Genomic DNA, 57671 nt, shown 5'->3' with positions numbered 1-57671 from the left:
CCGTTGACGATCTCGGTGTGGACCTCCTCCGTCACCGTGACGAAGGGCACCTCGCGGTGCAGCTGGACCAGCGGCAGCCCGGCCGCGCGGGCCGTCTCCACGATCGTGGCGGGCAGCTTGGTGAAGCGCGGGCCCAGCTCGACGACGAGCGCGGCGATCCCCCGGTCGGCGAGGCGGCGTACGAAGGCGCGCTGCTCGCTCGGCCGGGTGCCCAGCCCGAGCCCCGTGGTCAGCAGCAGCTCACCGCCCTTGAGCAGGGAGGCGATGTTGGGGACCTCGCCCGCGTGCACCCAGCGCACGGTGCGGCCGAGCCGGTCGGCGCCCGCCATGACCTCCGGCAGCCCGCTGCGCAGTCCCGGCAGCTCCAGTGCCCGCTGAACGGTGATCCCGCCCTGGTTGTCCATATCGCGGGACGCTATCAGGGGTCCGTAGGGTCGTGATCAGGCCGGTTTGATGTTGTGGTTGAAGCGGAAGACGTTGTCGGGGTCGTACCGCGCCTTCACCGCGGCCAGCCGCTGCAGGTTCTCGGCGCCGAGCCCGGCGGCGACCCGTTCGGGGCCCTCGTCGCCGGTGAAGTTGAGGTACACGGCGCCCGTGCTCCACGGCTCGGAGTCCGCCCGTACGTCCTTGACCCACTGCCGGCAGCGCTCGTCGTCCGCCGGGTCCTCCCAGGCGGCGAAGGGGTGGATCGCCCAGGGCGCGTTCCGGTAGGGCACCGGGTAGTCGGCCGGGCCGTCGGCGATCGCGCCGCCCAGCGGGAGCAGCAGGTGCTGGGTGGCGGTGGGGACCGGCATCGAGGCGGCGCGGGCGCAGAACGCGTCGAGCAGCCCGTCCGGGGCGCCGGTCAGGTACTCCGCCGACCAGTAGTTGCGCAGCCCCGGCGGGTCGTCGAGCATGCACTGGAAATCGGCGTACGGCAGGGCCGTGACCAGTTCCGCCACCGGCGCGAGCGCCAGCAGCGGTGCGGCCACCTTCCGCATCTCCTCCTCGGTGCCCGCGTACGTCACCAGCGCCCCGCACAGCAGGGTGCCGACCAGCTCGGGCGGGATGAACGGGGCGGGCGGCCCGGTCATGAAGACCAGCCCGCCGCCGGCCTCGGGCGGAGCCGCCTCGATCATGTCCCGGTAGACGCGGCTCACCTCGGGCCCGGACTCGGGCGGATAGAACAGCATGGCGACCGCGAAGGCGGGCAGCGGGTGGGCGCGCAGGGTTAGGGCGGTCGCGACGCCGAAGTTCCCGCCGCCGCCGTGCAGGGCCCAGAACAGCTCGGCGTTGTCCTCGGCGGTCGCGGTCAGGGCCTCGCCGTCGGCGGTCACCAGGTCCACGCCGAGGAGGTTGTCCACGGCCAGGCCGAAGGCGCGTTCCAGCCAGCCGGAGCCGCCGCCGAGTGTGAACCCGCCGACGCCGGTGGTGGAGACGCGGCCACCGGTGGTGGCCAGGGAGTGCGGGGCGCAGGCCCGGTCGAGGTCGCCCATGAGGGCGCCGCCGCCGACCCGGACCGCCTGGGCGGCGGGATGGACCGTCACCTCGTTCATCCGGCGCAGGTCGACGACGAGGGCGCCGTCGCCCAGCGCGTTGCCCGCGACGCTGTGGCCGCCGCCGCGGACCGCGACGGGCAGGTCCAGGTCACGGGCGAAGCGGACGGCGGTGATGACATCGGCCTCGCTCTCGCACTGGGCGATGGCGGCGGGGCGCCGGTCGACCATGGCGTTGTGCACCGTGCGGGCGTCGTCGTAGCCCGGATCCTCCGGGGCGAAGACCTCGCCGGACAGATCCTCGCGGAGCGCGGCGAGAGCCGCGCCCGCCTTCGAGAGGGAAGCCATGGCTGCCCCCTTCCGCGGAGGGACACAGGTCCCTTCCAGCGTAGGGGGACGGCCTCCGCCCTGCGCGCCGGGCGGAGGACCGCTGGAGGCCTAGCCCCCGTACGCTCCGCTCGCCGTCAGCCGCAGGGCGGTGTCGATCAGGGGGACGTGGCTGAACGCCTGCGGGAAGTTGCCCACCTGGCGCTGGAGGCGCGGGTCCCACTCCTCGGCCAGCAGACCCAGGTCGTTGCGCAGCGACAGGAGCCGCTCGAAGAGGCGGCGGGCCTCGTCGACCCGGCCGATCATCGCCAGGTCGTCGGCCATCCAGAACGAACACGCCAGGAACGCGCCCTCGTCGCCCTCCAGGCCGTCCACGCCCGCTTCCTCACCGGCCGTGGGGTAGCGCAGGATGAAGCCGTCCGGAGTGGACAGTTCGCGCTGGATCGCCTCGATGGTCCCGATGACCCGCTTGTCGTCCGGCGGCAGGAAGCCCATCTGCGGGATCAGCAGCAGGGAGGCGTCCAGTTCCTTCGACCCGTACGACTGGGTGAAGGTGTTGCGCTCCTTGTCGTAGCCCTTCTCGCACACGTCCTGGTGGATCTCGTCGCGCAGCTCGCGCCAGCGCTCCAGCGGGCCGTCCGCGTCACCGCTCTCGATCAGCTTGATCGTGCGGTCCACGGCCACCCACGCCATCACCTTCGAGTGCACGAAGTGGCGGCGCGGGCCGCGCACCTCCCAGATGCCCTCGTCCGGCTCGTTCCAGTGGGTTTCCAGGTAGCGGATCAGTTTGAGCTGGAGCAGCGACGCATAGTCATTGCGGGCCAGACCGGTCATGTGGCCCAGGTGCAGAGCCTCGGTGACCTCGCCGTACACATCGAGCTGGAGCTGGTGGGCCGCACCGTTGCCGACGCGCACGGGCGTGGAGTTCTCGTAGCCGGGCAGCCAGTCCAGCTCGGTCTCGCCCAGTTCCCGCTCGCCCGCGATCCCGTACATGATCTGCAGGTTCTCCGGGTCGCCCGCCACCGCCCGCAGCAGCCACTCGCGCCAGGCGGCGGCCTCCGCGCGGTAGCCGGTGCGCAGCAGCGAGGACAGGGTGATCGCGGCGTCGCGCAGCCAGGTGTAGCGGTAGTCCCAGTTCCGGACGCCGCCGATCTCCTCCGGCAGGGAGGTGGTCGGCGCGGCCACGATGCCGCCGGTGGGGCCGTACGTCAGGGCCTTGAGGGTGATCAGGGAGCGGATCACGGCCTCCCGGTAGGGGCCGTGGTACGTGCACTGCTCGACCCATTCGCGCCAGAACCCGGTGGTGGCCTCCAGCGCGGCCTCGGCGTCGGGCGCCTCCGGGGGCTCCTTGTGCGAGGGCTGCCAGCTGATGCAGAAGGCGATCCGTTCGCCGGGCGCCACCGTGAAGTCGGCGTACGTCGTCAGGTCCTTGCCGTACGTCTCCGCGTCGGTGTCCAGCCAGACCGAGTCCGGGCCGGCGACGGCGACCGTACGGGCGTCCACCTTGTGCACCCAGGGCACCACCCGGCCGTAGCTGAACCGCATCCGCAGCGCGGAGCGCATCGGCACCCGGCCGCTGACGCCCTCGACGATCCGGATCAGCTGCGGGGCGTGGTCCTCACGCGGTGGCATGAAGTCGGTCACGCGCACCGTGCCGCGCGGGGTGTCCCACTCCGACTCCAGGACCAGGGAGTCGCCGTTGTACCGGCGGCGGTCGGCCCGCGGCGCCGCGGCGCCCGGGGCGAAGGCCGGGCCGATGCGCCAGAAACCGTGGTCCTCGGTCCCGAGGAGAGCCGCGAAGACGGCATGGGAATCGAAACGTGGCAGACACAACCAGTCCACCGAGCCGTCCCGGCAGACCAGTGCGGCGGTCTGCATGTCCCCGATCAGTGCGTAATCCTCGATGCGCCCGGACACGTTGGATCTCCAGTCGAACGGCCACGTCCGCCCCGAAGGGCGCTTGCGTTGTGCGATTCCCGCTGAGTGATATCCGAGCAGGATATGACGGCACCCTAGTGATCTCCTTAAGTCTTGGAAGAATATGTCTACGCCAAACGGGTGACGGGTGTTGGCGTTGCCAACGGGCACGGGGGTGGCGGACGGGGGCCGTGTGGCGAAGGCGCCCGGGGCGCGGCGCGCGCGTGGCCGGAGGCGGACTGTCCGGGTCGCTGATAGGCTGGTACCCCGTGGACCGGTGGTCTGCCTGTGCGAATCAGGAACCCCGAAACCGCAGCTTCGACGCCCCCGGATACTCCGTCACGGACCCGGGGAAGGTGTCGGACTCACTCACCTCGCGACCACGGGAGCCCCCTCTTGGCGACGCCGCCCGCTGCTTTTCGAAACAGCACAGCCATGACGACCAAGCACATCTTCGTCACCGGGGGTGTCGCTTCGTCCCTCGGCAAGGGCCTCACGGCCTCCAGCCTGGGTGCGCTGCTGAAGGCGCGCGGCCTGCGGGTCACGATGCAGAAGCTCGACCCCTACCTCAACGTCGACCCCGGCACGATGAACCCGTTCCAGCACGGTGAGGTGTTCGTCACCAACGACGGCGCCGAGACCGACCTGGACATCGGTCACTACGAGCGCTTCCTCGACGTCGACCTCGACGGCTCGGCCAACGTCACCACCGGCCAGGTCTACTCGCAGGTGATCGCCAAGGAGCGGCGCGGCGAGTACCTCGGCGACACCGTGCAGGTCATCCCGCACATCACCAACGAGATCAAGCACCGCATCCGGCGGATGGCGACCGACGACGTCGACGTCGTCATCACCGAGGTCGGCGGCACCGTCGGCGACATCGAGTCGCTGCCGTTCCTGGAGACCGTCCGCCAGGTCCGCCACGAGGTCGGCCGCGACAACGTCTTCGTCGTGCACATCTCGCTGCTGCCCTACATCGGCCCCTCCGGCGAGCTGAAGACCAAGCCGACCCAGCACTCGGTCGCGGCCCTGCGCAACATCGGCATCCAGCCCGACGCGATCGTGCTGCGCGCCGACCGCGAGGTCCCGACCTCCATCAAGCGCAAGATCTCGCTGATGTGCGACGTCGACGAGGCCGCGGTGGTCGCCGCGATCGACGCCAAGTCGATCTACGACATCCCGAAGGTCCTGCACACCGAAGGCCTCGACGCCTACGTCGTGCGCAAGCTCGACCTGCCGTTCCGCGACGTGGACTGGCGCGTCTGGGAGGACCTGCTGGACCGGGTCCACAACCCCGACCACGAGGTCAAGGTCGCGCTCGTCGGCAAGTACATCGACCTGCCCGACGCCTACCTGTCGGTGACCGAGGCGCTGCGCGCCGGCGGTTTCGCCAACAGGGCCCGCGTCGAGATCAAGTGGGTCACCTCCGACGACTGCAAGACCCCGGCGGGCGCGGCGGCGCAGCTGGCCGACGTGGACGCGATCTGCGTGCCCGGCGGCTTCGGCGACCGCGGCGTCAACGGCAAGGTCGGCGCGATCACCTACGCCCGCGAGAACAAGGTCCCGCTGCTCGGCCTGTGCCTGGGCCTGCAGTGCGTGGTCATCGAGGCCGCGCGCAACCTGGCCGGCATCGAGGACGCGAACTCCACCGAGTTCGACGCCTCGACCCCGAACCCGGTGATCTCCACGATGGAGGAGCAGCTGGCCTTCGTCGAGGGCGCGGGCGACCTGGGCGGCACCATGCGCCTGGGCATGTACCCGGCGAAGCTCGCCGAGGGCTCGATCGTGCGCGAGGTCTACGACGACCAGCCGTACGTCGAGGAGCGCCACCGTCACCGCTACGAGGTGAACAACTCCTACCGCGGCGAGCTGGAGAAGAAGGCGGGCCTCGTCTTCTCCGGTACCTCCCCGGACAACAAGCTCGTCGAGTACGTCGAGTACCCGCGCGAGGTGCACCCCTACCTGGTGGCCACCCAGGCCCACCCGGAGCTGCGCTCGCGCCCGACCCGCCCGCACCCGCTGTTCGCGGGCCTGGTCAAGGCCGCCGTGGCGCGCCAGCAGGGCAAGTGAGCGTGATGCCGACCGCGTAACGGTCGATAACGTAGGCAGCCGGGGCACGGGATCGTGCCCCGGCTGTCGCGTTTCCCGGGAGGGTATGGCCATGGGCATCACTGACACGGCGGAGTCGTGGGAGGTCGTCGCCGCGCGCACCCCGTTCGAGGGCGCGAAGACGGCGGTCCGGTCGGACCAGGTCCGGATGCCGGACGGCGCCGTCGTACGGCGCGACTACCAGGTGCACCCCGGCTCCGTGTGCGTGCTGGCGCTGGACGAGGAGGACCGGGTGCTCGTGCTGCGGCAGTACCGGCACCCCGTGCGGCACCGGCTCTGGGAGCTGCCGGCCGGGCTGCTCGACGTGGTCGGGGAGAACCCGCTGCACGCGGCGCAGCGGGAGCTGTACGAGGAGGCCCACGTCAAGGCGGAGACCTGGTCGGTGCTGGCCGACTTCTTCGCCTCGCCCGGCGGGTCCGACGAAGCGATCCGGATCTTCCTGGCGCGGGACCTCGCGGAGGCGGAGGGGGACCGGTACGCCGTCTCGGACGAGGAGGCGGACATGGAGCTGGCGCGGGTGCCGGTGGGGGAGCTGGTGCGGGGGGTGCTGGCGGGGGAGCTGTCCAACCCCGGGCTGGTGACGGGGGTGCTGGCGCTTTCGGCCGCGCTCGCCGGTGACGCGGTGTCGTCCCTCCGGCCGGCCGACGCCCCCTGGCGTGCCCGCCCGTACGAGTCCTGACGGGCCCCGGCCCATCCCGGACCCCCGGTGCCGAGGTGCCGGGGGCCCGCCTGGGGTCCGCCCCGCCCGGCCGCCGGGTGCGCCCCGTGCGGGGCTGATGCCGCCTCCGGCGGCGCCTCAAACGCCGGCGGGGCTGGTTTTGGCCGGGCTGTGATGGCCCCCAGGGCCGGGTGCGCCTCAAACGCCGGCGGGGCTGGTTTTGGCTGCGGTTCGGCCGTCGGTGCCGGTCGCCGGCGGGCTGGGTTTTGGCCGGGCTGCGATGGCCTTGCGTTCGACGACGCCGCGCGAGGGGGCATACCCAGCCTCGCCGGCGTTTGAGGCGCCGCCGGAGCCCGGGCCCGGGCCCGGGGGTGGGGCCGGCCGTGCTTCGGTGGCTTGCGCAGCCCATTCCAGCCTCGCCGGCGTTTGAGGCGCCGCCGGAGGCAGCGCTGGGCGCGGGGGCGTCCTGGTTTCGGGGGTCGCTCGGGGGGTGGGTTCAGCCTCGCCGGCGATTGAGGCGCCGACGGGGGCGGGCCCCGGTCGGCTCGGCACCCCCCCCGGGAGGGAGGTCGTGTGACCATCCGCTGATCCGATCGGGCGATTTGTCCGCCGCGCTCCACCCGGATCGTCGCTCTGCGTGAACTACGCTCGTGATCCCCGAGGGCAGGGAGAGGAGCGGATCCGTGACGGATTTCGTCGGGCGGAGGCGCGAGCTCAAGGAGCTGCGCGAGGACATCGCCAGGACCGGGCTCGACACCCTCTCCGGCCGCAAGGCCAAGGCGCCCCGGGCGCGGGTGCTGCTCGTCGCCGGGCGCCCCGGCTCCGGCCGCACCGCGCTGGCCGAGGCGTTCGTACGCGAGGTGGCCGAGGAGTACCCGGACGGGGTCATCCGGACCCGGCTCACCGCCCCCGGCGGAGAGGCCGTCGCCACCGACCGGGCGGTCAGGGGCCTGCTGGAGGCGCTCGGCCGGACCACCCCGCCCGGCGCCGCCGAGGACGAGCTGAGTTCCGCGCTGCGCGAGGCGCTGGCGGGCCGGCGGGTGATCCTCCTCGTCGACGACGCCGCCGACCCGCACCAGGTCGACGCCCTGCTGCCGGACACCCCCGAGTGCCTGGTCGTGGTGACCGCCGAGGGCCCCCTCACCGGGATCCCGGACGTCCGCCCCTGCACCCTCGGCGGGCTCGACACCCCCTCCGCCGTCGAACTGCTCGCCCAGCGCATGGGCACCACCCGCGTCACCGCCGACCCCCGCGCCGCCGAGGCGCTCGCCGAGGCCTGCGGGGGCCAGCCCGCCGCGCTCGCCCTGGCCGGTGGCTATCTCGCCGCCCATCCCAAGGCCGCCGTCTCGGACGTGGCCAAGCAGCTCCACGACATGCCCGCCCAGGCCGCCGGGCCGCTGTCCCGCGCCTTCCGGCTGGTCTACGAATCCCTGCCGCAGCCCGCCCAGCGCAGCCTGCGGCTGCTTCCGCTCGCCCCGGCCGGGGTGGTCGACTCGCACATCGCCTCGGCCCTCGCGGGCTGCTCCGTGGCGGCGGCCCAGTCCACGCTGGAGGACTTCGCCGGGCTGGCGCTGCTGCGCCCGGCGGCCGACGGCCAGTACCTGCTGCCCGGCTGCCTCGCCCCGCTGCTCCAGGCGCTCCTGGAGGCGAAGGAGCGTACGGCCGAGGTCCAGCTGGCCCGGGCCCGGATGCTGGAGCGCACGGTCCGGCTGCTGCACTCCTGCCGGGCCATGGCCGAGGAGGACGGGGAGGTCGTGCGCGAGCTGCTCGACGGCCTGCCCCGCACCCTGCGCTTCCCGGACCGCCGGGCCGCCGCCCGCTGGCTGGACGGCAGGCTGCCCGCGCTGTCCGCCGCCGCCGCGCTGGCGGTCGCGGACGGCGAGCTGGACACCCTGGCCCGCCGGCTGGTCGCCGCGCTCGTCCGGGCGCTGGCCGACCACCGCGGCACGGCGGAGGCCGCGCCCGAGCTGTACGGGCTGCACCGCCTCGTGCTGGACGTCGCCGAGCGCCGGGGACTGCACCGTGAGCAGGCCGCGGCCCTGCTGAACCTGGCCGACCTGGACGCCGAAACAGGACGTACGCACGACGCCCTGGAGCGCTACCGGGCCGCGCTGGACGCGGGAAGGGCGGCGAACGACCCGTACGCGACCGGCCGCGCGATGGAATCCGTAGGCGGTGCCTACCAGGAGCTGGGGGACTGGCACCGGGCCGCGGACTGGTTCGGTCGAGCGCTGTCCCAGGCCCTCGCGAGGGGGGAGCGAGCGGACGAGGCGAGGCTGTACGGGCGGCTCGGCAACGTGCACACCTACGCGGGCCGCTACGGGGACGCGCTGCGCAGCTGGCGGGCGGCCTCGGCGGGCTACCGCAAGCTGGCCGATGTCCCGGGCCAGGCAAAGGCGTTGAGTGAAATGGCACGGGTGCGCGAGTACGCCGGGCGGCCGGAGGAATCGCTGCACACCTGCCGGGAGGCGGTCGAGCTGGCGCGCAAGGCCGGTGATCTGCGGCTGCAGGCCGCGCTGCAGGTGCGTCTGGCCGACACGCTGGACCGGCTCGGCGACCCCGCGGCCGCCAGGCTGCACCGGGCCGCGGCCGACAGATTGCTGGGAGACGACCCCGCAGCCTGCGAAATCCGTAGTGGTTCCGACTGAGATTATTCGTTTGCAAGGCTAGACAGCGACTCATCCTTCATTAGACTGGGTTCACCGCGGCACTCCGTGGTGCATCCCGTTGCGCGTTCTTGTGGGCGGGTATGTATGGAAGTACCCAGTAATTTCCCCTGAGCCAAGGACCGTGATCGACGATGAAGGTCGGCATCCCCCGCGAGGTCAAGAACAACGAGTTCCGGGTCGCCATCACGCCCGCCGGCGTGCATGAGCTGGTCCGGGGCGGCCACCAGGTCTTCGTCGAGCAGAACGCCGGTGTCGGCTCCTCGATCACGGACGCCGAGTACGTCTCGGCCGGTGCCGAGATCCTCGGCACCGCCGACGAGGTGTGGGCCACCGCCGACCTGCTGCTGAAGGTCAAGGAGCCCATCGCGGAGGAGTACCACCGCCTCCGCAAGGACCAGACCCTCTTCACGTACCTGCACCTCGCGGCCTCCCGCGAGTGCACGGACGCGCTGCTGGAGTCCGGCACCACCGCGATCGCGTACGAGACGGTCGAGCTGGCCAACCGCGCGCTCCCGCTGCTCGCCCCGATGTCCGAGGTCGCGGGCCGCCTGGCCCCGCAGGTCGGCGCGTACCACCTGATGCGCTCCGTCGGCGGCCGCGGCATCCTCCCGGGCGGCGTCCCCGGCACCCAGGCCGCGAAGGCCGTCGTCATCGGCGGCGGCGTCTCCGGCTGGAACGCCGCGCAGATCGCCATCGGCATGGGCTTCCACGTGACCCTGCTCGACCGCGACATCAACAAGCTGCGCGAGGCCGACAAGATCTTCGGCACGAAGATCCAGACGATCGTCTCCAACGCCTTCGAGCTGGAGAAGGCGGTCCTGGAGGCCGACCTCGTCATCGGCGCGGTGCTCATCCCGGGTGCGAAGGCCCCGAAGCTGGTCACCAACGAGCTGGTCTCCCGGATGAAGCCCGGAAGTGTCCTTGTCGACATCGCGATCGACCAGGGCGGCTGCTTCGAGGACTCCCGTCCGACCACCCACGCCGAGCCGACCTTCGAGGTCCACAACTCGGTCTTCTACTGCGTCGCCAACATGCCGGGCGCGGTGCCGAACACCTCCACCTACGCCCTCACCAACGCCACGCTGCCCTACATCGTGTCGCTGGCGAACAACGGCTGGGTCGAGGCGCTGCGCCGCGACGCCGCGCTCGCGCTGGGTCTCAACACCCATGACGGACAGGTCGTTTACGGCCCGGTCGCCGAGGCGCACGGCCTGCCGACCCTCGAGCTGAGCACGCTCCTCGGCTGATCCGACACGCGCGGTCGACATCGGTCGACGGCTTCGTCGTCAACGACTGACGTCAATCTCACGTATCCGGCCGGACCTTGTCAGCAAGGTCCGGCCGGAGGCGTTTCGAGGCCCGCGGAGACCCCGCTCAACTCGCCTCGAACGTAACCCTTTAACCGTTTCGCGCACCCGTGAAACTTCGCAGCGACAGCTCGTACGCCCTTGACAGAGTGGTGTTCGGTTGCCGACACAACGCGGCGGGTCCGGCGGATTGTGTTGCTGCGGAGCGGTGACACGCCATAGAGTCGCCAACCGTCGGCATGGTGCCACGCTGACCTATCGATAAGTGTCCTGGTCACGTCCAAGGAGGTAAGACGACTTGTGAATGAGTCGACATTTGCTCCTGGAGGTGGTCAAGCAGGGATGCCTGCGCGGGGCCAGGGTCCTGTCGGACTCGAAGCAGTCGGCTCCGTCGCGGTACGCACCTTCGCAAACCACCAGCACCTGACGACGCCCCAAAAGAGCATGGACGGCCTAGACGTGAACTCCAGGGCCGGCGACCTGAGCGGCGAAAAGCCCACTGGTTTCGCCGACTATGACGTGGTGCCCGAAGGGCACTTCTACGACCCCGACGCCGAGTACGAGCCCGACCCCGAGTACGCGGCCACCCTCGCGCCCGACGCCGCACGCCAGCGCCGGGAGCGGATCGGCCCGACCGGACGGCCGCTGCCGTACTTCCCGATCCCGGGTCCGCTGACCGACCACGGTCCGGCGAAGATCATCGCGATGTGCAACCAGAAGGGCGGCGTGGGCAAGACCACGTCGACCATCAACCTGGGTGCCGCCCTCGCCGAGTACGGGCGCCGCGTGCTGCTCGTCGACTTCGACCCGCAGGGCGCGCTGTCCGTGGGTCTCGGCGTGAATCCGATGGAACTCGACCTGACGGTCTACAACCTGCTCATGGAGCGGGGGATGTCGGCCGACGAGGTGCTGCTGAAGACGGCGGTCCCGAACATGGACCTGCTGCCGAGCAACATCGACCTGTCCGCCGCCGAAGTGCAGTTGGTCAGCGAGGTCGCGCGCGAGTCGACGCTGCAGCGGGCGCTCAAGCCGCTGATGGCCGACTACGACTACATCGTGATCGACTGTCAGCCCTCGCTCGGTCTGCTGACCGTGAACGCCCTGACGGCGGCTCACAAGGTCATCGTCCCGCTGGAGTGCGAGTTCTTCGCACTGCGCGGCGTGGCGCTGCTGACCGAGACCATCGAGAAGGTGCAGGAGCGGCTCAACCCCGAGCTGGAGCTCGACGGCATCCTCGCCACGATGTACGACTCCCGTACGGTGCACAGCCGCGAGGTGCTGGCGCGGGTCGTCGAGGCCTTCGACGACCACGTCTACCACACCGTCATCGGCCGTACGGTGCGCTTCCCGGAGACCACGGTCGCCGGTGAGCCGATCACCACGTACGCCTCCAACTCCGTCGGCGCCGCCGCCTACCGCCAGCTGGCCAGGGAGGTGCTCGCCCGGTGTCCCGCCGAGTGAGTCTGCCCGGAGCCGACGAACTGTTCCGTACGACCGGGGGGATGGCCCTCCAGTCGTCCTCGCCGCGGCGCTCGGGTGAGGACGCGGCCACGGCCGCGGGCGGTGTGTCGGCCCGGTCGGAGCACACCGCCGCCGCGGAGGACGCGGGGGCGGAGGGGCGCAGCCGGGAGGCGGAGCCGGTGGTCGGCGCCGTGGGCGCTCCGCGCAGGCCGCAGGAAGGTTCTGTCAGCTCCGTCGGCTCCGTGAACGGCGGCGGCGAGCCCCGGCGGGGCAAGGGCCGCGGGGCGAACCGGCGGCCGAGCGGGCGCGAGCGGCACGACGAGAAGATCACGGTCTACGTCTCCGCCGAGGAACTGATGGACCTGGAGCACGCGCGGCTGGTGCTGCGCGGGGAGCACGGGCTCGCGGTGGACCGCGGCCGGATCGTGCGGGAGGCCGTGGCGGTCGTCCTGGCCGACCTGGAGTCCCGCGGCGACGCGAGCATCCTGGTCCGCCGCCTCCGCGGCCGCTGACCGCCCCTCGCGGCGGTCCGCGCCGCCCGCCCCCGCGGCCCCGCGCGGCCGCCTGCGCCCACCGGCCCGCCCGGCCACCACGGTCGGCCACGGCCTGGCCGCATGGTTGCCGCCGTCGGCCGCCGACCGGCCGCCGCCTCCGCGGGTCTGCCTCCGGCGGCGCCTCAAACGCCGGCGAGGCTGGGGGTGCCGTCCAGCCGGGCCACATCCGCCCCGCCGACGTGGGTGTGTCGCCCGGACCGGCCGCCGCCTCCGCGGGTCTGCCTCCGGCGGCGCCTCAAACGCCGGCGAGGCTGGGGGTGCCGCCCAGCCGGGCCACATCCGCCCCGCCGACGTGGGTGTGCCGTCCAGTCGGACCGCATCTGCCCTGTCGGTGTGGGTGTGCCGCCCGGCCGGGCTACGTCCAGCCTCTTTGGCGTCGGTGTGCAGCCCAGGCGGGCTACGTCCAGCTTCGGTGGCGTGGGTGTGCCGCCCGGCTGGGCCGCGTCCAGCTTCGGTGGCGTGGGTGTGCCGCCCGGCTGGGCCGCGTCCGGCCTCGGTGGCGTGGGCGTGCCGTCCAGCCGGGCCAAATTCAGCCTCGCCGGCGTTTGAGGCGCCGCCGGAGGCAGCACCAGCCACGCACGGGGCGCACCCGGCGGCCGGGCGGTGGTGGACCCCCGGCGGAATGCCCGCCGGCCGGTGCGGGAGCCGATCCCGCTGGCCGGGCGGGCGCCGACCGCGACCGTGGCGGCAGCCGACCCGTGGCGGGTGCTGACCCCGGCCGGCCGTGCCGGCGCTGAACCGCGGCCGCGGCGGGCGCTGACCCGCCGTACGGCGCCGCGTCCCGGGAGCCCGGGGCGCAGACGGCAGCATGGGGGACGCACGTAGCTCTCCTTTCGTATTTCGTACCCCCTGGACCCCCGATGCCTTCCTCGACCGCCGATCCCGGCCGTCCCGCCCGCCGCACCCTGGGCCGCGGCCCGGGCCGCGCCGCCCCCGAACCGTCGGAAGGCGCCCTGGAGGGTGCTCTGGAGCCCGTGGAGCCCTCGGTGGCCCCGGGTGAGCCCGAGCCGCCGGAAGGCCCTCAGGGCCCCACGGAGGGCGTTGGCGGCGGGTCCGGGGGCGCCGAGGGCCTCGTAGGTCCCGCAGACCCAGGGAGCGCGCCGCCCGAGGAGCTGGCAGGCCCCGAGGCTCCCGGGGATTCCGCGGCTCCCGAGACGGCCGTAGGTCGCGGGCCCGCCAGTGTGCCCGAGGGGCCCGCGGGCCCGGGTGTCCCCGATGCTCCCGGCGCGGCCGGCCATCCCGGGACAGCCGGAGGTCCCGCGATGGCCGGGGATCCCGAGGCTGTCGACGTTCCCGGCACGGCCGGAGGTTCCGGCACGGGCGGAGGGCCCGGGGTGGGCGGGGGCCGCGGGGGCGGGGTGGACGGGGGTTCCGGCGGGCTGCCGCGGGCGGTGGGCGGTGACGGGCGGTTCACGCTTCGGCTGGCGAATTTCGAGGGGCCCTTCGATCTGCTGCTGCAGCTCATCTCGCGGCACAAGCTGGACGTCACCGAGGTCGCCCTCTCGCGGGTCACCGATGAGTTCATGGCGCACATCCGGGCGATGGGGCCCGACTGGGACCTCGACCAGACCACCGAGTTCCTCGTCGTCGCCGCCACCCTGCTCGACCTCAAGGCCGCCCGGCTGCTGCCGGTCGCCGAGGTGGAGGACGAGGCCGACCTGGCGCTGCTGGAGGCGCGGGACCTGCTCTTCGCGCGGCTGCTCCAGTACCGCGCGTACAAACGCATCGCCACGATCTTCGAGGAGCGGGCCGAGAGCGAGGGCAGGCGCTATCCGCGGACCGTCGGGCTGGAGCCCCACCACGCCGAGCTGCTGCCCGACGTGGTCATCAGCATCGGCGCCGAGGGCTTCGCCCGGATCGCCGTCAACGCCATGCAGCCCCGGGCCAGGCCCGAGGTGTACGTCGACCACATCCACGCACCTCTGGTCAGCGTCCGGGAGCAGGCGGAGGTCGTCGTACGGATCCTGCGGGCCCGCGGCGAGGCCACCTTCCAGGAGCTGACCGAGGACACCGCGGACACCCTCACCGTGGTGGCGCGGTTCCTGGCGCTGCTGGAGCTCTACCGGGAGAAGGCGGTCGTCCTGGACCAGGAGGAGGCCCTGAAGACGCTCACCGTCCGCTGGAGTGGTGGCGCCCATGGCACGGACACGGTGGTGGCGGTGAGTGACGAGTTCGACGGGATCGACCGGAGCGGGGAAGGTGCGCGGGATGAGTGACGTGGGAGAGCTGGCGCTGGGGCCCGCGCTGGAGGCCGTACTCATGGTCGTGGACGAGCCCGCGACCGAGGCGCACCTCGCCAAGGTGCTGGAGCGCACCCCCCGGGAGGTGGCGGCCGCCCTGCGGGAACTGGCGGACGAGTACACCCGCCAGGGCCGCGGCTTCGAGCTGCGCCTGATCGCCGGGGGCTGGCGGTTCTACACCCGGCCGCAGTACGCGGCGGCCGTGGAGGCCTTCGTCCTGGACGGCCAGCAGGCCCGGCTGACGCAGGCCGCGCTGGAGACGCTGGCCGTGGTCGCCTACCGCCAGCCGGTGAGCCGGTCACGGGTCTCGGCGGTGCGCGGAGTCAACTGCGACGGGGTCATGCGGACCCTCCTGCAGCGCGGTCTGGTGGCCGAGGCGGGGACGGAACCCGAAACAGGTGCGATCCTGTACAGGACGACGAACTACTTTCTGGAGCGGATGGGCCTGCGCGGCCTGGACGAGCTCCCGGAGCTCGCGCCCTTCCTCCCCGAGGCGGACGCGATCGAAGCCGAGACGCTGGAGGGTGTGCCGTCGTTCGATCCGGACGCACCGTATGCGCCGGATACTCCTGAATGACGACAAGACGACGGAACTTTGATGCGAAGCAGCGGTAACGGCAACGGCGGCGGCAACAGGAACAGCGGCGGCGGTGGAGGCGGACGCGGTGGCTCCCGCGGCGGCTCCTCCTCCGGCGGCGGCTACCAGGGCGGCGGCTCCCGCGGGGGCTCGTCCGGCGGCGGCTCGCGCGGCGGCTCCTCCGGCTCCTCCGGCGGCTCGCGCGGGGGCTCCTCCGGCGGCGGCTACCAGGGTGGCGGCAACTCCCGGGGTGGTTCCTCGTCCGGTGGCGGCTACCAGGGCGGCGGCTCCCGCGGCGGCTCCTCGGGCGGCGGCTACCAGGGCGGCGGCTCCCGCGGCGGCAGCTCCGGTGGCGGCTCCCGCGGCGGCTCGTCCGGCGGCGGCTACCAGGGTGGTGGCTACCAGGGCGGTGGCGGCTACCAGGGCGGCTCCGACTCCCGCGACCGCGACCGCGACCAGGCCCCGGCCCCGCGGATCCGCAACCCCCGCCCCGAGGAGCGCCGCTACGACGTCGGCCCCGAGGGCGAGCGCAACGGCCGCGGCGGTGCCAAGGCGGGCGGCGGCGGTGCCCGTGGCGCGGCCGACGGCAACCGCGGTGGCGGCGCCCGTGGCGCGGCGGCCCGCGGTGGCGCCAAGGGCGGCCCCAAGACCTCCCGCACCCCCGGCATCGGCGGCGCGGGCGGCCCCCGCATCGGCCCCGGCTCCCGCAGCGGCCAGTCCAAGCCGCGCGAGCTGGAGGCGCGGATCGAGGAGCGCGTGCGCGACCGGTACGCCGACAAGCCCGTGATCAAGACCCCGAAGACCTTCCCGGGTGCCGAGGAGGAGGGTGAGCGCCTGCAGAAGGTGCTCGCCCGCGCCGGCATGGGTTCGCGCCGCGCGTGCGAGGAGCTGATCCAGCAGTCCCGCGTCGAGGTCAACGGCGAGATCGTGCTGGAGCAGGGCAAGCGCGTCCAGCCGTCGGACGAGATCAAGGTGGACGGCCTGACCGTCGCCACCCAGTCGTACCTGTTCTTCGCGCTGAACAAGCCGGCCGGCGTCGTCTCCACGATGGAGGACCCGGACGGCCGTCAGTGCCTCGGCGACTACGTCACCAACCGCGAGACGCGCCTCTTCCACGTCGGCCGGCTCGACACCGAGACCGAGGGCATCATCCTGCTCACCAACCACGGTGAGCTGGCCCACCGCCTCACGCACCCGAAGTACGGCGTGAAGAAGACGTACGTCGCGGCCATCACCGGCCCGCTGCCGCGCGAGATCGGCAAGCGCCTCAAGGACGGCATCGAGCTGGAGGACGGGTACGCCCGCGCCGACCACTTCCGCGTCGTCGACCAGCTCGGCAAGAACTACCTGGTCGAGGTGACCCTCCACGAGGGCCGCAAGCACATCGTGCGCCGCATGATGGCCGAGGCGGGCTTCCCGGTGGACAAGCTCGTGCGGACCGCCTTCGGCCCGATCGAGCTGGGCGACCAGAAGTCCGGCTGGCTGCGCCGCCTGACCAACACCGAGGTCGGCATGCTCATGCGCGAGGTCGGTCTGTAAGGCCCACCCCCGCTCCCGGAAAACCCGCGGTGCCTTCGGGCGCCGCGGGTTTTCTCTTGCCCCGACCGGCCGGCCTCTTGCCCGGACGGGCCCGTCCCTTTTATAGTCAGGATGACTATTAAAGGGAGTGGGGACCGCCATGAGCATGAGCTGGACCGAGGTGCTCGGCTTCGCCACGGGCGCCCTGTGCGTCTGGCTGGTGGCCCGGCAGCACATCGCCAACTGGCCGATCGGCATCGCGAACAACGTCTTCTTCATCGTGCTCTTCGCCCAGGCCGGCCTCTACGCCGACGCCGGGCTGCAGATCGTCTTCATCGCCCTCGCCGCGTACGGCTGGTGGTCCTGGACCCACGGGGGTGGCCCGGGAACCGCCGAGGCCCTGCCGGTGCGCGCCACCACGCGCACCGAATGGGTCTGGCTGGCCGCGGCGGGGGCGGTGGGGGTCCTCGCCCTCACCCTGCTCCTCGGGCGGGTCAGCGACTCCACCGTCCCCTTCTGGGACGCGCTCACCACCGGGCTCTCGCTCGCGGCCACCTACGGGCAGTGCCGCAAGCTCGTCGAATCCTGGTGGCTGTGGATCGCGGCCGACCTCGTGTACATCCCGCTGTACGCCTACAAGGGGTTGTGGCTGACCTCCGTGCTCTACGCCGGGTTCCTCGCCCTGTGCCTGATCGGCCTGCGCAACTGGCGGCGCGAGCTGCGGTCCGCGCCCGGCGCCCGTACCGCGGCACTGGGAGCGGGCGCGTGAGCGCGCACGGGCGGCGGTACGGGCACGGGCTGGTGCTCGGGAAGTTCTATCCGCCGCACGCCGGGCACCACCACCTCGTGGACACCGCCCTCGACCGGTGCGAGCGGCTGACCGTCCTGGTCTGCGCCGCCTCCGTGGAATCGGTGCCGCTCGCCGACCGGGTCGCCTGGATGCGCGAGGCGCACCCGCGGGCCCGGGTCGTCGGCGCGGTGGACGACATCCCGGTCGACGTCCACGACCCGGCCGTGTGGGACGCCCACATGGCCGTCTTCCGGGGCGCCGTCGGCGAACCGGTGGACGCCGTCTTCACCTCCGAGGCGTACGGGACCGAGCTGGCCCGGCGCTTCGGCGCCGAGGAGGTCAGCGTCGACCCCGCCCGCTCCCGCCACCCCGTCTCCGGGACGGCCGTGCGCGCGGACCCCGTCGCCTGCTGGGACTTCCTCGGCCCGGGCGTACGGGCCGCGCTCACCCGGCGGGTCGTCGTCCTCGGCGCCGAGTCCACCGGCACCACCACCCTCTCCCGGGCGCTCGCCGCGCACTACCGCGGCCGGGGCGGGGTCTGGGCCGGGACCGGCTGGGTCGCCGAGTACGGGCGCCGGTACAGCGAGGAGAAACTGGCCGCCCTGCGCGCCGCGGATCCGGCGGCCGACTGGGCGGACGCGGAGTTCGGCTCCGCCGAGTTCCCGGTGATCGCCCGCCGCCAGGACGCCGACGAGGAGGCGGCGGCCCGGGCCGGCTCGCCGGTGCTCTTCTGCGACACCGACTCCTTCGCCACCGGCGTCTGGCACGAGCGGTACCTGGGCACCCGCAGTGCGGAGGTCGAGGAGATCGCCGCGTCCGGGCCCCGGCGGGACCTGTACCTGCTCACCGACCACGAGGGCGTCCCCTTCGAGGACGACGGGCTGCGCGACGGGCCGCAGCTGCGGCCCTGGATGACCGGCCGGTTCCGCGAGGAACTCAACGCGACCGGGAGGCGTTTCCTCGTCATCGGGGGGAGCCGTGAGGAGCGGCTGGCGAAGGCCATCCGGGCGGTGGACGCGCTGCTCGCGGAGGGCTGGCACTTCGCCGACCCGCTCCCCGAGGCAGGCCCGCTCCCGGCGAAGAGGGCCGTCCCGGTGGAGGGCCCGTGAGCGCTCCGTACGACCCGGCGGCCTTCGAGCCGTTCGCGGTCACCGTCGACCTCGCCGTGTTCACCGTGCGGGACGGACGGCTGCACGTCCTGCTGATCCGGCGCGGCCAGGACCCGTACGCCGGGGCGTGGGCGCTGCCCGGCGGGTTCGTGCTGCCCCGGGAGTCCGCCGAGGCCGCCGCCCGCCGTGAACTCGCCGAGGAGACCGGGCTGCCCGGGCCGGTGGTCGCGGACCTCCACCTGGAACAGCTGCGCACCTACAGCGAACCCGGCCGGGACCCCCGGATGCGGGTCGTCTCGGTCGCCTTCACCGCGCTGGTCCCCGACATGCCGGAACCGGCCCCGGCTGGCGGCGGCGACGCCGAACACGCGCGCTGGATGCCGGTGGGAGAGGCCCGCGGCGGCCCCGGCTCCGGCCTGAGCGGCCTCGGTGGCCTCGCCTTCGACCACGCGGTGATCCTGGCCGACGCGCGGGAGCGGATCGGCGGGAAGCTCGAATACACCTGCCTGGCCACCGCGTTCTGCCCGCCCGAATTCACCCTCGGGGAACTCCAGGGCGTCTACGAGACCGTCTGGGACACCGTCCTGGACCGGCCCAACTTCCGCCGCAAGGTCCTCGCCACCCCCGGCTTCGTCGAAGCGGTGCCGGGAGCCGCCCGGCTGACCGGCGGCCGCGGCAAACCGGCCGCCCTCTACCGGGCCGGCCCGGCCACCACCCTGCACCCGCCCCTGCTCCGGCCCTCGGAAGGACCCACACGATGACCACGACCACCAAACGGGCGGCGACCGGCGCCATGATCGGCCTGGCCCTGGGCGACGCGCTCGGCTTCCCGACGGAGTTCAACGACGTCCCGTCGATCCTGGCCAAGACCGGGCCCTGGCGTGAGATGCGGCTGCCGCGCCCGGCGATCGTCACCGACGACACCCAGATGACCCTGGCCCTGGCCCGCGGGATACGGTCCGCCGCCGAGCGGGGCCCGGTCGGCCCGCAGTGGCTCGCCCACCCGGTCCGCGAGGAGTTCGTCGAGTGGTGGCGCTCACCCGAGAACAACCGGGCCCCCGGCCGCACCTGCATGGTCGCCTGCTCGCTGCTCAAGGACCCCGAGCGCGACTGGCGCGACGCCAGCCAGATCGGCTCGAAGGGCTGCGGGGCGAACATGCGGGTGGCGCCGGTGGGGCTCGTACCGGGCTGGACCGAGGAGGAACGGGCGGGCGCGGCCCAGCTCCAGTCCGCCCTCACCCACGGGCACCCGACCGCGCTCGCGGCCTCCGACCTCACCGCGCGGGCCGTGCACCTGCTGGCCGAGGGCACCGAAGTGACCGGGCTGGTCGGTCAGCTGCGCTCGTACGCCCTCGACAACCGCACCGGCTACCACGAGCGGTGGCTCGGCGACCTGTGGCGGCGCGCCACCTCCGACGCCTCGCCCGAGGCGTTCATCGCACGCGGCTGGGACGACTGCCTGGCCGTCCTGGACCGGCTCGCGGCCGCCCTGCGCGACCCGTCCCCGGAGACGGACCCCTGTCTGGCCACCGGGGACGGCTGGATCGCCGAGGAGGCCCTGGCCACCGCCCTGCACTGCTTCCTGCTGTTCCCCGAGGACCCGCTGACCGCCCTGCGCCGGGCCGCCTGCACGGCGGGCGACTCCGACTCCATCGCCTGCCTCGCGGGCGCCTTCGCGGGCGCGCACCTCGGCGCGGACGTCTGGCCCCGCGACTGGGAGGGCCGCATCGAGTACCGCGAGGAACTCCTGTCCTTCGGCGCGCTCTGGGACGAGTGAGCCGAGGGCCGTCGCCGGGCCGAGTGGTCGTGCCTCCGGCGGCGCCTCCATCGCCGGCGGGGCTGGAGGTGGCGGGCCCCGGGGGTTCGGTGAGGGGGATGGCGCCCCGGGCGGTCGGTCCGGCCGGTGCGGTCAGCGGGCCGAGGCGCGGCGGGCGCGCAGGAGGAAGTCCTCGACGCGGGGGAGGTCCGGGTCGGCGGGGAGCGGGGTGGTCGACAGGGCCGCCTCGCACTCCTGCGCCAGGCGGGTCATCCGGGCCTCCACCTCGGCCCACGGGACCTCGCCGCGCTTGACGGCGAGCAGGTTCTCGCGGTGTTCGCCGACATCGACCGTCAGGCGGCCGGTGCGCAGCAGGTCCCGGCAGGACCCCAGCAGGCGGAGCAGGTGCATCGCGTGCTTCCAGCGCGGGGCGCCGTGGATCCGGACGTCCGCGTCGAGTTTGCCGCGCTGTGAGACCGCATAGCGGGTGAAGGTGGTGTGGGCGCGCCGGGACAGGAACGCCCCGCGGAGCGAGAGGAGTTCCTCGCCGACCGGGGTCAGCCGCTCCACCAGCGGGGAGTGCAGGCACTCCAGGATGTTGGGGTTGGCGCGCAGGGCCAGTTCGCAGAAGCGCTCCAGCTCCCAGGAGAACTCCTCCTCCCGGGGCCCCTCCACATGCGTGGGCGGCTTCTCGAAGCGCCAGTACAGCGGGGTGGGGGCGAGGTAGACACCGCGCCGGTCGGTGTCGCTCGCCTCCGTCGCCAGACCGAACGCCCGCGAGCCCATCACGCACGCGAAGACCGTGTGCTCGCGCACCAGCGCCAGATCGCCGCTCCTGTCCGTGCTGTCCGCCCTGTCCGTCATGTCCGCCGTCCTGTCCATCGCCGCAGCGTAGGCGGGTGGCGGCCCGCCACGCGAAGCGATTTCCGGGACGGGACAGGACGGGACGGGGCGTCAGGCGAGGGTGATCTCGCCCGCCGGGGAGACCACGATCTTCTTCTCCGCGAGCGGGCGGGTGGCCGGGCCGTGGGCCACGGCGCCGTCCGCGACCTGGTACTTGCTGCCGTGGCACGGGCAGTCGATGGTGCCGTTCTCCACCTTGGCCACGATGCAGCCCTGGTGGGTGCAGACCGCGGTGAAGCAGCGGTAGGAGCCGGCCGTGGGCTGGGTGATGACGAGCTTCTCGTCCTTGAGGATCGTGCCCCCGCCCACCGGTACGGCCGAGGTCTTCGCCAGGGCCTTGCCCGCCGCCTCGCCCTCGGCCGGGGCCGAGGCCGAGGGCGCCGCGGACGAGGCGCCCGGCTGGCTCGGGGCGGTGCTGGGGGTGGTGGCGGCGTCGGAGCCGTTCGCGGGCTTCTCGCCGTCTCCGCCTCCGCACGCGGTGAGCGCGCCGCCCGCCAGGGCCACCGCTCCCGCCGCCAGTACCGTGCGCCGGGCAGTGCGCGTGGGCTCGCTCATGACATCTCCTCGCTGGGGCTACCGGTGGGGCAGCAGCATCCTGGCGTGCCGTGAGCTCCGTGAGAAGCCCGCCGCGCCGCCGTCCGCCCCACCCGGCCGGTCCCCGGTCAGTGGCCGGGTGCCCGCGGAGCCAGTTCCGCCGGGTGCCCCGGTGTCCGTACGACTTCCCACACGCGGATCACCGCGTCCCGGTTCAACGGGCCGTGGACGTGCGGGTAGCGGCCGCCGGATTCACCCTCCCGGCGGACCGGCGAGGTCAGGGCCGCTTCGTCGAGTTCCAGCGCCAGCAGCGGCCCGGCCACCCCCGCGTAGTGCGCGTCCGCGATGGCGAGTGCGGTGGCCGCGTCCCCCGAACAGTGCACGAATCCCTCCGAGTCGAGCGAGGGCGGGGCGTACGGGCGGTCCGGGGCGGCGGACCAGTCGGCGAGCGCGACGATGTGGAAGATCATGCCGTTCGTTCTACCGCAGCCCGGAGCGAGGCCCTCCGCCCAGTGGCAGCCACGCCCGGTTCGGGTGACATTGTCCGTGTCTCGACGCCGGGCGCGCCGTGTGCCGTGCGCCCCGGTCCCTCTGCGAAAGGCATGACGATGGCGGGTAACGACCTCGGCTCCCTTCTGGGCAGTCTCCTCGGCGGCGGTGGCCAGGGCGGCCAGGGCGGGGGCGCGGGCGGCATCCTCGGCGCCCTGCTCGGCGCGCTCGGCGGCGCTGGCGCGGGCGGCGCACAGGCGTCCGGCAACGGGAGCAACCCGCTCGGCGGGCTGCTGGACATGCTCACGAAGTCCGGTCTCGCCGACCAGGCCCAGTCCTGGGTCGGTACGGGCGACAACAAGGCCGTCAGCGGCGCGGAGATCGCCCAGGCGCTGCCGGACGAGGCCCTGCAGCAGGCCGCCGCGCAGGCGGGCGTCAGCCCGCAGGAGGCGGCGGACCAGATCGCCCAGGCACTGCCCCAGGCCGTGGACAAGCTGAGCCCGAGCGGCGCCCTGCCCACCGGCTCGCTGGAGGACATCATCAAGCAGCAGAACCTCTGAGCGGACGGCCGATGCGCGCGGGGCCCGGCGGCCCGTCCCACGGGACGGACCGCCGGGCCCCGCGCTGTGCGGGCTGACTACCCTGGGAGCGCACCGCACAGCGCACGCCCCAGGCCCGCGCCCCGACCGCGATCCACCCGAGGAGCCCCCAGTGAGAACCGCCGTCGTCATCGGAACCGGACTGATCGGCACCTCCGCGGCCCTCGCCCTGACCGCCCGCGGGATCACCGTCCACCTCACCGACCACGACCCGGCCCAGGCCCGTACGGCCGCCTCCTTCGGCGCCGGCACGGACGAACCCGCCGACGGCAGGGTCGACCTGGTGATCGTCGCCGTACCGCCCGCGCACGTGGCCGCGACGCTGGCCGACGCGATCGGGCGGGGCCTGGGCCGGGCCTACGTGGACGTGGCGAGCGTCAAGGGCGGGCCGCGGCGCGAGCTGGAGGCCCTGGGCGCGGACCTGACGACGTACATCGGCACGCACCCGATGGCCGGGAAGGAGCGCTCCGGACCGCTCGCCGGCACGGCCGACCTGTTCGAGGGGCGGCCCTGGGTGCTGACCCCGACCCGGGACACCGACCACGAGGTGCTGAACCTGGCGCTGGAGCTGGTCGCGCTCTGCCGGGCCGTGCCCGTCGTGATGGACGCCGACGCCCACGACCGGGCCGTCGCGCTGGTCTCGCACACCCCGCAGCTGGTGTCCAGCATGGTCGCCGCGCGGCTGGAGGAGGCCGACGAGAGCGCCGTACGGCTGTGCGGACAGGGCATCCGCGATGTCACCCGGATCGCCGCGTCCGATCCGCGGATGTGGGTGGAGATCCTCTCCGCCAACCCCGGACCGGTCGCCGACGTGCTCAGCGGGATCGCCGCCGACCTGGAGGAGACCGTGCAGGCGCTGCGCGGGCTCCAGTCGGCGGACGAGGACAAGCGGCGCGGCGGCGCGGAGGGCATCGAGGACGTGCTGCGGCGCGGGAACGCCGGGCGGGTGCGGGTCCCGGGCAAGCACGGCGCCGCGCCGACCGTGTACGAGACCGTGACCGTGCTGATCAGCGACCAGCCGGGCGAGCTGGCGCGGATCTTCGCCGACGCCGGGCGGGCCGGGGTCAACATCGAGGACGTACGGATCGAGCACGCCAACGGGCAGCAGGCGGGCCTGGTCCAGCTGAGCGTGGAACCGAGGGCGGCGGCGGGACTCACGGCCGAGCTGCGCGAGCGGGGCTGGGCCCTGCGCCAGTAGGGAAGGGCTCCCACCCAGCCCGCCGGCGTTTGAGGCGCGGCACCGGGGCCGCATGTCCAGCCCCGCCGGCGATTGAGGCGCGGGGCCGGGCAGGGCCCGGTGGGGCCTCCGGCGGGCCCTCAAACGCCGGGCAGGCTGGATTTCCGGGCCAGTGCCACCCGCTCGGACCGGCCCCCGCACCGACCGGCGTCGGGGGCCCCGCCGAGTCGGTAACCTTAAGGAGGGGCGTTTTCGCGCGCCCGGACACGTACGCGCAACCAGGAAGGTGCTCGCCCCGTGGAAACCGCCGCTCAGTCCGCCGTGATCGTCGCCATCGACGGTCCCTCCGGCACGGGCAAGTCCAGCACCTCCAAGGCCGTCGCCGCCAAGCTCGGGCTGCGGTACCTGGACACCGGTGCGCAGTACCGGGCCATCACCTGGTGGATGATCACCAACGGGATCGACCTCGACGACCCGCAGGCCATCGCGCTCGCGGCGGGCAAGCCCGTCATCGTCTCCGGTACGGACCCCTCCGCGCCCACCATCAGCGTGGACGGCCTCGACGCCGCCGGGCCGATCCGCACCCAGGAGGTCACCTCCAAGGTCAGCGCGGTCAGCGCGGTGCCCGAGGTGCGCACCCTGATCACCGACCTGCAGCGCGCCATCGCCGCCGAGGCGGCCCAGGCCGCCGCCGGGATCGTCGTCGAGGGCCGGGACATCGGCACCACCGTGCTGCCCGACGCCGACGTCAAGGTGTTCCTCACCGCATCGGCCGAGGCGCGCGCCGCCCGCCGCAGCGGCGAGCTGAAGGGCGCACAGGCCCAGGACCTCGCGGCCACGAAGGCGGCGCTGATCAAGCGCGACGCCGCCGACTCGGGCCGCAAGACCTCCCCGCTGGCCAAGGCCGGGAACGCCGTCGAGGTCGACACCACGGACCTCACCCTCGACCAGGTCATCGAGTGCGTGGTGACCCTCGTGGAGGACAAGAGGGCGGGCGGCCAGTGAGCGAAACGCCCTCCCTCAGGGGTGCGGCGGTCGGCCGGCGGATCGGGATCGGGCTCATGTACGGGCTCTGGAAGCCCCGGGTGCTCGGCGCGTGGAAGGTACCGGCCTCCGGGCCGCTCATCCTGGCCGTCAACCACTCCCACAACGTCGACGGACCCATGGTCATGGGCACCGCGCCGCGGCCCGTGCACTTCCTGATCAAGAAGGAAGCGTTCGTCGGCCCGCTCGGCCCCTTCCTGGAAGGGATCGGGCAGGTCAAGGTCGACCGCTCCGGCACCGACCGGGCCGCCGTGACCCGGGCCCTGGGCGTCCTCGACGACGGCGGAGTCCTCGGGATCTTCCCGGAGGGCACCCGCGGCGAGGGGAACTTCGCCTCGCTGCGCGCGGGCCTCGCCTACTTCGCCCTCCGCGGCGGCGCGCGCATAGTGCCCGTCGCGGTGCTGGGCAGCACCGAACGCCGTGGCAGGCTGGTCAAGGGACTGCCGCCCTTCAAGGGCCGCGTCGACGTCGTCTTCGGTGACGCCTTCGACGCGGGCGACGGCAGTGGCCGCCGGACCCGCACCGCGCTCGACGAGGCCACCGTACGCATCCAGGACCGGCTGACCTGCCACCTGGCCGACGCCAAGCGGCTCACCGGCCGCTAGGCGAGACTTGAACTCAGTAGTGGATCCGCACGCTGCGGATGCCACCGATCACCACGAACGACGAGGAACGGACTTCATGAACGACCAGCACGACCACGGAGCACTCGGAGATGCCGAGTACGCGGAGTTCATGGAGCTCGCCGCGGAAGAAGGCTTCGACATCGAGGACGTCGAAGGCGCGATCGAGGAGGCCGGCGCAGGCCCGCTTCCCGTCCTCGCCGTCGTCGGCCGCCCGAACGTCGGCAAGTCGACCCTGGTGAACCGCATCATCGGCCGCCGCGAAGCGGTGGTCGAGGACAAGCCGGGCGTCACCCGCGACCGCGTCTCGTACGACGCCGAATGGGCCGGCCGCCGCTTCAAGGTCATGGACACCGGCGGCTGGGAGCAGGACGTCCTCGGCATCGACGCGTCCGTCGCCGCCCAGGCCGAGTACGCGATCGAGACCGCCGACGCGGTCGTCTTCGTCGTGGACGCCAAGGTCGGCGCCACCGACACCGACGAGGCCGTCGTCCGGCTGCTGCGCAAGGCGGGCAAGCCCGTCGTGCTCTGCGCCAACAAGGTGGACGGCCAGAGCGGCGAAGCCGACGCGAGCGCCCTGTGGTCGCTCGGCCTCGGCATGCCGCACCCGGTCTCCTCGCTGCACGGCCGCGGTACGGGCGACATGCTCGACGCCGTCCTGGAGGCGCTCCCCGAGGCCCCGCCGCAGACCTTCGGCGCCGCCGCCCCCGGCGGCCCGCGCCGGATCGCGCTCATCGGCCGCCCGAACGTCGGCAAGTCCTCGCTGCTGAACAAGGTCGCGAGGGAGGACCGCGTCGTCGTCAACGAGCTGGCCGGCACCACCCGCGACCCGGTCGACGAGCTGATCGTGCTCGGCGGCATCACCTGGAAGTTCGTGGACACCGCGGGCATCCGCAAGAAGGTCCACCTGCAGCAGGGCGCCGACTACTACGCCTCCCTGCGCACCGCCGCCGCCGTCGAGAAGGCGGAGGTCGCGGTCATCCTGATCGACACCACCGAGTCGATCAGCGTCCAGGACCAGCGCATCATCACCATGGCCGTCGAGTCCGGCCGCGCCATCGTCATCGCCTACAACAAGTGGGACGAGCTGGACGAGGAGCGCCGCTACTACCTCGAGCGCGAGATCGAGACCGAGATGCAGCAGGTGGCCTGGGCCCCCCGCGTCAACGTCTCCGCCCTCACCGGCCGCCACATGGAGAAGCTGGTCCCGGCGATCGAGACCGCCCTCGCGGGCTGGGAGACGCGCGTCCCGACGGGCCGCCTGAACGCGTTCCTCGGCGAGATCGTCGCCTCCCACCCGCACCCGGTGCGCGGCGGCAAGCAGCCCCGCATCCTCTTCGGCACCCAGGCGGGCACCAAGCCGCCGCGGTTCGTGCTCTTCGCCTCCGGCTTCCTGGAGCACGGCTACCGCCGCTTCATCGAGCGCCGCCTGCGCGAGGAGTTCGGCTTCGAGGGCACCCCGATCCACATCTCGGTGCGGGTGCGCGAGAAGCGCGGCTTCAACAAGAGCAAGGCCAAGAAGTAACGGTGACCGGACGGTCCGCCGGGGGTCAGTAGCCCCGGCGCGGAGCGGGCGGCAGGGCCGCCGGGATGTGCTGCATCCCGGTCTGGTGCTGCCGCCCGTTCGCGTGTCCGGAGGCGGTGCCCGCGGTGGCGTAACCGTGCGCGCCCTGGGCGGCGTAGGAGGGCTGGGGGACGTACGCGGGCTGCGGGGCGTACGAGGCCTGCCACGGGTCGGTCTGCCACGCGGAGCCGTTCCAGCCGCTGGTGCTGGTCTGCCCGCTGTTGTACGGGCCCGGGTACCCGGTGGTGGCCAGCGCGCCGCCGTGACCGGCCGGGCCCGCCCCGAAGGCCGTGAACCCGAGGTCCTCCTCGCCGCTGCGGTCGCCCGGCAGGGCCCGGAAGGAGCGCAGGTACTCCGAGTACAGCGCGTCGAAGATCGGGGTGTGCGAGACGGTGTGCGCCGCGGCGTGCGCCCCCTCCCGCGTCCATGCGGGGCGCATCGGGGGAACGGTGCTCGGATAGGACGGGGCGCGGGAGGGATCGTATGAATGCACGTATCTGCCAACGAAACCGGCGCCCTGCGGATGCGGGGCGCCGGGGAGAAATCGCAGATCGCCGGGGGTGTGCGGGACGGACCGCGCACCCCCGGCGCACGCCACCGCGCGGCCCCGCCCCGGACGGATCCGGGGCCGGGACCGGACGACGGCAGTCCGGTGGGGGTGGGGGTTAGGGGGTGTCTTGTGGATCAGGCCGGATCAGGGAGCGGCGTCTGGTGCCGTGCATCGCAAGGCGGAGGAGGGAGTCAATGCGGAGCATTGGCGACCGACGACAACGCGGCGAGGCGCGGCACCAGACGCCGCGAGCCCGGCGTGATCCACAAGACACCCCCTAAGACTCAGGTGCCCGCGAGCGGCATGGAGGCCGCCACGAGCTTCCCGCCCGCCGCCGCCTTGTCGAGCGCGTCGCGCAGCAGGTCCTCGCGGGGCTGCTGGCCGATCGAGCCGACGGGGGCGGCGTAGACGAGCACGCGCTGGTTCTTGTTGACGGCGGCGCGCCAGCCGTCCGTGACGGAGAGCGCCTTGTGGGCCTGCCACCAGGAGGTGGGGGCGCCGCCGTCGATGCCGGGCTGGAGCACCGCGTGCAGCAGGCCCGCCGCGAGCAGCACCGACCAGCCGGGCAGCTGCGAGGGCAGCGCGGAGGTGTCGCTGACCGGAATGAAGCCCTGCTCGATGAGGAGCGGCAGGAAGTCGTCGCCGGGGCCGTCGGTGCCGGGCCGGGCGATCGGCGCGGTCGGCTCGACCACCAGGGCGGGGTGCAGCTCGCCGCCGATCAGGACCAGCCCGCTGGTGATGCCGAGGACGGCCTGGCCGCCGGGCACGGCCTGCGGGACCTCGGGGTCGGCGAAGGAGTCGTGCGGCGCCTCGGCGGCCGGGTCGTTGCCGGTGATGCTGCGGACGGCGCCCTGGAGCTGGGCCTCCGAGACGTTCACCACCTGGGAGGGGATGCACAGGGCGTGGGCGAAGGCGAGCACCGCCGTCTCCTCGCCGACGAACAGCACGGTGCTGGTCTGTTCGCGCTCCGAGTCTCCCGGGGTACGGCACGAGGTGCAGTCGTAACTGCTCGGGGCCTGGTCACCGGCGAGCAGCCGGTTGGCTTCTTCGTCGCCGATCTCGGCGCGTACGTCATCACTGACCTCGAGCATGCGCGGCACGGAGTGACTCCTCGGACTACGACGGACCGGTGGGCCGTTCCGTCTCGGCGTGCGGGACCGGGCGGTTCCCGGCTCGCCGGGATCAACGGGGGAGCGGTGGCCGGGGTCACGCCGGATGAGGGAACGGATTCGAACCTGACCCCCGGACGAGTGAACGGGGTGAACGGAGCTTTGTATTCATGCCAACTCTTTTCGTTTTGTGCCCAGTTGGCGGCGTGGAATGCGCGATTCGGGAGAGCGGGACGCATCGGCCTTCCGGGTGGCGGCAGGGGGGCGGCCGCGTGGCGGGGCGGGGGCGTCGGCGGGGCCGCCTAGCGTGAGCCGATGCCCACCTACCGGATCCGGGCGGCCGTGCTGGTGGCCGCCGTGCTGGTGTTCGTCCCGTCGGCGGCGTCGCGCGGGTACGCCTCGGCGCCCCCACCGCCCGCGCCCGGGCCCGGCGGGGTCTCCGCCGTCGGCGCGCCGGGGGTGATCGGGAAGGGGCCCGGGGACTGCGGGCCCGGTGGCCAGTGGCCCTGGGACTGCGTCGCCGACTGCGAGAGCGGCGGCCGCTGGAGCGTCAACACCGGCAACGGTTTCTACGGCGGGCTCCAGTTCTGGCAGCCGACCTGGGAGGAACACGGCGGGCTCGGCTACGCGCCGCGCGCGGACCTGGCGGCGCGGGAGGCGCAGATCCGCGTGGCGGAGGACCTGCTGGGGACGCAGGGGTGGGAGGCGTGGCCGGTCTGCTCGAAGCGGTACGGGCTGGCGGGGCGGATGCATGTGGTGCGGGCCGGGGATTCGCTCGACTCGATTGCCCGTCGGCATCGTGTGCCGGGTGGGTGGCGGGCGCTGTATGAAGCGAACCGGCCCGCCCTCGGCCCCCACCCCGACTCCCTCCCGGTAGGCACCCTCCTACTCCTCCCGGGCCCCGCCCCGGCCCCCGTCCCACCCGCGGCGCCGGCCCGGCCCCCTGCCCCGACTCCGACTCCGACTCCGACTCCGACACCGACTCCGACTCCGACTCCGACCCCCGTCCCGGTCCCGGCCCGGCCCCCTGCTCCGGTCCCGAGTCCGGTCCCGAGTCCGGTCCCGAGTCCGAGTCCGACATCGACCCCGGTCCTGGTTCCCGCGCCGACCCCGGCCCCAGCGGAGCCGAAGGCCCCGGCCCACTGACGCCCCGGACGCCGGGCAGCCGGGGGCGCGCCCCGGTGGAGCCCTCAATCGCCGGCCAGGCTGCCCTTGCCTCCGGCGGCGCCTCAAACGCCGGCGGGGCTGGGGGTGGCGGGCCCCGTGCGTCGGCGCAAGCTGGGGGTGGCGGGCCCCGTGCGTGGGCGAGAGCTGGGGGTGGCGGGCCTCGTGCGTCGGCGCGAGCCCGGAGGGCAAATTCAGCCTGCCCGGCGTTTGAGGGCCCGCCGGAGGCGCGACCGGCGTGTGCGGCGATGGACGGCATGGCCGGGGACAATCCAGCCCGCCCGGCGATTGAGGGCATGGGGCGGGGGAGGGCGGAGCCGTGGGCTGGGAGACTCGGGGGATGGTGGAGACTTCCGCACGGTTGTTGCGTCTGTTGTCGCTGCTCCAGGCGCACCGGGAGTGGACCGGGGCCGGGCTGGCGGAGCGGCTCGGGGTGACGCCCCGGACCGTCCGGCGGGACGTGGAGCGGCTCCGGGAGCTGGGGTATCCCGTCAACGCCAGCCCCGGCACCGGCGGCGGCTACCAGCTCGGCGCCGGTGCCGAGCTGCCCCCGCTGCTGCTCGACGACGACGAGGCGGTGGCCGTCGTGGTCGGGCTGCGGACCGCCGCCGGGAACGGTGTCGAGGGGATCGGGGAGGCCTCCGTACGCGCCCTGGCCAAGCTGGAGCAGGTGCTTCCGGCACGGCTGCGGCGCCGGGTCTCGGCCCTCAACGACTTCACCGTGCCGATGCTGCGCGGCCCCGGGGGCCCCGCCGTGGACCCCTCCGTGCTGGCGGAACTGGCGGCCCTGTGCCGGGACGGCGAGCGGCTGCGCTTCGCCTACCGCGACCACGTGGGCGCGAGCACCCGCCGCACCGTGGAGCCGCACCGGCTGGTGTGCACCGAGCGCCGCTGGTACCTGGTCGCCTGGGACCTGGAGCGCGCCGCCTGGCGCACCTTCCGCGCCGACCGGATCGAGCCGAGGCCCCCGCACGGCCCCCGGTTCACCCCGCGCCCGCCACCCGCCGAGGACTTGGCGGCGTACGTCTCGGAGGGCGTGTCCCAGCGGGTGTACGCGGCCCGCGCCGTGGTGCGGCTGCGGGTGTCGGCCGAGGAGGCGGCGCGCACGGTCGGCCCGTCGGACGGCGTGCTGGAGCCGCTGGACGCGCACAGCTGCCTGCTGCGCACCGGGGCGGTCAGTCCGGACGTGCTGGTGATTCACCTCCTGCTGCTCGGGTGCGAGTTCGAGGTGGTGGAGCCGCCGGAGCTGACGGACCGGATCCGGGCGGCGCGGGACCTGCTCGCGCGTGCGGTGGAGAAAGGGTGAAGGGGTGAAGGGGTGTCAGACAATGCGGACACGGGAATTCCGGGGCTTCGGGCAGGAATTGCAATGCGGGTTCGCGGAGGGCGCCTCGCGAGCCGGTAAACAATTGCCCGGAGGAAGTCGGGACGCGCGGCGGCTGTCGGCAATCCGTGACACAAGCGTGACCCGGTTTGGACGAACACCTGGGCGTGTGGCTGACGCACGACTGCCGCGGTCCGGAGGATGATCCGGCTCGCGGCAGTCGGGTGGAGCGTGGAGACGCCCGTGTGGCGGGGCGGAGGCGGGGTCGGGCGTGCGTACCGGGTCCCCGCCTGGGGGGAAGGTCAGCCTCCGGTCACGGGGCGGGCCGCCGGGTTGCGGCCGGTCCGGTCGCGGTCGGTGTGCGGCGGCCGACGGCTGCCGACCGGGGTCACCGGGGTCCGTTCGGAGCGGATGACGTGCGGCCGGGCGCCCACGTGCGGCGCGGCCGTACGGGCCGCGGTGGCGTGACCGGCGGCGGCGCCCGCGCCGGCGGGCACCGGGGTGACCTCCTCGGCCACGGGCAGTGCCTCGGCCGCCCGCTGGACGAACACCTTGGCCTGCGTGGACAGCGGAACGGTCGGCACCGGGACGGCGCTCCCGCCGCTCTGGCGGCGCAGGCGCCAGGCCACGCGCTGTTCCATGATGAAGGCTTCGGCCCGGGCGATGAAGGGCTCGAACCAGGGCAGGGCCAGCAGCACCAGCAGGCCGGCGGCCCAGCCGAGCAGCACATCGCTGACCCAGTGCGTACCGAGGTAGACGGTGGTGGCGCCGACGCTGAGCGCGACGATCGCGGAGGCCGTCGACAGCACCCGCCGGGTGACTCCGGTGGAGGCCAGGTAGGCCAGGATCCCCCAGGTCACGACGGCATTGGCGGTGTGGCCGGAAGGAAATATATCGCCGCCGCCGAACATCTCGGCGGAGCCGATCTGGGTCGCGTAGTGCGGCCCGAGGCGGCCGAGGCCCAGCTTCACCGAGCCCACGGTGACGTTCAGCGCGAGCAGCGCCACGCCGAGGGTGATCAGCGGGCGCAGGGTGTGCTGGCGCCAGCAGCGCCAGCCGAGCCAGGCCATGACCATCATCGAAGTGGGGCCGCGCTGGCCCAGGACCACGAGGTAGTCGAGGAAGGCGTGCACCTGCGGCCACTGCTCGTACGGCCGGAAGAACATGAGCTGCCAGTCGAGCCGCACCAGCCACGAGGTGGTCAGTACACCGATCACGATCGCCAGGTAGAACACGAGCGTCGCGCCGAAGAGCACGACACGGTGCCGGCTCATCTGCGGCACTTGCAGATGAGCCGGTCGTTCGGGTTCCCGGTCAAGGCGGGCGAACACCCGCTCCAGACGGGTGAAAATTTGGTCAGTACGCACCCAATCGACGTTACCGCGCGCCGATGGGCCGCCCGGTCGAATCCCGGGCTTTGTGATGACCATGTGATGTGGAGTTGGTCTCGTTCGGGACTTTATTCCCCGGAATGCGGCAATGTCCCGTGGGGCGGTGGCCGGAGCGTGATCCACCTGTGTCCTGAATAAGGTGACACACTTATCGAGATTTTATGGGGGCGGGCTCAATTCCTTTGCACAAACATGGATCGGAATTCCCCCTTCCGTTGCGGCGGGCCCGTTACGGCGGCCCCGACCCGTTCAGCCACCAGGCGCCGTACACCGCCGAGACCAGCGCCAGCGCCCCCAGGGCCGCCACCGCCCGCCCGGGCCGCCGCCGCGCCAGGGCCACCGCGACCGGCAGCAGCAGCGGGAAGGCGGGCAGCAGCAGCCGCGGCTTGGACCCGAAGTACCCCGAGGCGCACAGGGCCAGGGCCACCACGATCCCGCCGTAGACCAGCAGCGCCACGGGCTGCCGCTGCCGTACGCACAGCACGCACAGCCACAGCACCAGCGCGACCCCCGCGATCAGCCCCGCCCCGGCCAGGACCCCGGGGACGGCGGCCGAGCCGAGCCGGCCCGCGATGAAACGGGCGAAGGCCCAGCCCCCGTCGAAGCCGTTGCCCCAGCCGCCCTGCACGTCCAGGTACCCGAACAGGCCGCCGCCGGTCCGCGCGCCGACCCACAGCACGTACGCCGCCGCCCCCAGCGGGGCCAGCGCCACCCCGGCCGCCGTCCGCCACGAGCGCTCCCCGCGCCGCCAGGCCAGTACGGCCGCCACCCAGACCGCCGCGACCACCGCGGCCCCGACCGGCCGGGTCAGCCCCGCCAGCGCGGCCAGCGCGCCCGCCCAGAGCCAGTGGCCGCGCAGCACCCCGTACAGCGCCCAGGCGGCCAGCGCCGTGAAGAGGGCCTCGCTGTAGGCCATGGACTGCACGATCCCGACCGGCAGCGCGGCCCAGAGCGCCACGGCCGCCACCCCGGCCCGGCGCCCGTACAAGAGGTCGGCGACCGCGAAGATCCCCCAGGCCGCGGCCAGGGACGCGGTCCACGCCACCACCAGGCCCGCGTCCCCGTACGCCAGCCCGGTCGGCGCCGCCACCGCCCGCTCCAGCCACGGCAGCAGCGGGAAGAACGCCAGGTTCGAGTGGACGTCGCCGTTCGCGAGCACCACCTCGTACCCGTACCCCTCGGCCGCGACCCGCGCGTACCAGAGGGAGTCCCAGCGGGCGGAGAGCAGCGTGTGCGCGCTGCTGCCCGCCGCCAGCCCCCACACCCAGAGCGCGAGCAGGCCCAGCGCCCGGACCGCGGCGAAGGCGGCGAGCGCGGGCGCGGCCCGGCGCAGGGCGGTGGCCGGGAAGCGGCCCGGAGGCCGGTTCCCGGGGTGCGGCGGCGCGGTCGGGGCGGGCGGAGCGTGATCGTTCACGGGAACGATTATCGGGGCCCGCGGAGCGGACCACGGCCCGTGACCTGGCGCGTACCCCGGTGGCGGAGGGGGAAGGAGGGCGCTGGGCGAGGGTGCACCGCACCGGAAAGACCGTGACCGGGATGAGAGCTTGGCCACGTGAGCGATGGCTCGAACTCGCGTACGCTGTCCGTTCACTCGCGCGTCGATGCCGGACCCCGTGGGACGCCGCCATCCGTGGCCGTCGGACGCTGGTCCGCCGAGGCGAGGGATCACCTGGGAGGTAGATGCATGTCGGGGACGAACACCCTCCGGCAGCGGCTCGGCGCGCTCGCGGGCGGCGCCAACCGCTGGGCCGTACTGGCCGTCCTCTGCGTCAGCCTGCTCCTCGTCGCGCTCGACTCGACGATCCTGCACGTGGCCGTCCCCTCGGTCACCGAGGACCTGCGCCCCGGCGCGGTCGAGCTGCTGTGGATCGTCGACGCCTACCCCCTGGTCTGCGCCTCGCTGCTGATCCTCTTCGGCACGCTCGGCGACCGGGTCGGCCGCCGCCGGATCCTGCTGCTCGGCTACGGGCTCTTCGGCCTCGCCTCCGCGATCGCCGCCCTCGCCGACAACGCCCAGCTGCTCATCGCCGCGCGCGCCCTGCTCGGCACCGGCGGTGCGATGATCATGCCCGCCACCCTGTCGATCCTGCGCACCGTCTTCCCCGACCGCCGCGAGCGGGCCCTCGCCATCGGCATCTGGACCGCGGTCGCCGCCGTGGGCGCGGCCGGCGGTCCCGTCATCGGCGGCTTCCTCGTCCAGCACTTCTGGTGGGGCTCCGTCTTCCTCATCAACATCCCGCTGATGGCGCTCATCCTGCCGCTGGGCCGCTGGCTGCTGCCCGAGTCCAAGGGGACGGGCGGCGGGCCGTGGGACGTGCTCGGCGCGCTCATGGCCGCCGGGGGCGTGCTCGCCACGGTGTTCGGGGTCAAGCGCGCGGGCGCCGACCGGACCTTCCTCGAAGCCGGGGCGCTGGCGCCGCTGCTGATCGGCGCGGTGCTGCTGGTGCTGTTCGTACGCCGCCAGAAGCGGCGCAAGCACCCCCTCGTCGACATCGGGATGTTCTCCCGCGCCGCCTTCACCACCTCCGTGGCCTGCATCGTGCTCGCCATGCTGGCGCTGGTCGGCCTCGAACTGATCGCCGTCCAGTACCTCCAGCTCGTGCTGCACCTGACCCCGCTGCAGACCGGTCTGCGGCTGCTGCCGCTCACCTTCGCGGCGATGGCGGCGGGCGCCACCGGCTCGTACACCCTCCAGCGGGTCGGCCCGCGCACGATGGTCTCGCTCGGCTTCACCCTCACCGCGTGCGCCGTGCTGCTGCTCACGCTGATGGGCCTGGACGACCGGCCCTGGCTGCTCACCTTCGGCTTCGTGCTGCTGGGCTTCGGACTCCAGACCACGCTCTTCGGGGCGTACGAGTCCATGCTGAGCGAGGCTCCGGCCAGCAAGGCGGGGGGTGCGGCGGCCATCGGCGAGACCTCCTACCAGCTCGGTGCGGGCATGGGCATCGCGCTGCTCGGCAGCGTCATGAACGCGGCGTACATGCCGGGGCTGCGGGAGGTGCCGGGGGTTTCGGCGGCCGATTCGGGGCGGGCCGCGCATTCGCTCGGCGAGGCGTATCAGATCGCGCGGCGCCTGGGCGGGCCCGCGGGGGAGTCGCTCTACTCCGCCGCCCGGCACTCCTTTGTGCACGGGCTGCACGTGACGCTCGGGGTGAGTGCGGTGCTGTTGCTCGCGGGGGCGGCGATGGCGTTGAAGCTGCCGCGGGGGCTGGAGGCCGAGCCGGGTCCCGCCGAGCCGGTACGGATCCCCGGGCAGTCGGGCCCCTGCCCGGACCCGGTCGCGGGTCCCGCCGCCCGACGCTCCTCCTGACCCCGGGCCGGGGGGTTCCGCTGCGCGGGGCCTGCCCCTCCCCGCCCTTCCACCGTTCCCCGGGGCTCCGCCCCGGACCCCGCGCCTCAAACGCCGGCGGGGCTTGGGGTGGGCAATTTCAGCCTGCCCGGCGTTTGAGGGCCCGCCGGAGGCAACACCAGCCCGCCCGGCGATTGAGGGCACACCTCAGCCCGCCCGGCGATTGAGGGCGGGGTCACGGGGGTGGGGGTGGACCCGGGGGGTGAACGGTGGCTAACTTGCAGCGCTAGGTTTCGTCCTCAGGCCCGCCGGGAGGCCCTCGTGTCCGCGTCGAAAACCCCCTTCGTCCCCACCGACCCCCTCGGGCTCGACGAGCTGCTCGGCCCCGAGGACCTCGCGGTCCGGGACACCGTCCGGGACTGGGCGGCCGACCGCGTGCTGCCGTACGTCGCCGAGTGGTACGAGAGCGGCGAGCTGCCCGGGATCCGGGAGCTGGCCCGGGAGCTGGGGGCCATCGGCGCGCTCGGGATGTCCCTGACCGGGTACGGCTGCGCGGGCGCCAGCGCCGTCCAGTACGGGCTGGCCTGCCTGGAGCTGGAGGCCGCCGACTCAGGGATCCGCTCCCTCGTCTCCGTACAGGGTTCGCTCGCCATGTACGCGATCTGGAAGTACGGCTCCGAGGAGCAGAAGCAGCGCTGGCTGCCCGGGATGGCGGCCGGTGAGCTGATCGGCTGCTTCGGGCTGACCGAGCCCGACGTGGGCTCGGACCCTGCTGCCATGAGGACCCACGCCAAGCGTGACGGCACCGACTGGGTGCTGAACGGCCGCAAGATGTGGATCACCAACGGCAGCGTCGCGGCCGTCGCCGTGGTGTGGGCGCAGACCGAAGAGGGGATCCGGGGGTTCGTCGTTCCGACGGACAGTGCGGGCTTCTCCGCGCCCGAGATCAAGCACAAGTGGTCGCTGCGCGCCTCGGTGACCAGCGAGCTGGTCATGGACGACGTACGGCTGCCCGCGGACGCGGTGCTTCCGGAGGTGACCGGGCTCAAGGGGCCGCTGGGCTGCCTCAGTCACGCGCGGTACGGGATCATCTGGGGATCCATGGGCGCGGCGCGCGCCAGCTTCGAGTCCGCGCTCGGTTACGCGAAGACGCGCGAGCAGTTCGGGAAGCCGATCGGCGGCTTCCAGCTCACCCAGGCCAAGCTCGCGGACATGGCCCTGGAACTGCACAAGGGCATCCTGCTCGCCCACCACCTGGGCCGCCGCATGGACGCGGGCACCCTGCGGCCGGAGCAGATCAGCTTCGGCAAGCTCAACAACGTCCGCGAGGCGATCGACATCTGCCGCACCGCGCGGACGATCCTCGGCGCGAACGGGATCTCCCTGGAGTACCCCGTCATGCGGCACGCCACGAACCTCGAATCGGTGCTCACCTACGAGGGCACCGTCGAGATGCACCAGCTGGTCCTGGGCAAGGCACTCACCGGCCTCGACGCCTTCCGGTGAGCGCCCCCCTCAGCTCTGGTTGAAGAAGTCGCGCGTGCGCCCACCGGGCTCGCCGCTGACGATCTGGGTGTCGGCCGGGGTCAGCAGGAAGACTCTGGTCGCCACCCGCTCGATCGAGCCGCGCAGGCCGAAGGTCAGGCCGGCCGCGAAGTCGACCACGCGCTTCGCGTCGCCCGGGTCCATCGACGACAGGTTCACGATGACGGGCACGCCCTCGCGGAACAGCTCGCCGATGCCCCGCGCGTCGCGGAAGCCGTCGGGGGTCACCGTGGCGATCCGCCGGCCCTGCTCGACGGCCGACTCGGACGCCACCTTGACCCGCGGGTCGGTGACCCACTGCTCGCGCTCGACACCGCCCGTGTGGTTGCTCTGCGCCGCGGCCTCCGCGTACTCGTCGTCGTAGTAACGCTCGTCGCTGCTGTCCTCAACGAGACCCAGCCAGGCACTCGCCTTGCGTACCGAACCCATGGACGCCTCCTTTCACCGGGGTCTGTCTGTCTTCTCTCCGCGTCCCTATGGTCGACCATGATGCTGACAACGCGCCAAGTGGATAGTCGCCGCGCAGGGGTTTCGTGACGGTACTGGTGCAGAACATCCGGTGCGCGGCCAAGGTTCCCGGCGCTTACCGCTGCTGACTGAGTGAAAATACGACCGCTGCATCCGTCCGGGTGACCGCAGGGGACGTACGGGTGAAGGGCCCGGCTCGATACGATGCCCCGCACGCACGCGCTTGACACCACGGGGGAACCACTTGTTCGGCATTGTCAGACCCTGCACGCACCGGCTCGGAGACCGGTTCAAAACGGAATGGATGGCCCATCTCTGCGGCCTGTGCCTGGCACTTCGTGGGGACCACGGACAGTTCGCGAGGGTCGTCACCAACTACGACGGGCTGCTCGTCTCCGTTCTGACGGAGGCTCAGTCCGGGCCGGCCCCGGGCGCACGGCGCACGGCGGGCCCCTGTCCACTGCGCGGGATGCGCACCGCTCCGGTGGCCAACGGCGAGGGCGCGCGGCTCGCCGCGGCCGTCTCCCTGGTGCTCGCCTCGGCGAAGGTACGGGACCACGTGGCCGACCGGGACGGCCTGTTGGCACGCGCTCCGCTGGCCGCCGCCGCGCGCACCGTGGCCCGGCGCTGGGACCGGGCCGGAGCCCGCACCGGGGCCTCCCTCGGCTTCGACACCGCGGTGCTCGTGGACGCGGTGGACCGCCAGGGCGGCATCGAGGCGCTGGCCGGACCGGGCACGCCGGTGCTGCGGGTGACCGAGCCGACCGAGACCGCCACGGCCGCCGCCTTCGCGCATACCGCGACCTTGGCCGGGCGGCCCGGCAACGCCCCCGCGCTCGCCGAGGCGGGCCGGTACTTCGGGCGGCTCGCGCACCTGCTGGACGCGGTCGAGGATCAGGCCGCGGACGCCGCGGCGGGGGCCTGGAACCCGCTGACGGCCACCGGGACCCCGCTCAGCGAGGCCCGGCGGCTGTGCGACGACGCGCTGCACGGGATCCGGCTGGCGCTGCGGGAGGCCGAGTTCGTGGACGCGGGGCTCGCGCACCGGCTGCTGGTCCACGAGCTGCGCACCTCGGTGGACCGCGCCTTCGGCATGAGCTCCTGCGGGCACACGGGCACCGCCTCCGCCGGTCACGGCCCGGAGCAGGGGTTCGGTACGGCGCCGCCCTCCTGGGACCCGGGGCACGGGGGCGGCGGCTTCGGCGCTCCGCCGCCGCCGCAGAAGCCGCGCCGCGGCCTGCTCGCGGGCTGCGCGGTGTCCATAGGCCTGTTCTGCACCTGCCAGCTGTGCTGCACCGACTTCGAAGGGCCCTGGTCCCGGAAGAAGCGGGACGCGTGGTGCGACGACTGCGACTGTGACTGCGGCGGCTGCGACGGGTGCGGCTGTGACGGCGGTTGCTGCGATGGGTGCGACTGCTGTGACTGCGGGTGCGACTGCGGCTGCTGAGGTCGCGTCAGGGCAGGTCCGTACGGCGTACCTTGCGACGCCGGTGGCCTCGGTACGGGGTGCCGGTGTGGAAATGTGACCGCATATGGTTACCGACACTGCCGATACGGCCGACGCCCCCGCCGCCTGGAAGCGCTGGCACGCCCACCGGGTGGACACGGTGTCCGCCCCCTACGGCCCGCTGGCCCTCACCGGCACCCACTGGCTCGCCGATTACCCGGAGGGTCGAATTCCGGACGTTCCCGGGGTGTGGCGCGAGACGGACGGCGGAGTCGTCCTCACCGCCGCCCCCGCGGACGGGCTCACCCTCGACGGCGAGCCCTTCGCGGGGGAGGCGGTGCTCGCCGCCGACGACGGCCCGGTCTCCGGCTCCCGGATCGCGGCGGCCGCCGTACGGCTCGCGGTGATCCGGCGCGAAGGGGCCTGGGCGGTCCGCGTCCACGACCCGGACTCCCCGGCCCGCGGCGCCTTCGAGACGGTCGAAGCCACCCCGTACGACCCGGCGTACGCGCTCCCGGGCCGCTTCCGCGCGTACGGCGAGGACCGGACCGTACAGGTCGAGAACGCCGACGGGCGCACCCGCGGCCTCGGCCTCGGCGGCGAGCTGGCCTTCGCGTTCCAGGGCGTCCCGCACACCCTCCAGGTCGCCGTGGACGAGGACGACGGCAGTCTGTGGGCGGTCTTCGGCGATGCCACCAGTGGCCGGAGCAGCTACCGCTTCCGGTTCCTGCGGCCCGGCACGCCGGCCGCCGACGGCTCGGTCGCGGTCGACCTCAACCGGGCGCTGCTGCCGCCCTGCGCCTTCGCGGACCACTTCATCTGTCCCTTCCCGCCGCCCGGGAACACCCTGCCGTTCGAGGTCGCGGCAGGCGAACGGCGGCTGAAATCAGCCCTTGCTACCGGTATCTGACGCCACCACACTCCCGGTCAGTGCTTGTCAGGTGCACGGCCAGGCCCACGCGTCCGCCGCGCCCCGATTCCCTCCGGGAGGACGAGAAATGAGCTTCAAGCACATCCCCCACACCCCCCACACCCCCACATCCACCTCCACCCGCGGACGCTCCCGCGCCCGCACCCGGCTCGCGGCGCTCGCGGCGGGACTCGCCGCCGTCGCCGCCTTCACCGTCCCCGCGACGGCCAGCGCCAGCTCCGACAGTGCCGCGGGCTCCGGTGGCCTGAGCGCCGACCGGCTCGCCGCCGTCGGCGCCTCGGTGCAGCGCGCCGACGTCGCGGGCACCGCCTGGTACACCGACCCCGCCACCGGCACCCTCGTGGTGACCGCCGACTCCACCGTCTCGGCCACCGACCTCGCCAGAATCAAGCACGAGGCCGGGGCCGACGCCGGGGCCCTGCGCGTCGAGCGCACCTCCGGCAAGCTGAGCAAGCTGATCTCGGGCGGCGACGCGATCTACGCCTCCGGCTGGCGCTGCTCGCTCGGCTTCAACGTCCGCAGCGGAACCACGTACTACATGCTCACCGCCGGGCACTGCACCGACGGCGCGGGCACCTGGTGGACGAGCACCGCGCACACCACCACGATCGGCGCGACCGTCGGATCCAGCTTCCCCGGCAACGACTACGGCCTGGTCCGCTACGACAACACCTCGCTGGCCCACGCGGGCACCGTCGGCAGCCAGGACATCACCAGCGCCGCCAACGCCACCGTCGGCATGTCCGTGACCCGGCGCGGCTCCACCACCGGCATCCACAGCGGCACGGTGCAGGCCCTCAACGCCACCGTCAACTACGGCAACGGCGACATCGTCTCCGGCCTGATCCGCACCAACGTCTGCGCCGAGCCCGGCGACAGCGGCGGCCCGCTCTACTCCGGGACCAAGGCCATCGGCCTGACCTCCGGCGGCAGCGGCAACTGCTCCAGCGGCGGCACCACGTTCTTCCAGCCGGTGACCGAGGCCCTGGCGGCCTACGGGGTCAGCGTCTACTGACGGACACCGCCCGCGGCCCGCTCCGCGTGCGCCCCCGCTCGCACCCTGGACGTCCCCCCGCCTTCTGGGAGGATGTCCAGGGTGTCCGGCTGCCACGGGGAGGCGCGTGCATGAAACGCATCGGAGTGACCGGCCACCGGTCCCTTCCCGGCGAGGTGCTCGCCCACGTCGAGGACGGGCTGCGGGCCGTCCTCGACGGCCACGACGGCCCGCTGGAGGCGCTGTCCAGCCTCGCGGAGGGAGCAGACCAGCTCTTCGCCGACATCGCGCTCCAGTGCGGGGCCGACCTCACCGTGGTGATCCCCAGCGCGGACTACGAGGCCACCTTCGGCGGCGGCGCGCCGCTCGCCGGGTACCACCGGCTGCGCCGGCTGGCCACCCAGGAGATCAGGCTGGACTTCGCCCGCTCCACGGACGAGGCGTACTACGCGGCGGGCACCTTCATCGCCGACAGCTGCGACCGGCTCGTCGCCGTCTGGGACGGCCTCCCGGCCCGCGGGCACGGCGGCACGGCCGAGATCGTCGCCTACGCCCGCTCGCTCGGCAAGCCGGTCACCGTCCTGTGGCGGGCGGGCGTCGTACGGGACTGAGACGGGACTGAGTCCGGCCGCCGTACGACGCCCCTCCCGACGTCCGCCTCAACTGCTGTGGCGGGCCAGCCAGTCCGTGTGCTGCGGGGAGACGTACCGCTCGGTCTCATAGACCGCGGACGGCCACTGCGACTCCGTGATCGTCGTCTGCATCACCACCATCATCGCGGACAGGTCCTGCTCGATCAGCGTGTGCGCCTCGATCAGCGGATGGTGGCGGCGCACCTCGTTCCAGGCGATCCCGGCCGCCGCGGCGGCGCTCAGCAGTCCGGTCAGCCGCGTGCCCGGACCCGAGCCGAAGGCCCCCAGCAGCGCGAACAGCAGCGCCGCACAGGTCAGGAGCACGATCGACCACGACCACACGGCGGTGGCCCGCCGCGACACCTCCGTCTTGCGCTGGTACCACTTGCGCTGCTCGATCAGCCGGTCCCTGACGTACGTCTCGCGCCGCACCTGGTAGCCGAGCCCCCGCAGCCGGTGCATGGCCCCGGTGATCTCCCCGCCCGCCGGCACCATCCCGGCCGTGCGCGGATCCTCCCAGCCCATCTTGCGCAACTCGTCCAGACCCGCCTCCAGCCGGGTCCCGTACACCTGCGGGGCATCGGGCACCTCGCTGCCGAACGGCGCCCCGTGGACGGCGTACCGCCAGGCCAGCGACTTGATGAACTCCGCCGCGCTGCGGTTGAGCTGCCACTGCGGGCGGGCCCGGCGCCGGGTGGCCCGTACCCCCACGCCGAGCACCCCCGCGTACGCCAGCGCGCTCAGCATCCCGAACACGTGCAGCGACCCGACGCGGGCCGAGGACGGCAGCGCCCCGGCCGCCGCGGCCGTCACGAGCAGCAGCAACTGGGCGCGGGTGGCCTGAGTGGACTCCCGCTGCCGGGAGATCGCCGCCTGGTCGGTGTGGTGGAAGAGGGCCGGCAGGTCTTCGTTTCGAAAGGTCGTGCTGTCGTTCACAGCGAACCCCCCAGTCTGCTGTCCAGTGGTGCGCGGGGCGGCCGCCGGGACCTGCCCGGTCCCCGGCCGCCGCCCCGCCCGCGGGCGGTCACACCGCCAGCGGCTCCAGGTCGCGGTGGACCCGGCGCTCGTCGCGTGCGTAGCGGGTCAGGCCGTGTTCCTCGCCCAGGAGCCTGGTCAGCTCGTTCACCGCCTCCGTGCGGACCCGCGTGGCTTCCTCCTTGCGGCCCATCGAATCGAGGCTGACCGCCATGTTGGAGGCGCTCGCCAGGGTTTCGGGGTGGTGCGCGCCGAGCGCCTCGCGCAGCCGCATCACCGCCATCCGCTCCAGTTCCAGCGCGCCCTCCGGATCGCCCAGGTCGGCCAGGGTGTTCGCCAGGTTCAGGTGCGCGAAGATCGTGTGCGGGTGGTTGTCGCCGAGGACCTCGCGCATGTGCCGGATCACCTGGCGCAGCATGGTCTCGGCCGTCTCCGCCGCCCCCGAACCCCAGTGGAACACCGCGAGGTTGTTCAGCGCGGCCAGGGTGTACGGGTGCCGCTCGCCCGGCACCTTCATGTACTCGTCGACGACCTCCTGCGCCAGGTCCCGCGCCCCCGCCGCGTCTCCGATGGCGAACATGTCGGCGGCCAGGTTCAGTTCGCAGGCCAGCAGGTCCGGGTTGACCGAGGTGTACTTGGCCCGGTAGCGGTTGCGGGTGGCGGTGGTCAGCCGCCGCGCGTCCTCCAGCTCGCCCGCCCGGCGCAGCGAGACGGCGAGGGACTTGGCGGCGGCGAGGGTGCCCGGGAAGGCGCGCCCCAGTTGCCGCTTGTAGATCTCGTACGTCCGGCTCAGCAGCTGCACCGAGTCGTCGTAGCGGCCGACCTCCCGCAGGTCGCGGGCCAGGCTCTGGGCCGAGGACAGGGTGTACGGGTGGTCCGGGCCGAGCACCTCGGTGCGCCGGTCGAAGACCTCCTGGTCGATCTCGCGGGCCCGGGCGTACTGCCCGACCATGCGCAGGTTCAGCGCCAGGTTGTTCGCGGCCGCCAGGGTCCGCGGGTGCGACTCGTGGAAGATCTGGCTGAAGCCCTCGTGCGCGGCCGTCGCCAGCTCCATCGCCTCGCCGTACCGGCCGAGGGTGCCCAGGTCCATCGCCAGGCCGCTGGTGGTCATGTAGGTGTGCGGGTGCGAGGGGCCCAGCGCCGTGCGCTGGCGCTCCAGGGTGACCTCGTCCAGCTCCTTGGCCTCCACGAACCGCCCCTGCGAGCGCAGGATGTTGGACAGGTGGAAGCGCAGGTACAGGTACTGGAGGTCGTCGCCGCCCAGGGTCTCCTTCCAGGTCTCGCGCAGCTCCTCGCCGAGCTGGTACGCCGCCTTGAAGTCACCGCGCTTCCACAGGTAGCGGACCCGGTCGATCAGCAGCCGCCGGGTCTCCGGCTCCTTGCAGTACCGGGCCTCGGACGGGGTCAGGTGCGGCCAGATGGTGTTGAACCGCGGCCAGGTCGCCGGGTTGTCTATCGGCTCGTCGTCGTCCGGCCGGGCACCCGCCAGGATCCGGTGCACGGCGTGCCGGGCCTCGCGCTGCTCCTCCTCGGTCAACTGCGCCCGGATCACGGCCTGGACCAGGCGGTGCACCTGGATGCTGTTGCTGACCTGGTCGACCTTGGCCATCGCGAACCGGCCGATCTCCCGGATCACCCGGCCCAGTACCAGCTTCTCCTGGAGCGAGGAGTCGTACGGCTTGAGGGCGTCGATCATCTCCTTGCTGTAGAGCAGGTTCGCCGAGATCGGCTCGGGCGCGAAGAAGGCGCAGAGCTGGAGCAGCCGCACCGCGGCGGGGGAGCGGCTCTGCAGCCGTTCTATGGAGACGTTCCAGGTGGCCGCGACCGGCTCCGGGTAGCCGGGCGGCTGGTTGAGCGCCAGCACCCGGGCCGCCTGCTGGGCGAGCTGCTCCAGATAGGCGGAGACGGGCGTCGCGGTCTCCGCGATCCACGCACCGGCCTGCTCGACCGCGAGCGGCAGGTCGCCGACCGCGATCGCGACCTGTTCGGCATCGTCCTTGGTGAGCCCGGGAGCCCGCCGCTGGAGGTGCTCGATGGACTCCTCGCGCAGGAACACGTCGACCGGCAGCGCGTCCCCGTACTGCGACCAGCTCTGGTTGCGGGAGGTCACCAGCACGTGCCCGGGGCCGCCCGGCGGGAAGAACCGCTTGAGGGCCTCGGGATCGTCCGCGTTGTCGAAGACGAGCAGCCAGCGCGAGGAGGGCACCCCGCGCCGCAGCAGGTCGATCGCCTCCTGCGAGGCGGCCGACATGTCCTCGCCGGTCTGCGCGCCGAGCCGGACGGCCAGCTCCGCGAGGGCCGCGACCACGTCGTCCGTCTGCTCGGAGGAGATCCACCACACCAGGTCGTAGTCCGCCATGAACCGGTGGACGTACTCCAGCGCGACCTGCGTCTTGCCCACCCCGCCCAGCCCGTACAGGGTCTGCGGCTGCGGCAGGACCACCGCCATGCCCCCGCCGAGCTGGTCGCGCATCCGCTCCAGCACGATGGAGCGCCCGGTGAAGCCGGGGTTGCGCGGCGGTGCGTTCCAGATCTTCGGAACGGTCCCCGGGAAGCGCGGCCCGGGCGCCGTGGCGCTGCTCATCCCGTCGTTGAGGGGCGCCGGCCGTTCCACCGCGCGCAGCAGGGCGGTGGTGGCGTGCACCTCGTCGAGGCGGAAGAGGTCCACCGGATTGCGGTCGATGTACGGGGTGCTCAGGCGTACGTCGCCCACGCGCAGCGGCACCAGCTGGCGCCGCCCGCCGGTCGGGTCCTCGGCGGCGGCCCGCTCCCAGACGTCCACGGCCCGGGCGGACTTGAGGTAGGCGCTGGAGAGCAGCACCACGGTCCGGGCGGCCGTGTCGATGCTGAGCCCCGAGCCGCCGAGGGTGTCCCCGGGGGTGGCGGTGGGCGGGCGCTCGGCGGAGACGTCCTTGGGCACGACCCGGAACCCGGCCCGGGTGAGGACCGATTCGATCCAGTCGGCCCACATCCGGTTCTCGGCGACGTAGGACAGGAACAGGTCGGCGGGCAGGGCGGGGCGGCGGCGGGTGAAGGCGTCGCGGATCCGCAGCCGGACCTCCTCGCCGATGGCGGGCATGGAGGTGATCTCGCCTTCGGTGACCACGGTGGTGAGCCGTTCGAAGGCGGAGAGCAGGGAGTTGGTGAGCCCGGCCTCGTCGCCGAAGGTGGCCAGGGTCTCCTCGTAGGCGTAGTAGGGCCGGTAGGGGATCTCCACCGCGCCCCAGTAGGCGGTGAGTTCGTCGCCGCCCAGTCCGCTGGGGAAGCGGTCGAACTTGATCCGGGCCAGTGCGCGGCCCGCGTCGGCCTTCTCCTTCTCGCCCTCGTCGATGCGCATCGGGACCGGGTAGATCTTGATGCCGCGGTCGTTGAACCGCTCGTCGATCTGCCGGGCGACGGAGGCGGCGCCGTCGATGGACTGGTCGGAGAGGGTGAAGCAGTCCACCAGCACGTCGGGCAGGTGGACCGTGCAGATGTCGGCGATGTCGCTGAGCCCGGTCCGGCTGTCGATCAGGACGTAGTCGTAGTTGCGCTTCATGTCGTCGCGCAGGGCGTCGAAGAAGTGGCCGCCGCCGAGCCGGTCGTAGAAGTTGTCCCAGTCGAAGGTGGAGACGGTGGCCGAGTACTCGCGGTTCTGCCGGCCCGCGGAGACGAAGTCGAGGGTGCCGCCGTCGGGGAACTCCCAGCCGAGGGTCTCGGGCGTGAGGGAGACGGCGTGCGGCTGGATCCGCGCGTAGTCCTTGTGCCAGTCGTCGGAGCGCTGCGCCGGGCTGGTGGCGGCCCACGCGTACTCGCTGATCAGGTCGATGATCCCGGTGGTGGCCCCGAGCGTGGAGGGGTCCAGGAACGGGTGGAAGAAGCGGTGCAGGCCCGGGGCCTCCAGGTCCCAGTCCACGGCGAGGACCCGCTTGCCGTTGGCGGCGAGGATCCAGGCGGTGTTGGCCAGCGCCATGGTGCGGCCGGTGCCGCCCTTGTACGAGTAGAAGGTGACGATCCGTCCGTCACGACTGGCTGTCATCCGCGTCCCCCGCTTGGTTGGTCGGTCCGTCGGCGTCCGGGTGCGGCCCGGTGGTGCGGGCCTGGTGCTCTTCGGTGTCGGGCGGGAACGGCGCGGGCGGCGCGGCCGGTGGCCCGTTCATGCCCATCGGCCCGAGCAGCCGGGGCCGTTCGGTGTGCGTCCCGCCCGCGGGCGGATAGACCTGGGCGTGTCTGAGGAACTGCTGGGCGGCCGCCTCGACCACCTGCGGCAGGATCTGCCCGAGGGTCTCCATGTTGGCCACCCCGTTGGCGGCGGCCCGGCAGGCGATCCGGCCCTGGCTCATCTTCACGGGCATCGTGTCTTCGAGCTGATCGGTCAACTCGGTTTCCCTGGCGCGGCTCTGGTGGTCGTACCGGTTCCACGGCACGACCACGCTCACCCAGGGCCGCGGGTCCTGGTCGAAGGCGGCCAGGCGCTGGCGGCGCAGGTCGTCGGCGACGGCCCAGCGGTCGACGATCAGGATCTCGGGGCGGGTCGGCGGCTGCTTGGTGTCGAAGTGTCCGGCCTCGTCGTCGAAGGAGGCCAGGGTGGTCTGGTAGTTGAGGGAGCGCACCAGGTCCTCGGCGACGTAGGCCACGGGCCGCTGGGCGACCGGGTGGTACGGGTTCCAGTCCAGCGCGGTGTCCCCGTAGTACTCGGGGCTGCGGCCCTCCGGGAGGTCGTGCCGGGTGGCGGCGGCGACGGTGACGTGCAGGCTGCGGGCCGAGTTGCCGGGGCCGCCCGCGGCCCCGGGACTGCCGAACGCGCTGGGCACCACCCGGTAGTCCATGGGCCGGCTGATGTCGAGGCGCACGGACTCGGCGACCCGCACGATGCGCTTGGCCAGTTCGTAGACGGCCCGTTCGTACTGCTCGGCGTAGCCGCGGAGTTTGATCAGGCCGTAGAGCCCGTCGGTGACGTAGCGCTCGCCGAAGGTGTTGTGGTTGAACTGGAGCCGCTCGGCGGGGCCGGGCAGCTGCGCGGGCGGCACGGGGACCCACAGCGCGGGCACGATGGCCTCGGCGGGCTCGCCGCTGACGGCGGTCCGCTGGATGGTGCGGTGCGCGAAGGCGAACCATTCCTTTCCGCACATCTCGCTGGCGAAGTAGCGCGGCGAGAACAGCGGGACGAAGACCCGGCAGGTGGCCAGTGCCGTGCCGAGCCGTTCCGACCAGCCCTCGCCGCTGCGTATCTCCCGGTCCATGAATCCGGCGTCGGATCCGGCGGGCAGATCAGTGAGCGCCATGACATGGCTGGAGAGGTCACGGAAAAGCCGCTCCACCCACATGTCGGGGTCGGGCCCCCCGGCCCCGAACCTCGGCGTATGCGCATAACTGAGAAAAAAGTACGGCTGCACTGATGCGGGCACACGACCCCCGTCCCGAAGATGTGGAGCGAAGAAACATCATTCCGGAGCTGCTTCGCCACATCGCCTCATGGTTCAGTCAATCAGCGTCTGTTTTCGGTCATCCAGGTAACGGCGTGATCGACGGCATCAGGAATCCCGAAGATCATGGCCGACGCGCCCCCCAGCCGCCCCTCGCGCACCTTGGACGGGGGAAAGGCCCGGCCGATCTCCGCGAAATCACTGTCGTCGAGCGCGACGTCCTCGTATGCCGTCCACTCCTCCCCCTGCCGCCGCCCCGGAAGGTTCACCTTCACCACACACGCGTACATGCGCAAGGGGGGCTTCGGAATTCGATACTCCGCGAGATGGAAAGCAGTGCAGACGGCAAATCCCACATTGATCATGAGTACCTGGCCCCCCTCCCGGCACAGCGTTCCCAGCGGCGAATCCTCCCCCACATGGGAGGTCAGCGGGTGACCGGCGGCGAACCGTCCGGCCTCCCCGCCCAGCACCGCGAAAGAGGTCTGCGGGTGACCGCTGCGCACCGCCCCGGGCGCCGTGCGCACCGCCTCCGCGAAGACGCCCATGCCCTCGCTCGGGGTGCGCGCCGGATCGAAGGCGGGCATCCGCTCCCGGAACGCCGCCGCCTCGGACTCGCCCATGCCCGCGGTGCGGGCCAGATGGGCCCTGGAGGTGAGGGAGTTGGCCGGGGTGAAGGCGGGCACCACCAGGGTGCCCCGGGGGCCGAGCACCTCCCGCAGCGCCTCCAGCAGCCGCTCGGCGCGCAGACCGGTGCCGCCCAGCGAGGCGTGCACCAGCAGCCGCGCCCCGGACCGCACCCCGAGCAGGCGCAGCCGCGCGGCGAGCGCGGGCGCATCCAGCGGGGCGCGCGTATCCAGCAGAGCTGATGCCGCGGCGGCTCCGCGGCCGCTCACGCGTCGACCGCCTTGGCTTCCCAGCGCAGCTCCTCGACCAGCCGCTTGCCCGTGCTGGTCAGCTCGGCCGCCCCGGCGAGCCGGTCCAGGGCCCGGTGGATCCGGTCCGTGCCCGCCGGGTGGTGCGGCTCGGTGGCCCGCCGGTACGCCTCCACCGCGACCCGCTCGTGGACGTCCGCCAGCAGCCGGGACACCGGAACCGGCCGCTCCCGCCAGGGCGAGGGGTGCTCCCAGGCCCCGTCCAGCGCGTACAGGTCGGCCACCTCGGTCAGCGCCCGCAGCCGCGCCCTCCGCTGCCCGGTGAGCAGCGCCAGGGCGGTCTCCCCGACCCCGGCCGCATACGGCAGGCCCAGGGCGCCGGGGCCGTGCCGGCCCGCCTCGCCCCAGCCACCTGCCCGGGGGCCGCCCGCCAGCGGGGTCAGGGTGGTCAGCCCGCCCGCCGCCGCCCGGGCGAACTCCGGCACCGCCCGGTGCAGCAGCGCCCAGGCCGCGCCGAGCCGCTCCCGCCACTCCTCGGCCTCCCCGGCGCCCAGGCGCAGCCGCGGGGGGCGGGCGAAGCAGGTGCGGTACGGGTCGAGGTCGTCCAGCGCCACCGCCGGGCCCCGCGGTCCCGGGGACCAGGGCCGTACGGGCTCCCAGCGCGCGTCCCCGGCGGCCGGGCCGAAGCGGTGCAGGGAGCGGCCGTCGTGGGCCGTCCAGCCGTCGTCGGCGGCCCGCAGTGAGGCCCGGCCGTCGGTGCCGGGTTCCCCGAGCCGCAGCAGCCCCAGCGTCGGCAGGTACACCTCGCCGTCCCGGTAGCCCACCTCGGCGGGCATGTCCAGACCGCCCCGCAGCACGGCGGCGGCGGCCAGCGCGGCGAGGCGCAGCGCGGCCTCCGGCCCGTCGGGGCGCCCCTCCTGGGCCGCGTCGAGGGCGGCCAGCACCCAGGTCCGGGTGTAGGGGTGCGCCAGTACGGCGTCCAGCGCGTCCGCGCCCGCCTCGCCCGCGCCCTCCACCGCCCCCAGCAGTTCCCAGGCCCGCGCCCAGGCGGCCCCGCCGCCCGCGCGGGGGGCGAACTCGGTCAGCTCCGCGTGCAGCCGGGCGAGCAGCACCCGGGTCAACTGGTGCTGGGAGGCCGCCAGTTCCGCCGGGTCGGCGAGTTCGGCGGCAGTCGCCTCGGTGGCGGTGCGGCCCTCGACCCCGTCGACCAGTTCGCGCAGGTCGGCGCAGTAGACGGAGGGGTTGGCGAAGCCGGTTCCGGCGCGGTAGCGGTGGGTGTAGAGCCCGCCCCCGCACGAACGTACGACGGGGCAGCGGCGGCATTCGTCGCTGACGCCCGCGAGGCCGAGCTGCCGGGCGCGGACCCCCGGATGGGCCGCGACCTGGTCGAAGGTGTGGGAGAAGACGTCGAAACCGGTGGCGGCGGCGCCCTCGTAGGCGCTCTTGAGGGAGTCGACTTGCTCCAGGGTCCCGTCCGTCTCCACGACCACCAGGTCGGTCGGGGCCAGGCCCAGGGACTCGGTCATGCTGGGGCCGCCGCGCAGGGTGCTGGCGAGCGATTCGAAGATGCGTACGGGCACGGGCCGGCCGAGCCGGTCCCAGTGGTCGAAGACGCGAAGCAGCCAGCGGGCGTAGGCGTCGGGCACGCCGTCGGGGCGGGGCGGGGGCGTTTCCCAGGTGGCGTGCGGGAGCAGGAAGTCCACGCGCGGGGGTTCGAGGGCGACGAGGGCGTCGAGCACGGCGACCGGGTCGTTGGCGATGTCCACCGTGCAGAGCAGGCCCTGGTAGAGGTGGCGGTAGGGCGCCGAGCGGAGCAGCGCCACGGCGGCGAGGACCAGGGGGTGGCTGGTGCGGCCGTCCGCGAACCGGCGGTGGCGGTCGTTGGCCGTGCGGTCGCCGTCGAGGGAGACGCCGACCCGGACGCCGAATTCGGCGAAGAGGTCGAGGAAACGCGGGCTCAGCTGGAGGCCATTGGTGTGAATGCGCAGGTCCAGCGCGGCGGTTCCGGCGAGGGCCCGGGAGAATTCCTCGCACACCAGCCGCAGCCGGTCCGGCCCCGCCAGCAGGGGTTCCCCTCCGTGGAGAATCACCGTGACGGAGGGGAGTGCATGATCACGGGCATGTTCGGCGAGCCGCGACGCGGTATGCGAAATGACCTCGGGGGAGATCACTTTCGGCCGGGCTCGCCAGCTCTGATCTGCGTGTTCATAGACATAGCAATGATCACAAGCAAGATCGCATCTGCTGTGAACCTTGAGGACGATCTCGCGAAAAGCGATCAGGCCGGTCATTCCACCAGTCTAGAGCGCCTACTTCTCGGTCAGAGCGCAGAGTTGAAGATCGGTGCCTGAGCCGTGCGACCGGATTCTTCGCGCAGCACTCGTCCGAGTGCGACGGCCGAAGACGCGCTGCGGGCGTCGATCTGGGCGAGCGGGACCCGGCGGGCCTTGACCGTGCTGGTCGGGGGGGTTGCGGAAGTGTTCACGACACCGTCCTTGAGGGGGCCATGTGAAATGGGCGGGGGATTGACAAGAGCGTCCGCTCGTGTCAAGCGTGGACTTTACTCGTCCACGTCCTATTGGCAACCGAGACATGACGCCAGGTCAAGCGTTCTATAGAAAGAGTGACGCAATTCCTTTTCCCGCCGCCCGCGGGCCCCCTCCCGTTCGCCGTCAGGCCGGCCGCTGGTGCTGTTCGGGCGGGCCGGGGAGGTCGCGCAGCAGCCAGGTGAGGATCTCGGGCAGGGCGCGCAGGGCCGCGAAGTGGGCCGCCCCCGGGTCGATGGTGGCGGTGGCGCCGGGGATCCGCTCGGCCAGCCAGCGTGAGTGGCCGACCGGGGAGAACACGTCCTGTTCGCCGTGCCAGATCATCACCGGGCAGCGGATGTCGGCGGGTTCGAACCCCCAGGGGCTGCACAGGGCGAGGGCGTCGTCGATCCAGCCGTCCGCCGAATTGCGCAGTCCCTCGCGGAAGTTGCGCAGCAGCATCGAGCGCAGACCGGCGTCCGCGACGATCATCCGGTCGTTGTCGGTGAGTTCGATGCGCAGTTCGTCCAGCAGCCGCCCCGGGTCCTTGCCGATGGCGGCGGCCCGCGGGGTCAGCCGGGCGGCCAGTTCCTCGGGGTCCACCGAGGCGGTGGTGTACTCGCGCACGTTCGAGGCGGTCATGCCGTCGAACCAGTCGAGCCCGTCCGCGTCCCAGGGCGCGAGGCCGACCAGGGCCGCCGTCCGGGTGACCCGCTCGGGCAGCAGGGCCGCGCAGGCCAGTGCGTGCGGGGCGCCGCCGGAGCGGCCGGCGACGGCGAACTTCTCCAGGCCGAGGGCGTCGGCGATGGTGGCCACGTCCTGGACGGCGTCGGCGACCGAGCGGCCGCGCAGCCGGTCGGAGTCCCCGTAGCCGGGACGGTCGTAGGCGATGACCTGCATGCGGCGCTGGTAGAGGACCATGCCGCGGGGGGCCGGGCCCAGTCTGCTGCCCGGGGTGCCGTGCAGCAGGAAGACCGGTCTGCCGCGGGGGTCGCCGAAACGCTCCACCATCAGTTGCCGTCCGTCCGCGGTGCGCACCCGATTGTGCACGCGTCCCCTCCTTCGCGGTCGACTTCCCGGTTGGCTTCCCGGCCGACTTCCCGGTCGGCGGTGAGCCGCCTTGGTGATTGTGCTCGCTGGGGGAGGAGCGCGGTAGGGCGCACTCTCTCCCAAATTCTTGTGAAAGTTTTCACAAGCACACAGGGGTCTTTGGTCCCCTGGCATATCTGCAGGTCAGGTGCCGGATCGTGGGGGCGTGAACGGGGGTGAACGGCCCTTCGGCCCCCGCTGAAAGGGCTTTTTCGGCACGGCGGCTTCCGCTTTTGGGTGTCGAATTGAGTCATCAGGAAAACGGCTCGCAATGAAGGAGTTCCTGCCATGCAGGCCAACGAGATGGTGGACGCGCTCGTCCAGGGAGCGCTCACGGCGCTCGGCCGGTTCGAGGGTTTCGACCAGGAGCAGGTCGACCACATAGTCAAGAAGGCCTCCCTGGCGGCCCTGAGCAGCCACGGAGAGCTGGCCCGGCTGGCGGTCGAGGAGACCGGCCGCGGCATCTTCGAGGACAAGGCCGTCAAGAACCTCTTCGCCTGCGAGCACGTCGTGAACTCGATGCGCGGCCTGAAGACCGCCGGCGTCATCCGCCGCGACGAGCTGAACGGCATCACCGAGATCGCCGAACCCGTCGGCGTCGTCTGCGCGATGACCCCGGTCACCAACCCGACCTCCACCACGATCTTCAAGGCGCTGATCGCGCTGAAGACCCGCAACCCGATCATCTTCGCCTTCCACCCCTCCGCGCAGAACTGCTCCGCCGAGGCCGCCCGCATCGTGCGGGACGCCGCCGTCGCCGCGGGCGCCCCGGAGAACTGCGTCCAGTGGGTCACCGCCCCCTCCATGGAGGCCACCGGCGCCCTCATGAACCACCCGGGCGTCTCCACCATCCTCGCCACCGGCGGGAACGCGATGGTCAAGGCCGCCTACTCGTGCGGCAAGCCCGCCCTGGGCGTCGGCGCGGGCAACGTCCCGGCGTACGTCCACAAGAGCGCCAAGCTGGCCCGCGCGATCCACGACATCGTGCTCTCCAAGGCCTTCGACAACGGCATGATCTGCGCCTCCGAGCAGGCCGTCATCCTCGACCAGGAGATCTACGAGAAGGGCCTGGCCGAGTTCAAGCGGCTCGGCGCCCACGTGGTCTCGGCCGCCGAGAAGACGAAGCTGGAGCAGTTCGTCTTCGGTACGACCGCCTACGCCGCCGACGCCTCCGGCGCCAAGCTGAACCCCGCGGTCGTCGGCAAGTCACCGCAGTGGATCGCCGAGCAGGCCGGGTTCGAGGTCTCCGCCGAGACCTCCATCCTGCTCGCCGAGTGCAACGAGGTCGGCGAGAACGAGCCGCTGACCCGCGAGAAGCTCTCCCCGGTGCTGGCCGCCCTCAAGGCCTCCGACACCGAGCACGGCCTCGAACTCGCCGCCGCCATGGTCGAGTTCCACGGCCTGGGCCACAGCGCCGCCATCCACGCCGAGGACGAGGGGCTCGTCGAGGAGTTCGGGAAGAAGGTCAAGGCGATCCGTGTCATCGCCAACTCCCCTTCCACCTTCGGCGGCATCGGCGACGTCTACAACGCCTTCCTGCCCTCCCTGACCCTCGGCTGCGGCTCCTACGGCCACAACTCGGTGTCCAACAACGTCACCGCGGTCAACCTGATCAACGTCAAGCGGATCGGACGGCGCAACAACAACATGCAGTGGTTCAAGGTCCCGCCGAAGATCTACTTCGAGCGCAACTCCATCCGCTACCTCGGTGAGATGGACGGCATCAGCCGCGTCTCGATCGTCACCGACAAGACGATGGTCGCCCTCGGCTTCGTGCAGCGGATCACCGACATCCTGCAGGGCCGCGAGGGCTCCGTCGCCATCCAGGTCATCGACAGCGTCGAGCCCAACCCGGAGCTGTCGACCGTCCAGGCCGGCGCCGCGATGATGCGCGACTTCAAGCCCGACACGATCATCGGCCTCGGCGGCGGTTCGCCGATGGACGCCGCGAAGATCATGTGGCTGATGTACGAGCGCCCCGAGGTCGAGTTCGCCGACACGAAGGAGAAGTTCTTCGACGTCCGCAAGCGCGCCTACACGTTCCCCTCGCTCGGCGAGAAGGCCAGGATGGTCGCCATTCCGACCACCTCCGGCACCGGCTCCGAGGTCACCCCCTTCGCCGTCATCTCCGACCCGGCCGCGGCCCAGAAGTACCCGCTCGCCGACTACGCGCTGACCCCGAACGTCGCCATCGTCGACCCGGTCCTGCCGATGGGCCTCCCGGCCACGGTGACCGCCGACTCCGGCTTCGACGCCCTGACGCACGCCACCGAGGCCTACGTCTCCGCCTACGCGAACGACTACACCGACGGCCTGTGCCTCCAGGCCATCAAGCTCATCTTCGAAAACCTCGAACGCTGCGTCCTGGACGGGCCGAACGACCCCGAGGCCCGCGAGAAGATGCACAACGCCTCCACCGTCGCGGGCATGGCCTTCGCCAACGCCTTCCTCGGCCTGGTCCACGCCATGGCGCACACCCTGGGCAACACCTTCCACGTCGCCCACGGCCGCACCAACGCGCTGCTCCTGCCGCACGTGATCCGGCACAACGGCACGGTCTCGCACAAGGCCACCCCGTGGCCGAAGGCCGAGGTCTACCGCGCCCCGGAGCGGTTCCAGGAGATCGCGAAGCTGCTGGGCCTGCCGGCCGCCACCCCGGCCGAGGGCGTCGAGTCCTACGCCCGCGCCGTCGAGGAACTGCGCGCCAAGTGCGGCATCCCGGCCTCCTTCGCGGAGGAGGGCGTCGACGAGCAGGCCTTCATCGAGGCCCTGCCGACCCAGGCCATGAACGCCTACGCCGACCAGTGCGCCCCCGCCAACCCGCGGATGCCGATGATCGACGACATGAAGCAGCTCATGCGCCAGGCGTACTACGGCAACGTCGAGGGCGCCCCGGCCGCCCGGGCCGAGAAGGCCGCAAAGAAGTAGTGACCCCCTGAACGTCCACAGGAAAAGCCCGCCCGGGCCGCCAAGGCCCGGGCGGGCTTTCTGTGTTGGCCTTCAGATCCGCCGCAGGTGCTCCGTGAACAGGGCGCGGGCCCGGTCGATGTCCTCGGGGGAGGCCGCCCCGCGCTTGGGCAGGACGAAGAAGTGCTCCATGCTGCCCGTGAGGACGAACAGCTCGGGGGTCTCGAACCACCAGGGGTAGCCGCGCCAGTCGGAGGTGTCGTCCGTGCCGGCCTCGCCGGTGGCGATCAGGCCGGTGGCGGTCAGGCCGTCCTCGGTGAGCGTGGTGCGCAAGGCGCCGCGGGCCGCGTCGGCCGCGTACAGCCCGCGCATCCGGGACCTGCGGTGCAGCTGGCGTATGACGGGCACGGCGATGACGGCGGTCACGCCGGCGGCGATGTACCCGATTTCCCCGAGGCCCCACAGCACGACCCGCACGATCCCCGCCGCGGCCCCGAGCAGGGCGGGGAGCAGCAGGTAGCGGGTGCGTCCCGGCCAGGTGCCGAGGGTGTACCGCCACAGCGCCTTGTCGTAGTCCTCGGCGTCCGGGGCGTACTCGAACCGGGCGGTGCGCAAGGCGGTTTTTCCGGCCTGTGCGGCTTGATTCATGTCCATGACAGCGGAGGGTACGACACCCTCCGCGATCATGTCTCGGGGTGTTCCTCGGGGGCCAGGAAGCGGCCCATGGGCAGCACCGGGCGGCCCCAGGTGCTGGCGAGGATCTGCCCGGCGAGCAGGTACAGGGCGCCGAGCGCGGCCAGCAGCCCCGCCCAGCCGGTGATCCGGTTCCAGATCAGCTCCCCGGTGAACCCGTTCACCGTCATGGCGACGAAGACGACGAGCACACAGGTGAAGGTCGACAGCAGCACCAGGTGGATCCGCCAGCTGCCCAGCCACAGGACGAACACCACGAACACCCACGGCAGGGTGAACAGCCCGCTGACGTCCCCGCGCAGCGCGGGGTCGGTGGCGGGCAGCACCCACTGGAGCAGGCAGGCCTTGGCCATCCAGAAGAGCCCGAAGCCGCCGAAGACGGTGGCGTGCCAGGTGTCACCGCGCTGCGCCTGGAACAGCCCGGCCAGCAGCTGGGCGAGCCCGCCGATGAAGAACCCGACCAGGGGCAGCACGGAGTGGCCGAGCTTCTCGGGGAAGACGCCCGCGTCGATGCCGGTGGCGATGGTGGTGACCACGATGAAGCCGGTGAGGCCGAGCGCGCCCAGCTGCGCCTGGGCGCTGGGCTCCATCCGCTTGACGGAGGCGGACTGGGCCACGGGTCCCTGACGGTTCCACAGGGCCCGGCCGGCCGGGTCGTGCGGCGGGTCGTGCTGCGGGCCGTGCGACGGTGTGCCCACGGGGGTGTTCACGGGGCGGCCTCCTCGGCGGGCTCGGGCAGTCCGCTGCCGACGGCCGCTCCCGCGCGCCCCTTGTGGAGGACCGCGCAGGCCAGGGTCACCGCGGAGCCGAGTACGGCCCAGCCCGCCAGGATCAGCATCGAGGGGGCGGTGTCATTGCCCTTGAAGTACGCGATGGAACGGGCCGCGTAGGTGCCCGCGCCCGGTGGCAGGGCGGGGCCGATGGCCTTCCAGAACGGCGGCAGCAGCGGGTACGGATA

47 protein-coding genes and 1 pseudogene (2 of these 48 cut by a window edge) are annotated in these 57671 nt (G+C 72.9%); 27 read left to right on the top strand and 21 right to left on the bottom strand.

From position 1 onward, the window contains the following. From OHS33_RS08080 to OHS33_RS08070, 3 genes are all read right to left on the bottom strand, one after another. On the bottom strand, nucleotides 1–404 hold the start of the coding sequence (locus tag OHS33_RS08080; RefSeq protein ID WP_330329692.1) for a PucR family transcriptional regulator. Its footprint begins 1219 nt before the window's first position; 404 of the gene's 1623 nt are visible here — the first part of the coding sequence; the start codon lies at nucleotides 402–404; its stop codon lies beyond the left edge, outside the window. 36 nt (nucleotides 405–440) lie between these two features. Then, the gene (locus OHS33_RS08075; RefSeq protein ID WP_330329691.1) at nucleotides 441–1823 is read right to left on the bottom strand and encodes an FAD-binding oxidoreductase; all 1383 of its coding nucleotides are present in this window, start codon (nucleotides 1821–1823) and stop codon (nucleotides 441–443) included. 90 nt (nucleotides 1824–1913) lie between these two features. Then, complete coding sequence (locus tag OHS33_RS08070; protein ID WP_330329690.1) at nucleotides 1914–3719, bottom strand: glycoside hydrolase family 15 protein; 1806 nt, start codon at nucleotides 3717–3719, stop codon at nucleotides 1914–1916. A gap of 435 nt (nucleotides 3720–4154) precedes the next feature. Between OHS33_RS08070 and OHS33_RS08065 the strand changes: the two genes are divergently transcribed. The 13 genes from OHS33_RS08065 (at nucleotide 4155) to OHS33_RS08005 (ending at nucleotide 20488) form a co-directional block, all read left to right on the top strand. Beyond that, nucleotides 4155–5789 carry a CTP synthase gene (locus OHS33_RS08065; RefSeq protein ID WP_330329689.1) on the top strand — a complete coding sequence of 545 codons (1635 nt, stop codon included), beginning with the start codon at nucleotides 4155–4157 and terminating at the stop codon, nucleotides 5787–5789. Nucleotides 5790–5880: 91 nt separating this feature from the next. Continuing rightward, nucleotides 5881–6507 (top strand): NUDIX hydrolase, encoded by a 627-nt coding sequence (locus OHS33_RS08060; RefSeq protein WP_330329688.1) that lies wholly within the window; start codon nucleotides 5881–5883, stop codon nucleotides 6505–6507. 662 nt (nucleotides 6508–7169) lie between these two features. Then, a complete protein-coding gene (locus OHS33_RS08055; RefSeq protein WP_330329687.1) occupies nucleotides 7170–9134 on the top strand; it encodes a tetratricopeptide repeat protein in 1965 nt (654 codons plus the stop codon). A 152-nt stretch (nucleotides 9135–9286) separates the two neighbouring features. After that, nucleotides 9287–10402 carry an alanine dehydrogenase gene (gene ald, locus OHS33_RS08050; protein ID WP_330329686.1) on the top strand — a complete coding sequence of 372 codons (1116 nt, stop codon included), beginning with the start codon at nucleotides 9287–9289 and terminating at the stop codon, nucleotides 10400–10402. Nucleotides 10403–10804: 402 nt separating this feature from the next. After that, entirely contained in the window at nucleotides 10805–11923 is a 1119-nt protein-coding gene (locus OHS33_RS08045; protein WP_330329685.1) for a ParA family protein, read from the top strand. Beyond that, complete coding sequence (locus tag OHS33_RS08040; RefSeq protein WP_330329684.1) at nucleotides 11908–12435, top strand: hypothetical protein; 528 nt, start codon at nucleotides 11908–11910, stop codon at nucleotides 12433–12435. Before OHS33_RS08045 ends, OHS33_RS08040 begins: the two co-directional genes overlap by 16 nt. Nucleotides 12436–13337: 902 nt before the next feature. Beyond that, nucleotides 13338–14693, top strand: coding sequence for a segregation and condensation protein A (locus tag OHS33_RS08035; protein ID WP_330329683.1), 1356 nt, complete (start codon nucleotides 13338–13340; stop codon nucleotides 14691–14693). Continuing rightward, a complete protein-coding gene (gene scpB, locus OHS33_RS08030) occupies nucleotides 14686–15294 on the top strand; it encodes an SMC-Scp complex subunit ScpB (RefSeq protein ID WP_330329682.1) in 609 nt (202 codons plus the stop codon). Before OHS33_RS08035 ends, scpB begins: the two co-directional genes overlap by 8 nt. Nucleotides 15295–15315: 21 nt before the next feature. Then, nucleotides 15316–16833: a pseudouridine synthase gene (locus OHS33_RS08025; protein WP_330329681.1), complete on the top strand. Its 1518-nt coding sequence runs from the start codon at nucleotides 15316–15318 to the stop codon at nucleotides 16831–16833. 139 nt (nucleotides 16834–16972) lie between these two features. Next, a complete protein-coding gene (pnuC, locus tag OHS33_RS08020) occupies nucleotides 16973–17581 on the top strand; it encodes a nicotinamide riboside transporter PnuC (RefSeq protein WP_330329680.1) in 609 nt (202 codons plus the stop codon). Continuing rightward, nucleotides 17578–18711 (top strand): AAA family ATPase, encoded by a 1134-nt coding sequence (locus tag OHS33_RS08015; RefSeq protein ID WP_330329679.1) that lies wholly within the window; start codon nucleotides 17578–17580, stop codon nucleotides 18709–18711. The genes pnuC and OHS33_RS08015 overlap by 4 nt, the downstream gene beginning before the upstream one ends. Then, on the top strand, nucleotides 18708–19472 hold the full coding sequence (locus OHS33_RS08010; RefSeq protein ID WP_330329678.1) for an NUDIX hydrolase: 765 nt from the start codon (nucleotides 18708–18710) through the stop codon (nucleotides 19470–19472). Before OHS33_RS08015 ends, OHS33_RS08010 begins: the two co-directional genes overlap by 4 nt. Continuing rightward, nucleotides 19469–20488 carry an ADP-ribosylglycohydrolase family protein gene (locus OHS33_RS08005; protein ID WP_330329677.1) on the top strand — a complete coding sequence of 340 codons (1020 nt, stop codon included), beginning with the start codon at nucleotides 19469–19471 and terminating at the stop codon, nucleotides 20486–20488. Before OHS33_RS08010 ends, OHS33_RS08005 begins: the two co-directional genes overlap by 4 nt. Nucleotides 20489–20620: 132 nt before the next feature. On the opposite strand, the gene OHS33_RS08000 is transcribed toward OHS33_RS08005, so the two are convergent. The 3 genes from OHS33_RS08000 to OHS33_RS07990 all read right to left on the bottom strand — a co-directional run bounded on the left by OHS33_RS08000 (nucleotide 20621) and on the right by OHS33_RS07990 (nucleotide 22374). Continuing rightward, nucleotides 20621–21331, bottom strand: coding sequence for a nucleotidyltransferase domain-containing protein (locus OHS33_RS08000; RefSeq protein ID WP_330334954.1), 711 nt, complete (start codon nucleotides 21329–21331; stop codon nucleotides 20621–20623). 90 nt (nucleotides 21332–21421) lie between these two features. Beyond that, complete coding sequence (locus OHS33_RS07995) at nucleotides 21422–21925, bottom strand: Rieske (2Fe-2S) protein (protein ID WP_330329676.1); 504 nt, start codon at nucleotides 21923–21925, stop codon at nucleotides 21422–21424. Nucleotides 21926–22032: 107 nt separating this feature from the next. Next, nucleotides 22033–22374 (bottom strand): DUF952 domain-containing protein, encoded by a 342-nt coding sequence (locus OHS33_RS07990; protein ID WP_330329675.1) that lies wholly within the window; start codon nucleotides 22372–22374, stop codon nucleotides 22033–22035. 138 nt (nucleotides 22375–22512) lie between these two features. Here OHS33_RS07990 and OHS33_RS07985 point away from each other — a divergent pair, with 138 nt between their 5' ends. From OHS33_RS07985 to der, 5 genes are all read left to right on the top strand, one after another. Beyond that, the gene (locus tag OHS33_RS07985; RefSeq protein ID WP_330329674.1) at nucleotides 22513–22953 is read left to right on the top strand and encodes a YidB family protein; all 441 of its coding nucleotides are present in this window, start codon (nucleotides 22513–22515) and stop codon (nucleotides 22951–22953) included. A gap of 151 nt (nucleotides 22954–23104) precedes the next feature. Next, nucleotides 23105–24190, top strand: a complete 1086-nt coding sequence (locus OHS33_RS07980; RefSeq protein WP_330329673.1) for a prephenate dehydrogenase — start codon at nucleotides 23105–23107, stop codon at nucleotides 24188–24190. 276 nt (nucleotides 24191–24466) lie between these two features. Then, nucleotides 24467–25174, top strand: a complete 708-nt coding sequence (cmk, locus tag OHS33_RS07975) for a (d)CMP kinase (RefSeq protein ID WP_330329672.1) — start codon at nucleotides 24467–24469, stop codon at nucleotides 25172–25174. Then, nucleotides 25129–25818 carry a lysophospholipid acyltransferase family protein gene (locus OHS33_RS07970; protein WP_330329671.1) on the top strand — a complete coding sequence of 230 codons (690 nt, stop codon included), beginning with the start codon at nucleotides 25129–25131 and terminating at the stop codon, nucleotides 25816–25818. The genes cmk and OHS33_RS07970 overlap by 46 nt, the downstream gene beginning before the upstream one ends. Before the next feature lie 76 nt (nucleotides 25819–25894). After that, a complete protein-coding gene (gene der, locus OHS33_RS07965) occupies nucleotides 25895–27361 on the top strand; it encodes a ribosome biogenesis GTPase Der (RefSeq protein ID WP_330329670.1) in 1467 nt (488 codons plus the stop codon). Nucleotides 27362–27386: 25 nt separating this feature from the next. Here der and OHS33_RS07960 read toward each other — a convergent pair whose 3' ends face one another. Together OHS33_RS07960 and OHS33_RS07955 are read right to left on the bottom strand one after the other, a co-directional pair. After that, complete coding sequence (locus tag OHS33_RS07960; protein WP_330329669.1) at nucleotides 27387–27839, bottom strand: hypothetical protein; 453 nt, start codon at nucleotides 27837–27839, stop codon at nucleotides 27387–27389. Between the two features lie 395 nt (nucleotides 27840–28234). Further along, nucleotides 28235–29050 carry a hypothetical protein gene (locus OHS33_RS07955; RefSeq protein WP_330329668.1) on the bottom strand — a complete coding sequence of 272 codons (816 nt, stop codon included), beginning with the start codon at nucleotides 29048–29050 and terminating at the stop codon, nucleotides 28235–28237. Between the two features lie 324 nt (nucleotides 29051–29374). Here OHS33_RS07955 and OHS33_RS07950 point away from each other — a divergent pair, with 324 nt between their 5' ends. Together OHS33_RS07950 and OHS33_RS07945 are read left to right on the top strand one after the other, a co-directional pair. Further along, entirely contained in the window at nucleotides 29375–30205 is an 831-nt protein-coding gene (locus OHS33_RS07950; protein WP_330329667.1) for a transglycosylase family protein, read from the top strand. Nucleotides 30206–30563: 358 nt separating this feature from the next. Further along, nucleotides 30564–31523 (top strand): annotated as a pseudogene (locus OHS33_RS07945) (helix-turn-helix transcriptional regulator); the annotation flags it as partial. A 326-nt stretch (nucleotides 31524–31849) separates the two neighbouring features. Here OHS33_RS07945 and OHS33_RS07940 read toward each other — a convergent pair. Together OHS33_RS07940 and OHS33_RS07935 are read right to left on the bottom strand one after the other, a co-directional pair. Continuing rightward, nucleotides 31850–32914 (bottom strand): phosphatase PAP2 family protein, encoded by a 1065-nt coding sequence (locus tag OHS33_RS07940; protein ID WP_330329666.1) that lies wholly within the window; start codon nucleotides 32912–32914, stop codon nucleotides 31850–31852. 253 nt (nucleotides 32915–33167) lie between these two features. Continuing rightward, nucleotides 33168–34271 (bottom strand): hypothetical protein, encoded by a 1104-nt coding sequence (locus OHS33_RS07935; protein WP_330334953.1) that lies wholly within the window; start codon nucleotides 34269–34271, stop codon nucleotides 33168–33170. 351 nt (nucleotides 34272–34622) lie between these two features. Between OHS33_RS07935 and OHS33_RS07930 the strand changes: the two genes are divergently transcribed. Next, nucleotides 34623–36248, top strand: coding sequence for an MFS transporter (locus OHS33_RS07930; protein WP_330329665.1), 1626 nt, complete (start codon nucleotides 34623–34625; stop codon nucleotides 36246–36248). A 300-nt stretch (nucleotides 36249–36548) separates the two neighbouring features. Beyond that, on the top strand, nucleotides 36549–37733 hold the full coding sequence (locus tag OHS33_RS07925) for an acyl-CoA dehydrogenase family protein (RefSeq protein WP_330329664.1): 1185 nt from the start codon (nucleotides 36549–36551) through the stop codon (nucleotides 37731–37733). Between the two features lie 9 nt (nucleotides 37734–37742). On the opposite strand, the gene OHS33_RS07920 is transcribed toward OHS33_RS07925, so the two are convergent. Continuing rightward, complete coding sequence (locus OHS33_RS07920; protein WP_330329663.1) at nucleotides 37743–38201, bottom strand: cell division protein SepF; 459 nt, start codon at nucleotides 38199–38201, stop codon at nucleotides 37743–37745. A gap of 283 nt (nucleotides 38202–38484) precedes the next feature. Between OHS33_RS07920 and OHS33_RS07915 the strand changes: the two genes are divergently transcribed. The 4 genes from OHS33_RS07915 to OHS33_RS07900 all read left to right on the top strand — a co-directional run bounded on the left by OHS33_RS07915 (nucleotide 38485) and on the right by OHS33_RS07900 (nucleotide 42223). After that, nucleotides 38485–39687, top strand: coding sequence for a DUF5685 family protein (locus tag OHS33_RS07915; protein ID WP_330329662.1), 1203 nt, complete (start codon nucleotides 38485–38487; stop codon nucleotides 39685–39687). Nucleotides 39688–39772: 85 nt separating this feature from the next. Then, nucleotides 39773–40597: a DUF1684 domain-containing protein gene (locus OHS33_RS07910; RefSeq protein WP_330329661.1), complete on the top strand. Its 825-nt coding sequence runs from the start codon at nucleotides 39773–39775 to the stop codon at nucleotides 40595–40597. A gap of 88 nt (nucleotides 40598–40685) precedes the next feature. Continuing rightward, nucleotides 40686–41633 carry a S1 family peptidase gene (locus tag OHS33_RS07905; RefSeq protein ID WP_330329660.1) on the top strand — a complete coding sequence of 316 codons (948 nt, stop codon included), beginning with the start codon at nucleotides 40686–40688 and terminating at the stop codon, nucleotides 41631–41633. A 110-nt stretch (nucleotides 41634–41743) separates the two neighbouring features. Then, nucleotides 41744–42223, top strand: coding sequence for a hypothetical protein (locus OHS33_RS07900; protein ID WP_330329659.1), 480 nt, complete (start codon nucleotides 41744–41746; stop codon nucleotides 42221–42223). 48 nt (nucleotides 42224–42271) lie between these two features. On the opposite strand, the gene OHS33_RS07895 is transcribed toward OHS33_RS07900, so the two are convergent. The 7 genes from OHS33_RS07895 to OHS33_RS07865 all read right to left on the bottom strand — a co-directional run bounded on the left by OHS33_RS07895 (nucleotide 42272) and on the right by OHS33_RS07865 (nucleotide 53074). Further along, complete coding sequence (locus OHS33_RS07895; protein WP_330329658.1) at nucleotides 42272–43180, bottom strand: DUF4231 domain-containing protein; 909 nt, start codon at nucleotides 43178–43180, stop codon at nucleotides 42272–42274. A gap of 88 nt (nucleotides 43181–43268) precedes the next feature. Beyond that, nucleotides 43269–47237: an FxSxx-COOH system tetratricopeptide repeat protein gene (gene fxsT / locus OHS33_RS07890; RefSeq protein ID WP_330329657.1), complete on the bottom strand. Its 3969-nt coding sequence runs from the start codon at nucleotides 47235–47237 to the stop codon at nucleotides 43269–43271. Next, on the bottom strand, nucleotides 47221–48606 hold the full coding sequence (locus tag OHS33_RS07885; RefSeq protein ID WP_330329656.1) for a TIR-like protein FxsC: 1386 nt from the start codon (nucleotides 48604–48606) through the stop codon (nucleotides 47221–47223). Before OHS33_RS07885 ends, fxsT begins: the two co-directional genes overlap by 17 nt. Nucleotides 48607–48686: 80 nt before the next feature. After that, nucleotides 48687–49466, bottom strand: a complete 780-nt coding sequence (locus OHS33_RS07880; protein ID WP_330334952.1) for an aminoglycoside N(3)-acetyltransferase — start codon at nucleotides 49464–49466, stop codon at nucleotides 48687–48689. A 50-nt stretch (nucleotides 49467–49516) separates the two neighbouring features. Continuing rightward, nucleotides 49517–51790 carry a radical SAM/SPASM protein FxsBH, inactivated beta-hydroxylase extension form gene (gene fxsBH / locus OHS33_RS07875; protein WP_330329655.1) on the bottom strand — a complete coding sequence of 758 codons (2274 nt, stop codon included), beginning with the start codon at nucleotides 51788–51790 and terminating at the stop codon, nucleotides 49517–49519. A gap of 29 nt (nucleotides 51791–51819) precedes the next feature. Further along, entirely contained in the window at nucleotides 51820–51984 is a 165-nt protein-coding gene (locus OHS33_RS07870; RefSeq protein WP_330329654.1) for an FXSXX-COOH protein, read from the bottom strand. A gap of 187 nt (nucleotides 51985–52171) precedes the next feature. After that, nucleotides 52172–53074, bottom strand: a complete 903-nt coding sequence (locus OHS33_RS07865; protein ID WP_330329653.1) for an alpha/beta fold hydrolase — start codon at nucleotides 53072–53074, stop codon at nucleotides 52172–52174. A gap of 327 nt (nucleotides 53075–53401) precedes the next feature. Here OHS33_RS07865 and adhE point away from each other — a divergent pair, with 327 nt between their 5' ends. Beyond that, nucleotides 53402–56041, top strand: a complete 2640-nt coding sequence (gene adhE / locus OHS33_RS07860; protein ID WP_330329652.1) for a bifunctional acetaldehyde-CoA/alcohol dehydrogenase — start codon at nucleotides 53402–53404, stop codon at nucleotides 56039–56041. 72 nt (nucleotides 56042–56113) lie between these two features. Here the strand turns inward: adhE and OHS33_RS07855 are convergent, their stop codons facing one another. The 3 genes in view from OHS33_RS07855 to OHS33_RS07845 are tightly spaced (at most 29 nt apart) and all read right to left on the bottom strand, a layout consistent with a single transcriptional unit that may run on beyond the window. Beyond that, a complete protein-coding gene (locus OHS33_RS07855; protein ID WP_330329651.1) occupies nucleotides 56114–56674 on the bottom strand; it encodes a hypothetical protein in 561 nt (186 codons plus the stop codon). A gap of 29 nt (nucleotides 56675–56703) precedes the next feature. Beyond that, nucleotides 56704–57423 (bottom strand): acetate uptake transporter, encoded by a 720-nt coding sequence (locus tag OHS33_RS07850; RefSeq protein WP_330329650.1) that lies wholly within the window; start codon nucleotides 57421–57423, stop codon nucleotides 56704–56706. Next, a protein-coding gene (locus OHS33_RS07845; protein WP_330329649.1) for a DUF3533 domain-containing protein crosses the window boundary here: on the bottom strand, nucleotides 57420–57671 show its end. The gene runs 858 nt beyond the window's last position; the window shows 252 of its 1110 coding nt (coding positions 859–1110); its start codon lies off the right edge, out of view; it ends in the stop codon at nucleotides 57420–57422. The genes OHS33_RS07850 and OHS33_RS07845 overlap by 4 nt, the downstream gene beginning before the upstream one ends.

This window comes from Streptomyces sp. NBC_00536 (assembly GCF_036346295.1).
Lineage (GTDB): Bacteria > Actinomycetota > Actinomycetes > Streptomycetales > Streptomycetaceae > Streptomyces.
The sequence above is the reverse complement of the archived record's forward strand: the minus strand, read 5'-3'. Positions and strand labels throughout refer to the sequence as shown.

Coding starts and splice junctions, on each gene's coding strand:
- OHS33_RS08075 (WP_330329691.1), bottom strand. CDS start 1,823: ATGGCTTCCCTCTCGAAGGCGGGCGCGGCTCTCGCCGCGCTCCGCGAG.
- OHS33_RS08065 (WP_330329689.1), top strand. CDS start 4,155: ATGACGACCAAGCACATCTTCGTCACCGGGGGTGTCGCTTCGTCCCTC.
- OHS33_RS08060 (WP_330329688.1), top strand. CDS start 5,881: ATGGGCATCACTGACACGGCGGAGTCGTGGGAGGTCGTCGCCGCGCGC.
- ald (WP_330329686.1), top strand. CDS start 9,287: ATGAAGGTCGGCATCCCCCGCGAGGTCAAGAACAACGAGTTCCGGGTC.
- OHS33_RS08045 (WP_330329685.1), top strand. CDS start 10,805: ATGCCTGCGCGGGGCCAGGGTCCTGTCGGACTCGAAGCAGTCGGCTCC.
- OHS33_RS08035 (WP_330329683.1), top strand. CDS start 13,338: ATGCCTTCCTCGACCGCCGATCCCGGCCGTCCCGCCCGCCGCACCCTG.
- scpB (WP_330329682.1), top strand. CDS start 14,686: ATGAGTGACGTGGGAGAGCTGGCGCTGGGGCCCGCGCTGGAGGCCGTA.
- OHS33_RS08025 (WP_330329681.1), top strand. CDS start 15,316: ATGCGAAGCAGCGGTAACGGCAACGGCGGCGGCAACAGGAACAGCGGC.
- pnuC (WP_330329680.1), top strand. CDS start 16,973: ATGAGCATGAGCTGGACCGAGGTGCTCGGCTTCGCCACGGGCGCCCTG.
- OHS33_RS08005 (WP_330329677.1), top strand. CDS start 19,469: ATGACCACGACCACCAAACGGGCGGCGACCGGCGCCATGATCGGCCTG.
- OHS33_RS08000 (WP_330334954.1), bottom strand. CDS start 21,331: ATGACGGACAGGGCGGACAGCACGGACAGGAGCGGCGATCTGGCGCTG.
- OHS33_RS07995 (WP_330329676.1), bottom strand. CDS start 21,925: ATGAGCGAGCCCACGCGCACTGCCCGGCGCACGGTACTGGCGGCGGGA.
- OHS33_RS07990 (WP_330329675.1), bottom strand. CDS start 22,374: ATGATCTTCCACATCGTCGCGCTCGCCGACTGGTCCGCCGCCCCGGAC.
- OHS33_RS07985 (WP_330329674.1), top strand. CDS start 22,513: ATGGCGGGTAACGACCTCGGCTCCCTTCTGGGCAGTCTCCTCGGCGGC.
- der (WP_330329670.1), top strand. CDS start 25,895: ATGAACGACCAGCACGACCACGGAGCACTCGGAGATGCCGAGTACGCG.
- OHS33_RS07960 (WP_330329669.1), bottom strand. CDS start 27,839: ATGCGCCCCGCATGGACGCGGGAGGGGGCGCACGCCGCGGCGCACACC.
- OHS33_RS07950 (WP_330329667.1), top strand. CDS start 29,375: ATGCCCACCTACCGGATCCGGGCGGCCGTGCTGGTGGCCGCCGTGCTG.
- OHS33_RS07930 (WP_330329665.1), top strand. CDS start 34,623: ATGTCGGGGACGAACACCCTCCGGCAGCGGCTCGGCGCGCTCGCGGGC.
- OHS33_RS07920 (WP_330329663.1), bottom strand. CDS start 38,201: ATGGGTTCGGTACGCAAGGCGAGTGCCTGGCTGGGTCTCGTTGAGGAC.
- OHS33_RS07910 (WP_330329661.1), top strand. CDS start 39,773: ATGGTTACCGACACTGCCGATACGGCCGACGCCCCCGCCGCCTGGAAG.
- OHS33_RS07905 (WP_330329660.1), top strand. CDS start 40,686: ATGAGCTTCAAGCACATCCCCCACACCCCCCACACCCCCACATCCACC.
- OHS33_RS07900 (WP_330329659.1), top strand. CDS start 41,744: ATGAAACGCATCGGAGTGACCGGCCACCGGTCCCTTCCCGGCGAGGTG.
- fxsT (WP_330329657.1), bottom strand. CDS start 47,237: ATGACAGCCAGTCGTGACGGACGGATCGTCACCTTCTACTCGTACAAG.
- fxsBH (WP_330329655.1), bottom strand. CDS start 51,790: ATGACCGGCCTGATCGCTTTTCGCGAGATCGTCCTCAAGGTTCACAGC.
- adhE (WP_330329652.1), top strand. CDS start 53,402: ATGCAGGCCAACGAGATGGTGGACGCGCTCGTCCAGGGAGCGCTCACG.
- OHS33_RS07855 (WP_330329651.1), bottom strand. CDS start 56,674: ATGGACATGAATCAAGCCGCACAGGCCGGAAAAACCGCCTTGCGCACC.